The 40,811-nt window shown below is 68.5% G+C and carries 36 protein-coding genes and 1 pseudogene; 25 read left to right on the top strand and 12 right to left on the bottom strand.

The window, feature by feature from the left end:
- Nucleotides 1–191: 191 nt before the first annotated feature.
- Nucleotides 192–659 carry an RDD family protein gene (locus tag IEZ21_RS07870; protein WP_189321146.1) on the bottom strand — a complete coding sequence of 156 codons (468 nt, stop codon included), beginning with the start codon at nucleotides 657–659 and terminating at the stop codon, nucleotides 192–194.
- 199 nt (nucleotides 660–858) lie between these two features.
- Between IEZ21_RS07870 and glnA the strand changes: the two genes are divergently transcribed.
- From glnA to pspAB, 4 genes are all read left to right on the top strand, one after another.
- On the top strand, nucleotides 859–2,268 hold the full coding sequence (gene glnA / locus IEZ21_RS07865) for a type I glutamate--ammonia ligase (protein ID WP_189321145.1): 1,410 nt from the start codon (nucleotides 859–861) through the stop codon (nucleotides 2,266–2,268).
- Nucleotides 2,269–2,654: 386 nt separating this feature from the next.
- Complete coding sequence (locus IEZ21_RS07860) at nucleotides 2,655–5,375, top strand: phosphorylase family protein (RefSeq protein ID WP_189321144.1); 2,721 nt, start codon at nucleotides 2,655–2,657, stop codon at nucleotides 5,373–5,375.
- Between the two features lie 147 nt (nucleotides 5,376–5,522).
- A complete protein-coding gene (htpX, locus tag IEZ21_RS07855; RefSeq protein WP_189321143.1) occupies nucleotides 5,523–6,446 on the top strand; it encodes a zinc metalloprotease HtpX in 924 nt (307 codons plus the stop codon).
- A 5-nt stretch (nucleotides 6,447–6,451) separates the two neighbouring features.
- Nucleotides 6,452–7,045 (top strand): PspA-associated protein PspAB, encoded by a 594-nt coding sequence (gene pspAB, locus IEZ21_RS07850; RefSeq protein ID WP_189321142.1) that lies wholly within the window; start codon nucleotides 6,452–6,454, stop codon nucleotides 7,043–7,045.
- Here the strand turns inward: pspAB and IEZ21_RS07845 are convergent.
- Both IEZ21_RS07845 and IEZ21_RS07840 read right to left on the bottom strand, forming a co-directional pair.
- Nucleotides 7,042–7,320, bottom strand: coding sequence for a hypothetical protein (locus IEZ21_RS07845; protein ID WP_033325498.1), 279 nt, complete (start codon nucleotides 7,318–7,320; stop codon nucleotides 7,042–7,044). The genes pspAB and IEZ21_RS07845 overlap by 4 nt on opposite strands.
- A 240-nt stretch (nucleotides 7,321–7,560) precedes the next feature.
- A complete protein-coding gene (locus tag IEZ21_RS07840) occupies nucleotides 7,561–7,869 on the bottom strand; it encodes a hypothetical protein (RefSeq protein ID WP_033325617.1) in 309 nt (102 codons plus the stop codon).
- Nucleotides 7,870–8,278: 409 nt separating this feature from the next.
- On the opposite strand from IEZ21_RS07840, the gene IEZ21_RS07835 reads away from it, so the two are divergent.
- Complete coding sequence (locus IEZ21_RS07835; RefSeq protein ID WP_189321141.1) at nucleotides 8,279–8,914, top strand: SCO2207 family protein; 636 nt, start codon at nucleotides 8,279–8,281, stop codon at nucleotides 8,912–8,914.
- A gap of 18 nt (nucleotides 8,915–8,932) precedes the next feature.
- Here the strand turns inward: IEZ21_RS07835 and IEZ21_RS07830 are convergent, their stop codons facing one another.
- Complete coding sequence (locus IEZ21_RS07830; RefSeq protein WP_189321140.1) at nucleotides 8,933–9,787, bottom strand: alpha/beta fold hydrolase; 855 nt, start codon at nucleotides 9,785–9,787, stop codon at nucleotides 8,933–8,935.
- A 67-nt stretch (nucleotides 9,788–9,854) separates the two neighbouring features.
- Here IEZ21_RS07830 and IEZ21_RS07825 point away from each other — a divergent pair, with 67 nt between their 5' ends.
- From IEZ21_RS07825 to IEZ21_RS07795, 7 genes are all read left to right on the top strand, one after another.
- Nucleotides 9,855–10,304 carry a MarR family winged helix-turn-helix transcriptional regulator gene (locus tag IEZ21_RS07825; RefSeq protein ID WP_189321139.1) on the top strand — a complete coding sequence of 150 codons (450 nt, stop codon included), beginning with the start codon at nucleotides 9,855–9,857 and terminating at the stop codon, nucleotides 10,302–10,304.
- Nucleotides 10,305–10,594: 290 nt separating this feature from the next.
- Nucleotides 10,595–11,623 carry a glutamine synthetase gene (glnII, locus tag IEZ21_RS07820; RefSeq protein WP_033325508.1) on the top strand — a complete coding sequence of 343 codons (1,029 nt, stop codon included), beginning with the start codon at nucleotides 10,595–10,597 and terminating at the stop codon, nucleotides 11,621–11,623.
- Between the two features lie 308 nt (nucleotides 11,624–11,931).
- Entirely contained in the window at nucleotides 11,932–12,498 is a 567-nt protein-coding gene (locus IEZ21_RS07815) for a winged helix-turn-helix domain-containing protein (protein WP_189321138.1), read from the top strand.
- A gap of 60 nt (nucleotides 12,499–12,558) precedes the next feature.
- A complete protein-coding gene (locus IEZ21_RS07810; RefSeq protein ID WP_189321137.1) occupies nucleotides 12,559–13,578 on the top strand; it encodes an SDR family oxidoreductase in 1,020 nt (339 codons plus the stop codon).
- 52 nt (nucleotides 13,579–13,630) lie between these two features.
- Entirely contained in the window at nucleotides 13,631–14,911 is a 1,281-nt protein-coding gene (locus IEZ21_RS07805) for a sensor histidine kinase (protein WP_189321136.1), read from the top strand.
- A complete protein-coding gene (locus IEZ21_RS07800) occupies nucleotides 14,896–15,549 on the top strand; it encodes a LuxR C-terminal-related transcriptional regulator (protein WP_189321135.1) in 654 nt (217 codons plus the stop codon). Before IEZ21_RS07805 ends, IEZ21_RS07800 begins: the two co-directional genes overlap by 16 nt.
- Before the next feature lie 271 nt (nucleotides 15,550–15,820).
- Nucleotides 15,821–17,377, top strand: a complete 1,557-nt coding sequence (locus tag IEZ21_RS07795) for a DUF1996 domain-containing protein (protein WP_189321134.1) — start codon at nucleotides 15,821–15,823, stop codon at nucleotides 17,375–17,377.
- Nucleotides 17,378–17,447: 70 nt separating this feature from the next.
- On the opposite strand, the gene IEZ21_RS07790 is transcribed toward IEZ21_RS07795, so the two are convergent.
- On the bottom strand, nucleotides 17,448–17,876 hold the full coding sequence (locus tag IEZ21_RS07790; RefSeq protein WP_078492163.1) for a hypothetical protein: 429 nt from the start codon (nucleotides 17,874–17,876) through the stop codon (nucleotides 17,448–17,450).
- Between the two features lie 150 nt (nucleotides 17,877–18,026).
- Here IEZ21_RS07790 and IEZ21_RS07785 point away from each other — a divergent pair, with 150 nt between their 5' ends.
- Nucleotides 18,027–18,548 carry a tetratricopeptide repeat protein gene (locus IEZ21_RS07785; RefSeq protein ID WP_189321133.1) on the top strand — a complete coding sequence of 174 codons (522 nt, stop codon included), beginning with the start codon at nucleotides 18,027–18,029 and terminating at the stop codon, nucleotides 18,546–18,548.
- Nucleotides 18,549–18,701: 153 nt separating this feature from the next.
- Nucleotides 18,702–19,397 carry a TetR/AcrR family transcriptional regulator gene (locus IEZ21_RS07780; RefSeq protein WP_246567393.1) on the top strand — a complete coding sequence of 232 codons (696 nt, stop codon included), beginning with the start codon at nucleotides 18,702–18,704 and terminating at the stop codon, nucleotides 19,395–19,397.
- Nucleotides 19,398–19,405: 8 nt separating this feature from the next.
- Here the strand turns inward: IEZ21_RS07780 and IEZ21_RS07775 are convergent, their stop codons facing one another.
- On the bottom strand, nucleotides 19,406–19,762 hold the full coding sequence (locus IEZ21_RS07775) for a 5-carboxymethyl-2-hydroxymuconate Delta-isomerase (RefSeq protein ID WP_189321132.1): 357 nt from the start codon (nucleotides 19,760–19,762) through the stop codon (nucleotides 19,406–19,408).
- 33 nt (nucleotides 19,763–19,795) lie between these two features.
- The gene (gene pulA, locus IEZ21_RS07770; RefSeq protein WP_189321131.1) at nucleotides 19,796–25,132 is read right to left on the bottom strand and encodes a pullulanase-type alpha-1,6-glucosidase; all 5,337 of its coding nucleotides are present in this window, start codon (nucleotides 25,130–25,132) and stop codon (nucleotides 19,796–19,798) included.
- A gap of 191 nt (nucleotides 25,133–25,323) precedes the next feature.
- Between pulA and IEZ21_RS07765 the strand changes: the two genes are divergently transcribed.
- The gene (locus IEZ21_RS07765; protein WP_189321130.1) at nucleotides 25,324–25,905 is read left to right on the top strand and encodes a sugar O-acetyltransferase; all 582 of its coding nucleotides are present in this window, start codon (nucleotides 25,324–25,326) and stop codon (nucleotides 25,903–25,905) included.
- A 13-nt stretch (nucleotides 25,906–25,918) separates the two neighbouring features.
- Nucleotides 25,919–26,461 carry a TetR/AcrR family transcriptional regulator gene (locus IEZ21_RS07760; RefSeq protein WP_189321129.1) on the top strand — a complete coding sequence of 181 codons (543 nt, stop codon included), beginning with the start codon at nucleotides 25,919–25,921 and terminating at the stop codon, nucleotides 26,459–26,461.
- Between the two features lie 95 nt (nucleotides 26,462–26,556).
- On the opposite strand, the gene IEZ21_RS07755 is transcribed toward IEZ21_RS07760, so the two are convergent.
- On the bottom strand, nucleotides 26,557–27,939 hold the full coding sequence (locus tag IEZ21_RS07755) for an alpha-amylase (RefSeq protein WP_189321128.1): 1,383 nt from the start codon (nucleotides 27,937–27,939) through the stop codon (nucleotides 26,557–26,559).
- 402 nt (nucleotides 27,940–28,341) lie between these two features.
- Here IEZ21_RS07755 and IEZ21_RS07750 point away from each other — a divergent pair, with 402 nt between their 5' ends.
- Complete coding sequence (locus IEZ21_RS07750; RefSeq protein ID WP_373302199.1) at nucleotides 28,342–28,989, top strand: hypothetical protein; 648 nt, start codon at nucleotides 28,342–28,344, stop codon at nucleotides 28,987–28,989.
- A 162-nt stretch (nucleotides 28,990–29,151) separates the two neighbouring features.
- Here the strand turns inward: IEZ21_RS07750 and IEZ21_RS07745 are convergent, their stop codons facing one another.
- A complete protein-coding gene (locus IEZ21_RS07745) occupies nucleotides 29,152–30,216 on the bottom strand; it encodes a hypothetical protein (RefSeq protein ID WP_246567390.1) in 1,065 nt (354 codons plus the stop codon).
- A gap of 204 nt (nucleotides 30,217–30,420) precedes the next feature.
- On the opposite strand from IEZ21_RS07745, the gene IEZ21_RS07740 reads away from it, so the two are divergent.
- On the top strand, nucleotides 30,421–31,101 hold the full coding sequence (locus IEZ21_RS07740) for an RNA polymerase sigma factor (RefSeq protein ID WP_189321126.1): 681 nt from the start codon (nucleotides 30,421–30,423) through the stop codon (nucleotides 31,099–31,101).
- A complete protein-coding gene (locus IEZ21_RS07735) occupies nucleotides 31,098–32,177 on the top strand; it encodes a CU044_5270 family protein (RefSeq protein WP_189321125.1) in 1,080 nt (359 codons plus the stop codon). Before IEZ21_RS07740 ends, IEZ21_RS07735 begins: the two co-directional genes overlap by 4 nt.
- A gap of 13 nt (nucleotides 32,178–32,190) precedes the next feature.
- Here IEZ21_RS07735 and IEZ21_RS07730 read toward each other — a convergent pair whose 3' ends face one another.
- On the bottom strand, nucleotides 32,191–33,438 hold the full coding sequence (locus IEZ21_RS07730; protein WP_189321124.1) for an RNA-guided endonuclease InsQ/TnpB family protein: 1,248 nt from the start codon (nucleotides 33,436–33,438) through the stop codon (nucleotides 32,191–32,193).
- Nucleotides 33,439–33,465: 27 nt separating this feature from the next.
- On the opposite strand from IEZ21_RS07730, the gene tnpA reads away from it, so the two are divergent.
- The 3 genes from tnpA to IEZ21_RS07715 all read left to right on the top strand — a co-directional run bounded on the left by tnpA (nucleotide 33,466) and on the right by IEZ21_RS07715 (nucleotide 35,358).
- Nucleotides 33,466–33,882: an IS200/IS605 family transposase gene (gene tnpA / locus IEZ21_RS07725; protein WP_189321123.1), complete on the top strand. Its 417-nt coding sequence runs from the start codon at nucleotides 33,466–33,468 to the stop codon at nucleotides 33,880–33,882.
- Between the two features lie 222 nt (nucleotides 33,883–34,104).
- Entirely contained in the window at nucleotides 34,105–34,863 is a 759-nt protein-coding gene (locus IEZ21_RS07720; RefSeq protein WP_246567387.1) for an NsdA family TPR-like regulatory protein, read from the top strand.
- A gap of 18 nt (nucleotides 34,864–34,881) precedes the next feature.
- Nucleotides 34,882–35,358 carry a hypothetical protein gene (locus IEZ21_RS07715; protein ID WP_189321122.1) on the top strand — a complete coding sequence of 159 codons (477 nt, stop codon included), beginning with the start codon at nucleotides 34,882–34,884 and terminating at the stop codon, nucleotides 35,356–35,358.
- Here the strand turns inward: IEZ21_RS07715 and IEZ21_RS07710 are convergent.
- The gene (locus IEZ21_RS07710; RefSeq protein WP_189321121.1) at nucleotides 35,295–36,224 is read right to left on the bottom strand and encodes a helix-turn-helix transcriptional regulator; all 930 of its coding nucleotides are present in this window, start codon (nucleotides 36,222–36,224) and stop codon (nucleotides 35,295–35,297) included. The two genes, IEZ21_RS07715 and IEZ21_RS07710, sit on opposite strands and share 64 nt — an antisense overlap.
- A gap of 102 nt (nucleotides 36,225–36,326) precedes the next feature.
- On the opposite strand from IEZ21_RS07710, the gene IEZ21_RS07705 reads away from it, so the two are divergent.
- The 3 genes and pseudogenes from IEZ21_RS07705 (at nucleotide 36,327) to IEZ21_RS07695 (ending at nucleotide 38,767) form a co-directional block, all read left to right on the top strand.
- Nucleotides 36,327–37,877: an MFS transporter gene (locus IEZ21_RS07705; RefSeq protein ID WP_189321120.1), complete on the top strand. Its 1,551-nt coding sequence runs from the start codon at nucleotides 36,327–36,329 to the stop codon at nucleotides 37,875–37,877.
- Nucleotides 37,878–37,887: 10 nt separating this feature from the next.
- Complete coding sequence (locus IEZ21_RS47420) at nucleotides 37,888–38,241, top strand: hypothetical protein (RefSeq protein ID WP_246567384.1); 354 nt, start codon at nucleotides 37,888–37,890, stop codon at nucleotides 38,239–38,241.
- Nucleotides 38,238–38,767, top strand: a pseudogene (locus IEZ21_RS07695) (NUDIX domain-containing protein). The gene IEZ21_RS47420 and the pseudogene IEZ21_RS07695 overlap by 4 nt, the downstream one beginning before the upstream one ends.
- 180 nt (nucleotides 38,768–38,947) lie before the next feature.
- Here IEZ21_RS07695 and IEZ21_RS07690 read toward each other — a convergent pair.
- Nucleotides 38,948–40,642 carry a glycoside hydrolase family 13 protein gene (locus tag IEZ21_RS07690; protein WP_189321119.1) on the bottom strand — a complete coding sequence of 565 codons (1,695 nt, stop codon included), beginning with the start codon at nucleotides 40,640–40,642 and terminating at the stop codon, nucleotides 38,948–38,950.
- Between the last annotated feature and the right edge of the window lie 169 nt (nucleotides 40,643–40,811).

Here is a 40,811-nt window from a genome sequence, read left to right as displayed (position 1 = left end):
GTCGGGGTGGTTCTGCAGTTTGCCGAGTGCGGGTCCGTCGTGGCTGGTCGCGCCCACGCGGCGGAGTCGCAAATTGACACAGCCCCGCGCCCCTAAAAGACTGCGCCTCCCGCGCCCCTGAGTAGGACGCACCCGAAGCCGTACCCCTGAGTGGGCCGCACGAAGGGGCGGCCCACTCACTGGCGCGTTCCTCAGATCCGTACCTCTACCGTGCGAGCCAAGCGGTCGTGCAGCCCCCTGCCGTCGCGGTCCCAGATCAGGGCGGGGATGGCTACGCACAGCAGGACCGTACGCAGAAGGGCGCGCACGGGCTGGACGGTGCCGGTGTCCAGGGTGAGGACTCGCAGGCCGAACAGGCGCTTGCCGGGGGTGAAGCCGATCGTGCCGACGGTCAGGACGCTCATCACGAAGAAGATCAGCAGCGCCCAGTTGCCCGTCGCCTGGTTGTAGCCGTCGGTGAGCAGCCCGTATGCGATCAGGAGGCACAGCCCCCAGTCGACCGCGAGGGCACCGAGGCGTCGGCCCGGGCGGGCGATCGAGCCGGGGCCCGACTCCGGCAGGCCGAGCTGCTCGCCCCGGTATCCGAAGTCGGCACCGGCTTCCTCCGCGGCGGCGCGCGGTCCGGAGAGCCAGGATCCGATTGCTTGCCTGTTGTCCACGCGTCCACGGTACTGCGCCGGTTTTGATATGCGGACAGGTGGGGTCAGGCGGGCCGGGGTCGGTTAACTTGGGCGAAACAAATGGGTCACGCTCGAGAAATCACCCGTCCCTATTGTCGGGCCTCAGCGTGTGCCACCGCACTGGCCGCACGAACGAACTACCACCCCGGCACGGACGGTCGGGAGTAGGAGGAGCTGGATGTTCCAGAACGCCGACGAGGCCAAGAAGTTCATCGCGGACAAGGACGTCAAGTTCATCGACGTCCGATTCTGCGACCTGCCTGGCGTGATGCAGCACTTCACGGTGCCGGCAGAGGCCTTCGACCCGAGCGAGGAACTGGCCTTCGACGGCTCCTCGATCCGCGGCTTCCAGGCCATCCACGAGTCGGACATGGCGCTTCGGGCCGACCTGTCCACCGCGCGCGTGGACCCGTTCCGCCGCGACAAGACGGTCAACATCAACTTCTTCATCCATGACCCGATCACGGGCGAGCAGTACTCCCGTGACCCGCGGAACGTGGCGAAGAAGGCGGAGGCGTACCTCGCCTCGACCGGTATCGCCGACACCGCGTACTTCGGTCCCGAGGCCGAGTTCTACATCTTCGACAGCGTCCGTTTCGAGACCAAGTCGAACGAGGCCTTCTACCACATCGACTCCGAGGCGGGCGCCTGGAACACCGGTGCACTGGAGGACAACCGCGGCTACAAGGTCCGCTACAAGGGCGGTTACTTCCCGACTCCGCCGGTCGACCACTTCGCCGACCTGCGTGCCGAGATCTCCCTGGAGCTGAACAAGTCCGGTCTCCAGGTCGAGCGCCAGCACCACGAGGTGGGCACCGCAGGACAGGCCGAGATCAACTACAAGTTCAACACGCTGCTCGCCGCGGCCGACGACCTCCAGCTCTTCAAGTACATCGTGAAGAACGTCGCCTGGCGCAACGGCAAGACGGCCACCTTCATGCCGAAGCCGATCTTCGGCGACAACGGCTCGGGCATGCACGTCCACCAGTCGCTGTGGGCGAACGGCGACCCGCTGTTCTACGACGAGGCCGGTTACGCGGGCCTGTCGGACACCGCCCGCTTCTACATCGGCGGCATCCTCAAGCACGCCCCGTCGCTGCTGGCCTTCACCAACCCGACGGTGAACTCGTACCACCGCCTGGTCCCCGGCTTCGAGGCCCCGATCAACCTGGTCTACTCGCAGCGCAACCGCTCCGCGGCCATGCGTATCCCGATCACGGGCTCGAACCCGAAGGCCAAGCGCGTCGAGTTCCGGGCGCCGGACTCCTCCGGCAACCCGTACCTCACCTTCGCGGCCCTGATGCTGGCCGGCCTGGACGGCATCAAGAACAAGGTCGAGCCGGCCGAGCCGATCGACAAGGACCTCTACGAGCTGGCTCCCGAGGAGCACGCGAACGTCGCGCAGGTCCCGACCTCGCTCCCGGCCGTCCTCGACTCCCTCGAGGCCGACCACGAGTTCCTCCTCCAGGGCGACGTCTTCACGTCCGACCTGATCGAGACGTGGATCGACTACAAGCGCACGAACGAGATCGCTCCGCTGCAGCTGCGTCCGCACCCGCACGAGTTCGAGCTGTACTTCGACGTCTAGGACCAGGCGTCCCAAACAGCGCTCGAGTCAGCACTGAGGGCCGTTGCTCCCGGATTTCCGGGAGCAACGGCCCTCAGCCGTTCGTACTGAATAACGAGGCGGCGTCATTCCCTAACTCCCGCCCGCAACAAGGGTGTTCGCCCCCTTGATGCCGTATCTTGGACCTCTTGGGGCATCAGAAGACAGGTCAACATCAAGATTCGGTCGGGCCGGTGACGACAGCTCTTCCTTTGCGCACAGCGTTGATCCTTACAGCACTCGATGTGGAGTGGAGGGCCGTCCGCGAGCACCTCAGGACCACCGCGGAGTACATCGGGAGCAAAACACTCAAAGATGGCATATATGTAGACGTATACCTTCTTGCCAGTGAGCGCGCCCGGTGGCTCGTGCATCTCGTCGAGATAGGTACGGGGAACTCCGGCACCGCTGTACTGACGGAGCGCTACCGCAACGAGCTGCAGGTCGAATCCGTGCTCTTCGTCGGCGTCGCGGGCGGGGTGCAAGGCCTCAGGCTCGGGGATGTCGTCGTCCCCGACCACGTGTATCCCTACCAGAGCGGCAAGCAGTCCCCGGGCGGCTTCGGTGCACGCCCCCGCTCCTGGGCGCCCCCGCACCGTTTTCTCCATGCGGCGAAACACGCGGCGCGCGAGCTCGAGCAGCTCGACTCGACCGACTACAAGATCCACTTCAAGCCGATCGCATCCGGCGACGTCGTCCTCAATGACGCGGAGAGCGACCTCAGAACGCAGATCCTGCACCGTCACTACGAGGACGCGGCAGCCATCGAGATGGAGGGTGCCGGCTTCGCTCAGGCCGCGCAGCTCGCCGACAGTCTTCAGGCACTCATCATCCGCGGCATCAGCGACCTCGCGGACGGCAAGAAGTACGCCGCCGATGCCGCCGGATCCCAGGAGCGCGCCGCGGCCAACGCGGCGAAGGTGGCCATCGCCGCCCTCGCCGCACTCACCCTCCCTGAGCCCGGCGAGTCCACCCTCGGCCGCGGCTTAACCAGTCAGGAACCGGCCGAGCCGCCCGTTCAGGTACCGAGCGCGCCGCCCCCCGCCCAGGGACTGAACGAACCGCCTCGTGCCACCGAACCGCGGACCGAACCGGTCCGCGCCTCGCAGCCGGACGAAATCCTCGGCCCCCCTCTCCCGCCGCCGCCCGAGCGGCCGGCGACCGGGCCGGGCGCGAGCACTCCGCCGCCCCGGCGCCCCAGGCGTGGGCCACGCCCGAGTACCGAGTCCCGGCAGAAGTTACTCAAGCGAGCACTGCCCGCCGTGGCGCTCGTCGCGGTGGCGGCGGTCATCGCGGTCGTCGTCCTGCCGGGGCGGGGCGATGGTACGGACGACAAGGCGTCCTCCGCGCTGTCGGACTGCGGAGAAGCGACTGACAGACTGCGTATCGCCGCCTCGGTCGACAAGTCGGAGCCCCTGAAGCGGGCAGCCGAGGCCTACGGAAACCGCTCAGCCGAGGGGCAGTGCGTAGAGGTCAAGGTCGACGGCGTCAACTCCGGTACCGGGATGCGCGCGCTGGCCCGCGGCTGGAAGGAGTCCGACGGGTATGAGCCGGACGTGTGGTCACCCGCCGGGAGCACCTGGCTCTCGCTGGCCCGCGCCCGCGCGACGGAGTCGAACAAGGCATTGTTCCCGCAGCAAGCGGAGTCGATCGTGCAGAGCCCGCTGACCATCGCGATGCCCAAGCCGATGGCCAAGGCCCTGAATTGGCCCGAGAGACGGTTCGACTGGGCCACGCTCGCGGAGTGGGCCCAGAACGCCGACAGCTTCTGGGCGGACCACGACAAGCCGGAGTGGGGAGCGTTCAAGCTCGGCAAGACCAACCCCGGGTACTCCACCTCCGGGCTCAACGCGACGGTCGCCGCGTTCTTCGCCAAGACGGGCACCAGCAGTGAGCTGGGCAAACCCCACATCGACAAACCGGCCAACCGGGCATTCGCGAAGAGCATCGAGGAGTCCGCGGTCCACTACGGCGACACGACGCTGACCTTCCTCTTCAACCTCCGCCAGGCCGACCGGAGCAGCCCGGAGAAGGCCATGTCGTACATCTCGGCCGTCACCCTGGAGGAGAACACCGTCGCGGCCTACAACGCGGGCTACCCCTGCGGCGCGCTCAGCGGGGAGAAGGGCTGCGAGAAGACCAGCAAGCCGGACACTCCGCTGGTCTCCTTCTACCCGAAGGACGGCGTCCCGTTCTCCGACCATCCGTACATCGAACTGACCGGGATGAGCCCCGCTCAGAAGGCGGTGTCCGGGGACTTCCTCGCGTACCTGCACGACACCACCGTCTTCGACAAGCAGTTCGCTCCCTACGGATTCCGCAACCACAAGGGCGATGATCCCAAGGGTTCCAAGGTGCTCAACGCGGCCAACGGAGTGCTGCACGATGCGCAGTTCACCCGTATGCCGATGCCCGGCGGAGAGGTGCTCGACCATCTGCTGAACGTCTGGCCCACCTTGCGCCGGCGTGCCAACGTACGCATCGTCATCGACACCTCCGAGTCGATGAACGAGACGGTTCCCGGCAGGGGCGAGACCAAGATCAAGCTTCTGAAGCAGGCCGAACCCGCTCTGTTCGGCGAGTTCACCGGCACCGACCGGGTCGGACTGCTGAAGTTCTCCGACGCCGACGTCCTCGGCGGGGGCAAGGACTACAAGGAACTGGTGCCGCTCGGCCCGTACAACGAGAAGCTGCCCGGAGGCACCCGCGCGGACCTCCTGTCCGACAACGTCAAGAGCCTCGAACCGGAAGGCGCGACCGGTCTGTACGACACCCTCGACCACACCACACAGGCCATGCGCGACGACTACGACCCGAAGGCCATCAACGCGATCGTCCTGCTCACCGACGGCCGCAACGAGGACATCGGCAGCCTGTCGAAGGAAACGCTGCTGAAGCGGATCGGCGACCCCGACCAGCAACAGATCCGCATCTTCACCATCGCCTACGGAAACAAGGCGGACGAGAAGGACAACAACGGCCGGAGCGTGCTCCAGGAGATCGCGGACGCGAGCGGCGGGCGGGCGTACGACGCCCGGCGGGCCGAAACGATCAGAGACGTGCTCACCAGTGTGATCTCCAATTTCTGACGAGCATGTTCCTTGCCCGGGCTTTGCCCGGAGCGGGGGAGATCGGCACTCCTTCGTGGAAAAGGCCGGACCTTTTCATGGACTTACGTGGAAATGCCCGGGTGCACACTGGAATCGAAGCGAGTGCCCGATTTCGAGGTGATCGTGATGCAGAGCCGCTTTCAGGCCGATCGACGGCTGACCGTGCGGATGGGGGTCACGCTGTTCCTGCTCGGGCTGTTGTACGTGGCGTTCGTGGCCGCGTTGATCGTGCTGCTGAAGTCTTGGGTGCTGGTGGTGGTGATCGCGGCTGGGCTGCTCGGCGCGCAGTACTGGTTCTCGGACCGGATCGCGCTGTACGCGATGCGCGGCCGGGTCGTGGAGCAGGAGGAGTATCCCCAGCTACACGGGGTCGTCGACCGGCTGTGCGCCATCGCGGACATGCCCAAGCCCGCGGTCGCCGTATCCGATATGGACATGCCCAACGCCTTCGCCACCGGGCGGAATCCCGATCATGCCGTGCTCTGTGTGACCACAGGACTGCTGAGGCGGCTGGAGCCGGACGAACTCGAAGGCGTGCTGGCGCACGAACTGTCGCATGTGGCACACAAGGACGTCGCGGTGATCACCGTGGCCTCGTTCCTCGGGGTGCTCGCCGGGCTGATCGTACGGTTCGTCTTCTACTCCCAGGTGTTCGGCGGGCACGGCCGCAAGGACCAGAACGCGGCCGTCGTGCTCATGACGGTGATGGCGGTGTCCGCGGCCGTCTACGCGCTCAGCTTCTTCCTCATCCGGGCGCTCTCCCGCTACCGGGAGCTGGCCGCCGACCGCGCCGCGGCCATGCTCACCGGCCGCCCCTCGGCACTCGCCTCCGCGCTGACCAAGCTCACCGGCGACATCGCCAAGATCCCCACCCGCGATCTACGGACCGCGCAGGCCTTCAACGCCTTCTACTTCACGCCCGCGTCCGGCAAAACCCCGGGCATCCAACGCCTCTTCTCGACCCACCCGAGCCTGGAGGAGCGGCTCGATCAACTGGGCCGGATCTCCCGCGAGTTGGGTGAGTCGTCGCCCTCCGGAAAGGCGGGTTGAGCGGGATGGGGCTCCTGGACATCCTGCTGGGCCGCAGCAAGCCGGTGGCCCCCGACCTCGACCAGCTCTTCGCCCTGCCGTCCGCCGCGATCACCCTGGAGGCGGCGGCCGGCTTCACACCGACCGGGCACGGCTCGGTGTGCTTCGCGACGGTCGAAGGGGCGGCCTTCGAGGACGTACGCCAGGAAGTACGGGCGTTGTTGGACGCGGATGCCGAGCGGACGGGACCGCCGGTGGAGGTGAGCCGGGACTCGTACGGGTATACGTGGCTGGTCTCGCGGCGGTCGCCGGAGGACCTGCCCGCGCTTGTGAGTGATCTGCACGCGGTGAACACCGCCCTGGAAGGCAGCGGGTTCGGGCCACAGTTGCTGTGCTCCGTCGTCGGGTTTCGGGGCGGTGGTGACGAGCGGCGGCCGCTCGGGCTCGTGTACCTCTATAAGAGAGGCAGCTTCTACGTTTTCGCGCCGCTCCCCAGTGGCGGGGAACGGCGCGACAGCGCCCTGGAGTTGCAGGTCAGGGCAGTGCTTGCGAACGACCTGCGGCTGGAGCCGGATCTGAGCCGCTGGTTCCCGGTGTGGGGAGCGCCGGGCGTGGGTTAGCCCTTCTGCTGCCGGGACGCCCAGCGGCGCTCGCGACGGTAACGGCGCTCCCACCTGGCCTGACGGTCACGGCGCTGGCGGTACGCGCGGTAGCTTTCGTCCACGCGAGCCGGGGATCCCGAGGAGCCCGCGGGGCCGCCGGATGACGGGGACGGTCCGGTGTGGCCGTAGCGGACATGCAGATACAGCAGCGCGGCGGCGGCGATCCACCAGACAGGGTTACTGAACCCCATGACGACCAGCACGAGGATCGCCAGAATGATCAAGGTACCCATGACGAGCCTCCTTCGCGTGAATGGTTGGGACGCACGCTGCGGTTTGCGAACGTCCGTTCGCCGGTGGGTTGAGAGTAATCCTCAGGATGCCGGGTGACGCCACTTCGCCGAAACCGAATTACTTCGCCGGGTCGGGCGGTTGGGGCGGAGCTCCCGGTTTCGGGAAGGGGTGGGCTTGGGGAAAACCCAGCGCCGGCCACCCCCAAGGGCGACCGGCGCTGGAAAGGAAACCCGGAGACCTCAGCGGGCGTAACGCATCAGGGCTCGCACCATGTGACACGTCGTGTCCGACGGCGGGTGGACGCCGATGAGTTCGGCCGTGCGGTGGATCGTCTCGTTGCGGGCCTGGTTGGGCATGTAGACGCCGGAGTCCAGCAATGCGATGGCGAGCCGCATCGCCTTGAGGCGCCGGTTGTGCGTGATGTACCAGTCGCGCGGACGCCCCGGCGGGAGCGGCCGCTTCTCGACGGGCTCGTACGGCAGGTCCAGTGGAACCGGCCTCTTGGCTGTGGACTGCGTGGGCAGCGGGAAGAGTGCGGCAGCGGGCACGAGCATCCTCCTGTCGCGGTCAGGGAGCCGTCCGTCGGCGCCCTCGAACACTACTCATAGTTTACTGCCCACCACTGACATCGAGACAGTCCGCCAAGGCGGCAAAAAGACCAGGTGAGATAGGGAATTGGCGTGGCGTCACCCCAGGTCCGCGAGGTGCGAATGAGGCGGCGTCAAATTCGAACAAGGCCATCGACGGGCGTGCGCACGGAGGGCAGCACCCAGGCGGCACCCCCGCCCGGGACCGCACTCGGCCAGGAGAGGGATTACTCAACTTCCTTTGTGATCTAAGCCACTTGAGTGACTCGTGTGAACTGTCGAGTAACCCTGTTCGGCATCTCGTACATAGCGGCGTACTCCCCGCTCACAACAGGTCGCCGCCAGGGCGGCCGGAGACAGGAGGCCCGCTATGCCGCGTACGTCCCGCAGGAGAACGATCAGCCCCAAGAAGAAGCTCGCGTTGCTGGTGAGCGCCGCGGCGGTCGCCGGAGGCGGGGCCTTCGCTCTGGCGGCCACCTCGAACGCCGCGCCGGCCGGTCAGGCACAGTCCTCCACGGTCTGCGAGGGTCTGGCCACGGCGCTCGGGAACAACGAGAAGTTCATCGAGGGGCAACGCGCCAATCCCGACGCACAGTCCGAGGCCCGGATCGCCAACCGGGAAGCGGTCATCGCGGAGATCGAGCGCAAGCAGGAAGCCTCCGGCTGCACGCCCGGGGAGTCGGCTCAGGACACCCCGGCCGAGCAGCCGGCATCGGCTCCCGCAGACACTTCCGGCGACGCGACGGGGGTCGCCGGCGGTGAGCAGGTCTGCGCGGGTTCGACCGTCACACTCTCCGGCGAGGAGGGCGCCCCGGCCGCGTCCAGCAACCAGTTCCCGCCCGGTACGCAACTGAAGGTCACGAACCTGGACAACAACAAGTCCACGACAGTGGAGGTCACATCAACCTCCGGCAGCTGCACCCTCCTCAACAACGCGGCCTTCGAGCAGGTCCGCGAGCCCGGCAAGTTCCTGATCCGTCGGGCGCTGATCGAGAAGGTGGGGTAAGGCTCGGACACGGAGGAGTCAGCCACCGAGGAAATCGGTGAGGCGGCGGCCCAGTTCGGCGGGTGCGGCCTGCGGCAACGCGTGATGCGAGATGCCGGGCAGTACGTCCGTCTCCACGCGCGGCAACAGCCCGCCTGCCCTCGCCGCCACGGCGCGCGCGTCATGAGTCCTGCTGTTCCCGGCCAGGCACAGCAGGACCGGCGCCTCCAAGCCCCGCAGCGCCTCCGGCGTGGGGCGGGGTCCGGTCACGGGCTTCACGGAGGGGAAGCCGGCGGCCGTCTCCTGGAGGCGGAGCCAGTCCGGGTCGAGAGCCACTCCCCCGGCCTCCCACTCCAGGAAGGCGCGGACCCGGTGGGGTGCGGGGCGCAGCAACATCGGCAGGGCATGCAGCAGGTACGCCGCCTTGTACCCGGCAAAGCACTGGGTCGGGTCCAGGAGGAACAGGCGGCGCACCCGGGCGGGCGCCAGCAGCGCGTAACGCAGGGCGATCCAGCCGCCGTACGAGTGCCCGCCCATGTCCGCCGTCTCCGCACCGAGGCCGTCCAGGAGCGCGTCCAGCCAGACGGACAGGTCGGCGACCGTACGGGGGTGACGGTCGCCGGCCCGTTCGCTGCGGCCGGGGGCACCGATCAGGTCGACGGCGAGGACACGGTGGTTGCGGGCGAGGTCGGCGGCCTGGGCGTGCCAAGAGGCGGAGGTCGCACCTCCGCCGCCTGGCAGGAGGAGAAGCGGGGGCGCATCGGGCGGTCCGCAGGCGTTGACGTACGTCGTGCCGAACGGCGTGGAGACGCGGATCGCCTCCCGTTCCGCGGGCCACTTGGCCATGACCTTGTCGTAGGCCGGCTGAAAGGCGTCGCTGTCGTACGTGCTCATGGAGCCCTCCCGTATTATCTCGCTGAGCGAGATATTCGACGAGCGAGATGATAGCCGGAGGCGGCACATGCGGAACCAGGGCCCCGAGATGGAGATCGTCCATCTCCTGCGCGCGGTGACGGTCGAACTCGGCCTGCGCAGCGCCCGGTTCGCGAGCCACAACGGCATGCACCCGACGGACGTACGCGCCCTGATCGAGCTCATGGATGCCTCCCGGGCCGGCGAGGAGATGACGGCCGGGCGGCTCGGTGCTGCGCTCGGGCTCAATTCGGCCGGGACCACCTCGCTGCTCGACCGACTGGAGGGGGCCGGGCATGTGCGGCGGGTGCGGGGCCGGCAGGACCGGCGCAAAGTGGTCGTCGAGGTGGACGAGCGGGCGGTCGAACTGGGGTGGTCCTTCTTCGGGCCACTCATCGGGAAGGCAGTGGAGCTGCTCCAGAACTGTGACGAGCGGGAGCGGGAGGCGATCCGGGGCTTCCTGGAGGGAATGCGGGAGGCCTCGGCCGGGGGCGAGTGACGCCCCCCATACAGCCTTCGCTCCGCCTCCTCCGTTCCCGTACTCCCTCGTATACGACAGAGCCCACCCGCTCTCAAGGCGGACCCCCAGCCCACAAGCACCAGGTAACACGGGGTTCACGACCGAGCAATGATCGGGAAATGGCCGGTTGACAGGCTGCGAGCATCCCCGCGGCGCCCAGTGCCACGGCGCCCCAGTGCCGCGGCGCCCGAGGTGCCGCAGACTCCGCGGCAGCGCCCCGCGCCCGTGACGACCGAGCGCAACAAGACCCACCCCGAAGGATGTGGCCCGTGACCTTCAAGGCTGAGTACATCTGGATCGACGGCACCGAGCCGACGGCCAAGCTGCGTTCCAAGACGAAGATCCTGGCCGATGACGCCAAGGGCGAAGCGCTGCCGATCTGGGGCTTCGACGGGTCCTCCACGAACCAGGCCGAGGGCCACGCCTCCGACCGCGTGCTGAAGCCGGTCGCCACCTTCCCGGACCCGATCCGCGGCGGCGACGACGTGCTCGTCATGTGCGAGGTCCTCAACATCGACATGACGCCGCACGAGTCCAACACCCGTGCCGCGCTCACCGAGGTCGCGGAGAAGTTCGCCGCGCAGGAGCCGATCTTCGGCATCGAGCAGGAGTACACCTTCTTCAAGGGCTCGCGCCCGCTCGGCTTCCCCGAGGGCGGCTTCCCGGCCGCGCAGGGCGGCTACTACTGCGGTGTCGGCTCGGACGAGATCTTCGGCCGTGACATCGTCGAGGCGCACCTGGAGAACTGCCTCAAGGCGGGTCTCGCCATCTCCGGCATCAACGCCGAGGTCATGCCCGGCCAGTGGGAGTTCCAGGTCGGCCCGGTCTCCCCGCTGGAGGTCGCCGACCAGCTGTGGATGGCCCGCTGGCTGCTGTACCGCACCGCCGAGGACTTCGACGTCTCCGCGACCCTCGACCCCAAGCCGGTCAAGGGCGACTGGAACGGCGCCGGCGCCCACACCAACTTCTCCACCAAGGCGATGCGCGAGGGCTACGACGCGATCATCACCGCGTGCGAGTCGCTGGGCGAGGGCTCCAAGCCCATGGACCACGTCAAGAACTACGGCGCCGGCATCGACGACCGCCTGACCGGTCTGCACGAGACCGCCCCGTGGAACGAGTACTCCTACGGTGTCTCCAACCGTGGCGCCTCGGTCCGTATCCCGTGGCAGGTCGAGCAGGACGGCAAGGGCTACATCGAGGACCGCCGCCCGAACGCGAACGTCGACCCGTACGTCGTGACGCGCCTGATCGTCGACACCTGCTGCACGGCCCTGGACAAGGCCGGCCAGGTCTGACCCGTACCCGTACGACGCAGCTCCGTACGACTCCGTGAGGGGGCGTCCATCACAAACGGTGGACGCCCCCTCACCGTTGTCCGCTTCGTCTGCTTCAATGGGCCCATGGCCAGCCCCCAGAAGCACCCCGCGACAGGTCGCCATGACCTCGAGCCCTTCTGGCCCTCCCGTCAGCACCACGTCTTCGACCGGGAGTGTTGCCGCGCGGTGAACGCGCCGGCCCTCTAAAGCCACACCTCGGCCTTCGGTCGGCGCGCAATGACGTACGTCCCCCGACGAACCTCTCGCGCGAAAAGAGCTGACCTCTCATGGCGAACACTCGTTCCCTCTCCCCCACCGCACCCCTGAACTCCCCCGCCCGGCACCGGCTGCGTGCCGTCGACCGGGACGAGGTGGTGGACGTGGCGGACTTCCTGCCGCCGGGCGCCACCCTGCTGCCCGCGCCCCCGCACACCCTGCCCACCCTCCCGGGGCGGCCCCCGATGGTCGGGTATCTGGTGCTCGTCCCGGCCGACCAGCAGCCGCCGTTCGCGCCAGTGGCGGTGCCCGAGCGGGCGGAGACGGGTGCCGGGGCCGCCGACGACCCGCTCGTGCGGGTCGACACCGTGCAGCGCACCGCCGAGGTGGACGGGCGGGCGCTCGACCTCACCTACCTGGAGTTCGAGCTGCTCGCCCACCTCGTCACCCACCCCCACCGGGTGTACACCCGCGACCAGTTGGTCACCACGGTGTGGGGGTACGGGCATGTGGGTGACGGCCGTACCGTCGACGTCCACATCGCCCGCCTGCGCCGCAAGCTGGGCGCCGAGCACCGGCAGGTGATCCAGACCGTGCGCCGGGTGGGGTACAAGTACGCGCCGCCGGCGGGGCGTTGACTCTCTGCTGAGGGCAGATTCCCGTTCCGTCCCGCGGACCGGCCGGGCAGAGTCACCGGTATGAGACTTCTGCTGCTGGGTGGGACAGAGTTCGCGGGACGGGCCGTCGCGGAGGCGGCCCTCGGGCGCGGCTGGGAGGTGACCGTCTTCCACCGGGGACGGCACGCGCCTCCCGCCGGTGTGCGGTCACTGCACGGTGACCGCACCGCGCCCGACGGGCTCGCCGCCCTCGCAGAGGGAGAGTGGGACGCCGTCGTCGACACCTGGTCGGCGGCGCCGCGTGCCGTACGGGACCCGGCGCGGCTGCTGCGGGGCCGCGCCGGGCGGTACGTGTACGTGTCGAGCTGCTCGGTGTACGAGTGGCCGCCGGCCGCCGGTTACACCGAGGACGCTCCCCTGGTGGAGGACGCCTCCGCCGACGCCGGGGAGACCGACTACGCCCGGGACAAGCGGGGTGGCGAGCTGGCCGCCGTGGAGGCCTTCGGTGCGGATCGTTCGCTGCTCGTGCGGGCCGGGCTGATCCTCGGGCCGTACGAGAACGTCGGGCGGCTGCCGTGGTGGCTGGGCAGGATCGCCCGCGGCGGGCCCGTCCTGGCGCCCGGGCCACGCGACCTGCCCCTCCAGTACGTCGACGTCCGTGACCTCGCCGAGTGGATTCTCGGTGCGGTGGAGCGGGAGTCGAGCGGGCCGTACAACCTCATCAGCCCGCAAGGGCACGCCACCATGGGCACCCTGCTCGACGCCTGTGTGCGCGCCACCGGCGGTCCGGCCGAGCTGCGGTGGACCGACCCGGACGTGATCCTGGAGGCGGGTATCGAGCCGTGGGTCCAGCTGCCGGTGTGGGTGCCGCCGGGCAGCGACCTGCACGACGCCCTGCACGCCGCGGACGTCTCCCGGGCGCTGGCGACGGGACTGGACTGCCGGCCCGTCGCCGACACCGTGACCGATACCTGGAAGTGGCTCCAAGGCATCGGCGGTACGGCGCCGCAGCGGCCGGACCGGACGGCCAAGGGCCTCGATCCGGAGGTGGAGGCGAAGGTGCTGGCGAGCGGCGGAGGTGTACCTGGCAACACCCCCTGATCCGGAGCCCAACCCCCGTGCCCGGCGCCGCCCCCTCGGCCAGACTGACGCCATGACGACCATCGAGACGAAGAGCGGCAGCGGTTCAACCAGGGCGCGGGGGCTCGGGCTCGCGGCGGTACGGGGGCTCGGGCTGGCGCTGGTGCTGCTGCCGGGGGCAGTGCTCTGCTTCACGCTCTCCCTGGTGTCCATCGCGTTGATACCGATCGGGATCGGGCTCGTCACCACACCCTGGGTGCTCACGGGGGTGCGGACGTTCGCGGACTGGCGGCGGGTGCTGGCCGCCCAGTGGTGCGGGGTGAAGATCCCGTCGGCGTACCGGCCGGTCCCGGAGGGCGCCAACCCGTGGACGCGTACGTTCGCTTTGCTGCGCGACCCGGCGACCTGGCGGGACCTGAGGTGGCTGCCGGTCGACATGACGGCGGGGTTCCTCACCGCGCTGCTGCCGGCCGTGCTGTTGTTCTACCCGCTGGAGGGGTTCGCGCTCGCGGCCGGGCTGTGGCGGGTCTTCGCGGACGCCGGTTACGTCGCCTACTGGTACGGCTTCGTGCCGGTCACGGGCCAGGCCTCCGCGTTCGGCGCCGCCGCGCTGGCGCTCGCGCTCCTCTTCCTGGCTCACTTCGCCGGCCCGCGGCTGCTGAAGGCCCACTTCCAGCTCACCCGCGCCCTCCTCGCCCCGGGTCAGGGCGAGCTGGCCGAGCGCGTCCGCGTCCTGACCGAGACCCGCCGGGACGCGGTGGACACCTCGGCCGCCGAACTGCGGCGCATCGAGCGGGACCTGCACGACGGGGCGCAGGCCCGGCTGGTCGCGATGGGCATGGACCTCGGCACCGTCGAGGCGCTCCTCGACAAGGACCCCGAGAAGGCCAGGCAGTTGCTCGCCGAGGCCCGCCGGAACTCCGCCGACGCGCTCACCGAGCTGCGCGACCTGGTGCGCGGCATCCATCCGCCCGTGCTCGCCGAACGCGGACTGGGCGACGCCGTACGGGCGTTGGCGCTGCGGCTGCCCGTCAGCACCGAGGTGGACGTGGACCTGCCCGGGCGCGCGGACGAGCCCGTCGAGTCGGCCGCGTACTTCGCCGTCAGCGAGATCCTCACCAATGCAGTGAAGCACGCGGAGGCGGATCGGATCTGGGTCGATGTGCACCACGCGGAGGGGATGCTGCGGATCGCCGTCACCGACAACGGCCAGGGCGGTGCCGTGATCGGGGCGGGTTCGGGACTCTCCGGAGTTGAGCGGCGACTGGGTACATTCGACGGCGTCCTGGCCGTCAGCAGCCCTGCGGGCGGTCCCACCATGGTGACCATGGAGATCCCTTGCGAGTTGTCCTAGCCGAAGACCTCTTCCTGCTGCGCGACGGACTGGTGCGGATGCTCGAGGCGTACGACTTCGAGATCGCGGCGGCGGTGGAGAGCGGGCCCGAACTCAACCGGGCGCTCGCCGAGTTGAAGCCGGACGTCGCCGTCGTCGACGTCCGGCTCCCGCCTTCGCACACCGACGAGGGCTTACAGTGCGCGCTCCAGGCGCGGCGGGCGAGACCCGGACTGCCGGTGCTGGTGCTGTCGCAGCACGTGGAGCAGTTGTACGCGCGGGAGTTGCTGGCGGACGGGGCCGGCGGGGTCGGCTATCTGCTGAAAGACCGGGTCTTCGACGCCGAGCAGTTCATCGACGCCGTACGCAGGGTCGCGGCGGGCGGCACCGCGATGGATCCGCAGGTGATCCAGCAGCTGTTGTCGCGGCGTCAGGCGGAGAGCCGGCCGCTGGGGCGGCTGACGCCGCGCGAGCGGGAGGTGCTGGAGCTGATGGCGCAGGGCCGCTCGAACGCGGCGATCGCGGAGCGGCTGGTCGTGACGGAACGGGCCATTGCGAAGCACACCTCCAACATCTTCGCGAAGCTGGGTCTTGAGGTGTCGGACGATGACAATCGCCGCGTACTGGCCGTTCTCGCTTATTTGGACCAGGGCCGCTGAAAAGGAACCGGCAGAGGACGCCGTGGGGCCGACGGAGGGCCGGTACAAGAATTGGACTCTTACCGAAGATTCATTGAATCAGATTCAGCATTCCCCCCTCAACTGCCCTTGAAACAGGGGGTTCTGGGCCCCTTGCGCCGGAATTGCTCCACCAATCTCTCACCAATTTCTGATGCCGCTGAACGCCCCATGAGCCCCTTGCGTACTGAACGACGCCGCTTCACCTCCTGTCGGGCGCCTCAATGCCCCGCAAGGAAGCCAGAGGAGTTCCATGGGACGCACGAACCGAAAACGCCGCTCAACGCTCGCCAACCGGGCGATAGCCGCATCGGCGGCTCTCGCGCTGGGTGGCGGCGGCTTGCTCGCGGCCAATATCTACGCATCGGCGGGTGAGGAGAACTCGCAGCAGAACGCGCAGACGACCGCCGCAGGGGTGGCAACGATCAAATGCCCGGACGTCGGCCAGCAGCTGACGGACGTGCCGGACGGCGCACGCCAGGGTGTCGACCAGGAGCTGGCGAAGCTCGACCAGCAGGTCACGGAGGCCTACAAGCGCCTCGCGGACACCCGCCAGGCCCAGGCCGGTGACTCCGGCTACGTCGACAACGCCATCCTCGGCCCGCTGAAGTCCAAGCGGACGGCCACCATCGACCGGATCGGCATCAACATCCGGAACGCGGGCGGTCAGCCTCCGCAGGGGGCCGAGCAGATGGCCCAGTGCGAGGGCGTGCCGGCCGAGCAGCCGGACCCCGCCGCGGGTGACGGTCAGGACCAGGCCGATGGCCAGGATCAGGGCCAGGACCAGGGTGACGGTCAGGATCAGGGCCAGGACCAGGGCGATGGCCAGGATCAGGGCCAGGACCAGGGTGACGGTCAGGACCAGGGCCAGGAGGGCAACGGCCCGGTCGCGGACGACTTCCAGGACATCACCCAGGTTCAGCCGACCGGCGGCCCGCAGGGCGTGGACGGAAACGGGCTCGCCGCGAACGGTGACAGCGGTTCGCAGGGCACCTTCACCACGAACTGCGGCACCAACGAGAACGAGAACCGCAACTCGGACAACGTGATCGTCGCTCCCGGTGTCAGCAACGGTGCGCAGCACCAGCACGACTACGTCGGCAACCAGGCCAACGACGCTTTCGCGAGCGACGAGGACCTGGCGAACGGCGACACCACCTGCGAGAACCAGGGCGACAAGTCGTCGTACTTCTGGCCGGTGCTGCGTGTGCAGGACGGTCAGGACGACATTGACGCCAACGCCCCCGGTGGCGGTCAGGACGGCAACGTCGGCACGATCATCCAGGCCAGCGAGGCCCAGCTGAAGTTCGTCGGCAACAAGCAGAGCGATGTCACCGCGATGCCGGAGGCCCTGCGCATCATCACCGGTGACGCCAAGGCCTTCGTGAACGGCAACGGTAACGCCAACACGAACTGGAGCTGCACCGGCTTCGAGGACCGCCAGCTGACGGACAAGTACCCGCTCTGCCCCGAGGGCAGCTCGGTGGTTCGGACGACCAACTTCCAGAGCTGCTGGGACGGTCAGAACATCGACAGCGCCAACCACCGCGATCACGTGGACTTCGTGAACGAGGACGGCAGCTGCTCGAACGGTTTCCAGGCCATCCCCCAGCTCCAGGTCCGCCTGGTCTACGACGTTGACGCGCCGCAGATCCAGAACGGACAGGTCCAGAACCCGTTCGCAGTGGACTCCTTCCCGGACCAGCTGCACAAGCCGATCACCGACCACAACGACTTCATCAACTTCTTCAACGAGGAGACGATGAACCAGGTGGTCGACTGCATCAACAGCGGCCAGGACTGCCAGTAGTCCTGAACCACTAGGAAGCCGGCGGTGGGATTTCCCACCGCCGGCTTTCGCTTGCCCCGAACCGGTGCGGTCAGTGACCGCCGCTGTTGTGACTGCCACCGGGATTCATGTGCTCGGACCCCTCCTCCATGGTCCCGCCGAGCGAGCCGCGCAGCGCCGTGACCGTCTTCTCCTCGCCGACGGCGACCCACTTGCGGCCGACGAGGTAGTAGCCGCCGTAGTCCTTCGCCCCGTTCAGCCACTCACGCTGACCGCGGTCGGTGGCGAAGGTCGCCAGGACGTACTTTTCGGCGCCCTTCTTGCAGATGGCCTGGCGGATCGTGTCCGCGTCCGTCTGGATGTTCGGCTTGCACTTCGCCTCGGCGGCCAGGCTCTCCAGGCTCCCCGTCGCCGTCTCCGGCACACTGGCGCTGTCGCCGCCGTCGTCGGACCCGCAGCCCGACAGCGCCAGCACCGCCACGGCCCCGGCCGCGGCCAGCTTCTGTCGCGTCAACCTCATCTTTTCCTCCGGTCCCGTCCGGCGACATGAACTCCACGCCGCAGAGAGCCCTGGCAAGGGCCCTGTACTCGATACGGCTCCCACCCGCCCCACGCTCAATCGCGCCCAGATCCGGCGTGCCCATGGGCACGCTTGTGCGAGGGTATGCCCATGAGCCCTGCGAACGAGGACGCGGACAAGGACTGGGATGAACGCGTGGCGGCAGCCTGGGCCACGCTGGACGACTATGACGAAGCACATGCGGCGGACTTCCGCGCGGTGATCGACGCGCTGGTCGCCGAGCTGCCCGCCGACAGCCCCGTCGGCCCGTTCGAGCGGGCCTGCGCCTGGGACTCGACGGGCCACTCGGACCGGGCCGTGCCCCTGTACCGGGAGGCGCTGGCCCGTGGCCTCGACGGCTACCGCGCTCGGCGTACCAAAATCCAGCTGTCCAGCTCGCTGCGGAACATCGGACAGCCGGAAGAGGGCGTCAAGCTCCTGACGCCCGAACTCGACGCACCCTCCGACGAGTTGGACGATGCCGTACGCGCCACTCTGGCACTGTGCCTGGCCAGTCTCGGCCGGGAGCGCGAGGGGCTGGCCCTGGTGCTCGGAGCGCTCGCCCCGCATCTGCCGCGTTACCAGCGCTCGATGGCCAACTACGCGCGACTGCTGATCGAGCCCGAGGAGTAACTCGCCTCGCACGCCCACGCATTCACGAACTGCCGATCACTGGACTCCTGCTCCACACATCTCCCACAGACATACGGAGTTCGGCGCTGGACATGTGAACACCCTTGCGGGACCGTCCCGTTGGAGGCCGAATCCGATCGGTAAGGTGTTCGTATGACAACCGGGGTACAGGTACGCCGCAGGATGGGTGTCGAGGAGCGGCGGCAGCAGTTGATCGGCGTCGCGCTCGAACTGTTCAGCCGACGCTCGCCCGACGAGGTCTCCATCGACGAGATAGCGTCGGCCGCCGGTATCTCCCGGCCCCTGGTCTACCACTACTTTCCCGGCAAACTCAGCCTGTACGAGGCGGCGTTGAAGCGGGCGGCGGACGATCTGGCGACCCGGTTCGTGGAGCCGCGGGAAGGCCCGCTGGGCGCGCGGCTGCTGCGGGTGATGCGGCGGTACTTCGACTTCGTCGACGAACACGGGCCCGGATTCTCCGCGTTGATGCGGGGCGGCCCGGCTGTGGGCTCCTCCGCGACCAACGCCCTCGTGGACGGCGTACGGCAGGCCGCGTACCTCCAGATACTGGCGCATCTGGACATCGACCGGCCGCCCGCCCGCCTTGAACTGGTCGTCCGCTCCTGGATCTCACTCGCCGAGTCGACGGCCCTGATCTGGCTGGACGGCCGCCGTATCCCCCGCGCCGAACTGGAAGCGCAACTCGTCCACGACTTCGCAGCGCTGACGGCGGTGAGCGCGGCGTACGACGACGAAATGGCGACGCTGCTGCGCCGCATGCTCAAGGACGAGCCGGCCGAGGGCCCGTTCACGGACCTCGTCGGCCGGCTCGTCGCGCTCGCGTCGTAGCTCTGCTCTTACTCCTCGAACTTGGTGTACGAGGCGTCCAGGTCCCGCACCTCCGCGGAGGCGTGCAGCGTGATCCCGCCGCCGGGCTTCACATGCGCCCGCAGCACCTCCAGCGTCCGCTCGGTCAGCGCCGCCTTCGTCTCCTCGGTGCGACCGGGCAGAAGCGCGACCGCGACATGCACCAGCGCGTGCCCGTCCGCCTCCGCGCCGATCACCAGGTCCTCGGTCGGCCGGAACCGCGTCTTGCACGCCTCGAGCTTCGCGGCGGCCGTCTCCACCACCATCGTGTGCAGCGCGAGCGCGAAGCCCTTCCGGTCGAAGGCGTCGGCGAGCGGCGCCGAGTAGTCGACGGTGATCTGCGGCATGGGCACTCCTGTTCTACGGGTCTTGCGGTCAGCCTAGCCTGTGGCCTGCGAGAAGACCGCGACGCTGCGTCCGGGAACAGCGAAGGTGCCCGACTCCGTCTCGTACGACGAGCCCCTGACGACCGGATCCGCGCCCGCGGCCTGCACCGGATGCAGCGCGTACGCCTGCCCCGCGAGCGCCGCGACCCGCTGCGTCTGCCGATCGGGCGTCGCGTTGAAGACGACGACCAGATCGCCGAGCCGCATCGTGATCACACCGGGCGTCTCGCCCTTGCCGGACAGTGGGAAGGCCAGCTCCGACTGCACCTGCTCTGCGGTGGCGAGCCCGAAGACGGTCTCGCTCGTACGGATCTTCAGCACATCCCGGTACGCGGCCGAGGCACCCTCGATCTGCGGGCAGCCCACCTCGATGGAGCTCAACAGGGGCTTGGCGTATGGCCACTTGGACTGGTTGTCGGCGGCCATCGGCAGGCCGCGGCCGAAGCCGTTGCCGTCCCGGCAGTCCCAGTGGATCGCGTTGAACCAGTCGCCGCTGTCGTACGAGTTGCGGTCCAGGGACTTGGAACGCAGCAGGTCGGTGCCCGCCTGGGAGAGTGCCGGGCCCTGCGAGAGCGTGGCGGTGGCCATGGCGAGGACCTGCATACGCGCCCGGTCGCTCGCCGACGTGCCCTTGGGCAGCTTGAAGGCGAGCGCGTCGAACAGCGACTCGTTGTCGTGCGCGTCCACGTAGGCGAGGGCGTCGCCCGGCGCGTCCGCGTATCCGGCGGGCGCCCCGTTGTAGTCGACCTCGGAGCCCTTGACCTGCTTGCCGCCGGAGTCGGTGAAGCTGTAGTCGGCGAGGTTGCCCGAGAGCCCCACCTTGATCAGGTCCTGGTAGTGCAGCAGGCGGGCCTTCTGCTCGTCCGAAGTGCCGTTGCCGCCCGAGGAGTTGGGGTCGGTGTAGAGCCCGGACGCGAAGCCCTGGACGCCGGGGTCCTCGTCGAACGGGCCGCCGCCGCGCACCGCGTCACGCGCGCGGTCGGAGAAGGTCGTGATGCCGGTGCCGGCCATGTTCTTCTGCGTGGCCTGCACAAAGCGGGCGTCGTCGGCCACTTCTCCGAAGTTCCAGCCCTCGCCGTAGAGGATGATCTCCTTGCCGTCGACGCCGTCCTTTTCGAGGGTGAGCGCGTCGAGTGCCTTGCGTACGGCGAGGATGTTGGCCTTGGGGTGGTGTCCCATCAGGTCGAAGCGGAAGCCGTCGACCTTGTACTCCTTCGCCCAGGTGACGATCGAGTCCACCACCAGCTTGCCCATCATGGCGTTCTCGGGTGCGGTGTTGGCGCAGCAGGTGGAGGTAGCCACAGAGCCGTCGGCGAGCAGCCGCTGGTAGTAACCGGGCACGATCTTGTCGAGCACGGAGGTGCCGGCCTGACCGCTGGCGGTGGTGTGGTTGTAGACCACGTCCATGACGACCCGAAGCCCGTCCTCGTTCAGGGACTTGACCATCTGCCGGAACTCGACCGTACGGTCCGTGCCCTCGGGATCAGTGGCGTACGAGCCCTCCGGCACCGTGAAGTGGTACGGGTCGTAACCCCAGTTGTACGCGTCCTTCGCGGCGCTCTTGGCCACGCACTCCTGCTGCTTGTCGGAGTCGGCGGGGTACGAGGCGAGGTCGCAGCCGGGGGTCGCCTGGTCGGACTTCTTCTCCGGGATGGTGGCGATGTCGAAGGCGGGCAGGAGATGGATGTACGAAGTCCCGGACTCCGCAAGCTTCTTGAGGTGCCGGGAGCCGTCACTGTCCTTGTCGGTGAAGGCCAGGTAGGTGCCGGGGTGCTTCGCCGTCCTGTCCTCGATGGAGAAGTCCCGGATGTGCAGCTCCTGGATCTGGGCATCCTTCAACGGGACGGCCTTCGGCTTTCTCAGACCCGACCAGCCGCTGGGGGCAAGGGAACTGTCGGCGAGGTCGACGACGAGGCTGCGTTCGGAGTCGGTGGTCAGGGCGAGAGAGTAGGGGTCGGTGACCTTGTTGGTGACGACCTTCTGGACCGTCGGCGCCCAGACCTTCACGACGTACCGATAGGGCTTGTTCTTCCAGGACTTGGGGCCGGAGACCGACCAGACGCCGGTGTCGCCGTCCCGCTTCATCGGCACGACCTTCTCGCCGATCTCCAGTGACACGTCCTGGGCCGTGGGTGCCCAGACGGAGAGCGTGGGCCTCCCTTTGCGGAACACCGGGCCGAGGTCCGCCTTCGTCGCGTCGTACACATCGTCGAGTACGCCCGCGAGTTGCACCCCCGTTCCGGCCACCACGGCGCCGTCGGCGGCCCGTTGGGTTGCGACGACGCGTCCGCGCAGCGCCTCGCGGACCCGGTCGCGGTCGCGTGGGTCGATCGACCAGGCGGTGTACTTCGCCAGGTGCGGGAACTTCTCCTTCTGCGCTTCGGTGAGTTCGCTCCCCCGCAGCCGCAGCATGTGGGCGTCGGAGAGGTCGCCGTCACGGGAGTACAGCAGCTGTGTGGAGGCGGCCGACTTGACGCCGTTCCAGGCAACCGTGTCCGCGTCGAGCCAGACCGCTTCGGCCTTGGTGTAGTCGGGGCCGGTGGCGACGGGCTGCGGCAGCAGGTACTTCTCCTGGCCGCTCAACAGCCACACCTCGTGGCCGTTGGCCTTGAGGTCCAACGACTGATCGGCGGGCAGGTCCTTCTCGTCGCCCTTGTGGATGATGTAGCTGAGACTGCCGGCACCCGCTGCGAGCGGCACCTCGAAGACCGCGCCATACGCGTCAGTCTTCACCGGCTCCAGGGGCTTCGACCAGTCCGTGGGGTTCGCGGCTCCGGTCCAGGTGTGCAGACCCCAGCCGTCGTAGTCGCCGTCGGCGCGGTGGTGGTGGAGTACGGCCTTGGTCTTGTCCTGTGGCGGGTACGCGCCGTCCGGCGCCGTCGTCGCCTGCCCCTCCTCGCCCTGCTCGATCCACACCTCGCCGGTGTCGGCGAGCGGGACGGTGCGCTGCGGTCCGTCCGTGGCGCCGTCGCCCTTGACGACGGTGTACGAGAGGGCGTCGGCGCCCTCGGGGACCTTCAGCCAGGCGAACGCGCCGTAGGCGTCGCGGCCGGTGAAGTCCGCCACGCTGTCACCCGACTTGAGCTGCCAGCCGTCGTAGTCGCCGTCGGTCCGCTGGTAGTGGACGACGGCGTACTCGCGCTCGACGGCGCTCGGGTCCTCCGCCGCCGGAGGCTCGCCCGCCGTGGTCGAGGCGAGATCGCTCGCGGTACGGCCCGCCGAGTCGACGACAACGGCCTTGTAACGTACGGGAGTTCCGGCGCCCGCCTTGATCGTGTGGGTGACCTTGTAAGGGGCGTGATCGGCGGAGCCGAGCATCTGCCATCTGCCGTTGCCGGTCTGGGCGGCGAAGACGACGCGATTGAGCTGCCCGCCGTCGACGTCCGCCGAGACTTCCACGGTGCCGGTGGCGCCCGCAGGAGGAGCCTTCAGCGTGATGCCCGGCTTGGAGGCGGGTGCGTCGAGCCGGCCCGCCGCCTTGAGGACTACCGAGGAACCGGGCGGGACGGTGACCGTGACCTTCTTGTCGGCATCGCTGGTGAGTGCATCCGAAGTCCCGTAGATCCCACGGAACTTCATGCTCGCCGATCCCGTCGCGAAGGTCACCGTCCTCGCCTCCTCCGCGTTGTTCACTGCGACCACGTATTCGATGCCGGTCTTCGCGTCCGTACGGGAGAAGGCGTACACACCGGCGCCATCGGCGGCGTACCGCTCCGTCTGCACTCCGTCCGCGAGGGCCGGGTTGGCCTTGCGGAGCTTTGCGAGAGCGGTGATCTGCTTGTAGAGCGGTGCACTTGTGTCGTAGGCGTCCTGCGCGTGCGTACGGTCCGTGCCCAGCTGGTCGTCGTCCAGGTAGTCCGCGACCTTGGAGCCGAACAGCGTCTGACGGGCGTCCTTGTCGCCGCCGGCGCCCGTGAAGCCCTGCTCGTCGCCGTAGTAGACGACGGGGTTGCCACGGCTGAGGAACATCAGCTCGTTGGCGAACCGGTCCTTCTTCAGCAGCTCGGCGTCGGGCGCCCCGGGGCTGTCCTGCTTCAGGAAGGTCCCGATGCGCCCCATGTCGTGGTTGCCGAGGAAGGTGACCTGCTCGTACGCGTTGGCCTTGTCCGTCGTGTACTTGTAGTCGTCCCCGAAGACCGAGGCCAGCCGCTTCGCGCTGCCGCCTTGCGAGGCGTACGCGCGTGCCGCGTCCTGGAAGGGGAAGTCCAGCGTGGAATCGAGGCGGCCTTCGGTGACGTACGGCGAGGTGATGGACGTGTCCGACGAGTACACCTCGCCGAACATGAAGAAGTCGTCCCGCCCTTGCTTGGCGGCATAAGCGTCCAGCGCGGTGGCCCACTGGGTCCAGAACTCCGTGTTGACGTGCTTCACGGTGTCGATCCGGAAACCGTCGATGCCGAAGTCCCGCACCCACCGCTGGTAGATCTTCTCCATCCCGCTGACGACCTCGGGGCGCTCGGTCCACAGATCGTCGAGGCCGGAGAAGTCTCCGTACGTGGAGCTCTCGCCGGCGAAGGTCGAGTCACCGCGGTTGTGGTACATGGTGGGGTCGTTGAGCCATGACGGGACCTTGACGTTCTTCTTCGCGTCGGCCACAACGGGCGTACGCGGGAAGGAGCCGGCATCGACGGAGGGGAACTCGGCCCTCCCGTCCGCGTGGTCGGCGTCGTCGAAGGGCCCGCCGTCCTCGGTGAGGTACGGGAAGGCGCCCTTGGAGAGGTAGTCGTACGACTTCTCCTCAAAGTCGACGACATCGGCGGTGTGGTTGGTGATGACGTCGAAGAAGACCTTCATGCCCTTGGCGTGCGCCTTGGAGATGAGGGTCTCCAGATCCTTGTTGGTGCCGAAGTGCGGGTCGACCTGGGTGAAGTCGGTGACCCAGTACCCGTGGTAGCCGGCGGAGGCATTGGTGCCGGTGCCCTGCACGGGCTGGTTCTTGAAGATCGGCGCCATCCAGATGGCGGTGGTGCCCAGGCCCTTGATGTAGTCGAGCTTCTGGGTCAGGCCCTTGAGGTCGCCGCCCTGGTAGAAGCCCTTGTCGGTGGGGTCGTAGCCGGTGGCGAGGCGCGAACCGGTAAGTCCGCCTCTGTCGTTGCTCGTGTCGCCATTGGCGAAACGGTCCGGCAGGACGAAGTAGAACTGCTCCCGGGTGGCGTCGTGGCGGGCGGGCTCGGCGGCGAGCTTCGCGTCGGACGGCGGCGAGGGCGGGGTGTCGGCCCGGGCGGCGAGGGGCTGAACGAGCGCTGCGGCGAGCGCGGCCATGGCGACGGCAGCGACCCGTCTCACCTGGGCGGTACGGCGCGTGCGGGGCGCCGGCCATCTCGGTATCACAGGCGTGAACTCCTTGCGAGTACGGCTTGATTGAGGGTTCCGACCCCTGCGCCGCGGCACGGCTCCGTCGCCGGGCGCCGGCGTGACCGTATCGCTGGCGAAAGTCTTTCAGCAAGAGTCTTGAAAGACTAAGCAAGAACTTTCAAGAACGGAGTGTACGTTCGTACGTTCCAGAGGGTACGGTCGTACGCATGCCGACGGACTACTTCGCTGACGACCCGCGCACGAACCTGGAACGCATGCTCGCGGGCGACCCCTACATCGCTGACGACCCGGAGATCGCACGGCGACAGCAGCGCGCGATGCAACTGGCCGCCCACTACCAGAACGCCTATATCCAGGACGCCGACGGCGCCAGGCCCCTCCTGGCCGACCTGCTCGCGTCCGTGGGCGAGGGCGTCGACGTACGGCCGCCGCTGTACGTCGATTACGGCAGCAACATCACCATCGGGGCCCGCACCTTCGTCAACTACAACCTGACCGCTCTGGACGTCGCACGGATCACCATCGGCGAGGACTGCCAGATCGGCCCGAACGTCCAACTCCTGACTCCCACCCACCCGGTGGAGCCGGAACCCCGGCGCGACAAGCTCGAAGCAGCGCGCCCCATCACCATCGGTGACAACGTATGGCTCGGCGGCGGAGTCATCGTGTGCCCGGGAGTGACCATCGGCGACAACGCCGTCATCGGCGCCGGCGCAGTCGTCACCAGGGACATACCCGCCAACGTCGTCGCCGTCGGCAACCCCGCCCGCCCTGTCCGCAACTTCTGACCGCACGTCCCTCATGGCCACCGGACACACCGACCCTCAGCGGCGCGAACGGATCCTCGCCGCCACCCTCGACCTGATCACCGACGAGGGAGTCGCCGGCGTCTCCCACCGCAAGATCGCCACCCGGGCGCAGGTACCCCTCGGGTCGATGACCTACCACTTCACCGGCATCGACGACCTGCTGCGCCAGGCCTTCACACGCTTCGCCGACCAGATCGTGGCCGTCTTCGAGCAACACCTCAACCGAGCAGGCAGCCCTGAGCAGGCCAGGGAAGCCGTCACCGACCTCATCCACACGCTCTCCGAGGGACCTCGCCGCGATCTCGTCCTCGCCCACGAGCTCTACACCCTTGCCGCCCGCCGGCCGGAATACCGTCAGCTGACCCAGGAGTGGATGAACCGCAGCCGCCACCTGCTGGAACAGCATTTCGACGCGGACACAGCCCGCCAACTGGACGCGCTGATCGAGGGTCTGACCCTGCACCGTGCCCTGGCCGGCTCGCCCCACGACCGCGCACTGACGCGACAGGCCGTCGACCGCATCACTGCCCCGTAGGCGGCACCCCCAGCAGCCCGTGGGGAGCGGCCCTGACACCGCACCCCACGGGCCCGGGAGGGGTGGCCGGCGTCGGCCGTCCCTCAACTTGGTGTTCAGCAGCTGGACTTGTCGGCGTGAATCGCCAGGGCCGTGTTGGAACCGAGGGTGGCCGTGAACTGTCCCGAACCGTTCACCGTGACGGTCGTGTTGCTCTGCACGTCGCAGTACGTGCCCGCCGGGAGCGACGTCTGGTACGTACGGCTCAGGGCGCTCGACTCGTGGTTGACGGCGACGTAGCCCTTGCCGCCCCGCCCGAAGGCGATCGCGTCGCCGCCGTTGTCCCACCAGTTGGTGACCGGCTCACCGCGGGTGGCGTTGCGGAAGGCGACCATCGACTTGATCTCCGGCCAGGCGTGCTGGCACTTCCAGCCGTCCTGCCAACAGGCGTTGACAGTACCGCCGTTGGGCGGACCGGCGTCGTAGTCCGACCATTCATAGCCGGAGTTGATGTCGGGTGCGCCGTAGGGCCAGGCGAGCATGAAGACGTTGGCGAGCGTGTAGTTGGCGTCGTCCTTGTAGCTGAGGGTGGAGCCGTTGCGCTCGGTGTCGTGGTTGTCGACGAAGACGCCGGAGACGCCGCTGCCCATATAGCCCCAGCCCTCGCCGTAGTTCTTGAGATAGGCGAGGTTCTCGCTGTTGAAGACCCGCTTGAGGTCGTACGCGTACCGGAACTCCTGGACGTCCCCGTTGCCCGTGTACTCGGTGGGCTGGACGGCCTCTCCGCTGCCGTGGATGACCTCCTGCTTCCAGTACGCGTCCGGATTGCTCAGCCGCGACTTGATGGCCGCGAGGTCGCCCGCCGGGATGTGCTTGGCCGCGTCGATGCGGAAGCCGTCGACGCCGTGGCCGAGCAGGGTGTTCATGTAGCCCGCGATGGCGGCGCGGACGTACTCCTCGCCCGTGTCCAGGTCGGCGAGTTCGACGAGCTCGCAGTTCTGGACGTTGGTGCGGTCGGTGTAGTCGTTGATGGTCGTGGTGCAGTCGTTGAGGTCGTTCGACGAGTACAGGCCCGGGTAGTCGTACTTGCTGTACGAGGAGCCGCCGGTGCCGGTGCCGCTGCCCGCCGACATGTGGTTGATGACGGTGTCGACGACGACCTTCACGCCCGCGTTGTGGCAGGCGGTGACCATGTCCGTGAAGTCGGTGGTGTTGCCGAGGCGTCCGGCGATCTTGTAGCTGACCGGTTGGTACGAGGTCCACCACTGCGCGCCCTGGATGTGCTCGGCGGGGGGTGAGACCTGGACGTAGCCGTACCCGGCCGGGCCGAGCGTGCTGGTGCACTCCTTGGCGACCGAGTCGAAGTTCCACTCGAAGAGGACGGCGGTGACGTCCTTGGTGCCGGGCGGGGAGGCGGACGCGGTGCTCGTGGGGGCGGCGAGCACCGCCGACGCGGCCGCCACGAGGGCGAGGGTGGCGGAGAGAGTTCTGCTGGACATGTGGGGGGTCCTTCTTCTTTGAAGGCGCCATGGGATGCGGCGTTGAAGGTTCTTGCTGCAAGGCAGCTGAAATCTTTCAGCGGAGCTGACGGTATGAGGTCGCCGTTCAAGGGTCAACCCTCTGGACATGGGTTTGCCACCCATGCGAAATCCCTTCCCGCTCAAGGTGGTTGACCTGCTCCGGCATGTGCGACGACAACCAGGGGCCTGCCACCCGGGTTGGCGGCAAGTCCCTGGAAAGCAGCCGGAATCCCTTGCGGACCGGATGTCCGTCCTGCGGCGGGCAGCGGAAAACGGTTCGACCAGCCGGGGCCGGACGGGCCATGATCCGCACTCGTGACGAAGCCGCAGCAGTTCCTGGTCCAGGTCGCCGCGCGCAACAACGCCGAGTGGTGCGCAGCGATGAGCCGATCGCACGGCTTGGCGGGCGAGTTCGAGGCTGAGGCATGGGCCGCCCAGGTCCGCACGCCGCTGTACTACCCCGACGCGGTGACGCTGGTGTCGGGCACCGATCCGGCCGCGCTGGTGGCCCGGATCGACACCACCACGCCCGGCGCCTCCGTCAAGGACAGCTTCGCCGACCTCGATCTGAGCGAGGCCGGCTTCCAGGTGCTGTTCGAGGCGGAGTGGATCCACCGCCCGGCGGGTGTGCCGCCCGCCACCTCGCCGGATCTCGCCTGGGACGTGGCGGGCGACCCGGACACGCTGCGCGCATGGGCGCTCGCCTGGGACGACGGGGACGGAAACGCGGACCTCTTCCGACCCGAACTGCTCGCTGACCCCGCCACGTTCGTACTCGCCGGGCACTCAGCCGACGGCCGGGTGGTCGCCGGAGCGGTGGCGACCCGCAGTGACCAGGTGGTCGGAGTCTCCAACGTCTTCGCGTTGGACGGTGGCCCTGATGCGGCCTGGCCGGTCGTACTGGGTGCTGTGCACCGGCTGTTCCCCACTCTGCCGGTGGTCGGCTATGAACACGGCGACGATCTGGCGGTCGCCGTGCGCCATGGCTTCGAGCCGGTCGGTCCGTTGCGGATCTGGCTGCACGGCTGACCGGCGGCCCCGGCGACGCGGGCGGCCGGGCGGCCGGGCGGGCAGAAGAGCAGCGCTGGGTCCGCAGGTAGGTGTTCGTGGGAATGTGACACTCGGCCCCCTCACTGTCACATTCCCACGAACACCTACCTGCCCCGGCACCAGCCGCCATGGCCCGCGTGGTCAGTCCCCGCCGCCCCCACCGCCACCACCACCATCGCCGCCCCCACCACCGCCGTCGCCTCCACCGTCGCCCCCGCTGCCCGCGTCCCAGCCGTCTCCGGCCCCGCCTCCGGAGCCGTTGTCGTCGCTGCCGGAGCCCAGGTTGGTGAACCAGGGCTGGTCCCAGACGAGCTCGGCCGTGGGCTCGACCCGGCGGGCGCGGAAGCGGACCGTGCCCGTCGTGTCGCCGAGGCCGAAGGCGACCGCGAAGGTGTGGGCCATGACGGCATCCAGCGGGTCGGGGCTGTCGTGCCGTACGTCCGCGAGAGGAAGAAGCACCGTGCCCGGCACGGCCGCGCCAGGCCGGGGACGAGTGAGTAGAGCCACGGGACGGCCGTTGCAGGTCAGGCGGGAGGTCAGCGTGTTCTCGCGCGTCAACTCCCAGCGGCGCTGCGGGAGTCCGACGGCCACGGAACGCTTCGACTTCCGCATGGCGGAGATGACGGTCAGCGTGGCGGGCGCCTCGCCCACCGTCAGCAGCAGCCCCCGGCCGGGGTTCCTGCGGTCGGCCGACACTCCGTGCGGTGCCCGGATCCGTACCACGGGGGCCGACGGCGACCAGACGTCGACGCACACGGACCGCCGGTCCACCGCCACCACGACCGGCCCGCCCGGACCGTCGGCGAAACGCCGTGCGATCCACAGGGGCACACCCTCCGCCCGCGCCCGGTCGGCGAGCACGCTGACCGCCGCAGGGCCACCGGCATGACGTACCGCCATCTCCCCAAGGCCCTGGGCGAATTCGGCGGCCCGACGCGCCTTCACCGGCTTCGTGGACCCGGTGATACGCGTGACCGGCACGATCCCGGTGCCGGAGGGGAAATGCGCGAACGGCCGCTCGGAGCCCCCGCCGCCGAGCCACTGCCCCCGCAGATACGCGTCCGCCATGGCCGCCACGTGCAACTCGGCCAAGGGGGTCGTCCTGCTCCCCACCTTCAGCCCGCCCTCGGTCAGTTCGACCGTCCTGGCCAGCGGATTCCAGGACTGCTCCGCGTACACGGCCTCGCTCACCTGCGCGTCCCCCATGTCTCAGACCGTTCGATGCACTGTTGAAGCGCACTGTTGAAGTCGCTCAGGGCGCCATGCGTGGTTCCGGTTCGAGGGTCTGGTCCGGGTGAATCACCTGGCCGAAGGTGCACGGGTAGCCCTGAGTGTCTGTGGCGCAGGTCACCGGAACCACCCGCACCCGGCGGAGAGTCACGGGTGTGAGGTGTATGAGGTGCATAGGACATGAGTGACCGCTTGCGCGCGCGTATACGGGCGGGTGACCGCGAGGCCTTCGCGGAGATCTACGAGGAGTACGCGCGCACCGTCTACAACCATGCCTTCCGGCTGACCGGCGACTGGTCGACCGCCGAGGAGGTGATGGCGGACACCTTCCTCGATGCCTGGCGCACCCGGGAACAACTGGAGCCGGAAGGCGGCACGGTGAAGCCCTGGCTGCTGGGCATGGCGACGAACAAGTCCCGGAACGCCAACCGGGGCCTCGGCCGCCGTCTGGCCTTCCTGGCCCGCCGCCCCGCACCGGACCCGGTGGCGGACTTCGCCGACGAGACCGCCGGCCGCCTCGACGACGCCCGCCGGCTGGCCGCCGTACGACAGGTGTACGACCGTCTGCGGCGCGGGGAGCGGGAGGTCCTGGCGCTGTGCGTGTGGTCCGGCCTGGACTACGCACAGGCGGCCGAGGCCCTGGGCGTCCCGGTGGGAACCGTGCGCTCACGGCTGTCCAGGGCGCGGGCGAGGCTGTGGAAACTGACTGATCAGCAGCTGCGGGAAGAAAAGCCGGAAACCCGAGGAAACAAGGAAACCCGCGCAAACAATACGGAACCGCTGCGCCGTCGCGGAGAGCTACCTGGTGAGGCCGCGTTGACGGCCGTTCCGTTCCAGGAGATTCAGGAGGGATCCCGATGAACGCCGCCGGCTCCGGGCCGAGGCCCATCCGGGTCGAGCGTGAGGAAGAGGCGCGCGAGGAGCTGCCCCGTCTGCTCCCGCCCCCACCCGAACGGGACCTCCCTTCTGGTCGCCACTCCCACCACAAGGACCGTTTGATGCAGCTCATCGACGACGACCACAGCCGTACGTCCTCCGGCCAGGCCTCCGGAGACACCCCGCAGACGAGGCAGCCCCGCCTCCGGCTGCCGCGCCCGGCGCTGTGGATGCCCGCCGCGGCCCTGGCGCTGGCCGGGGCGCTGACCGTCGGCCTCGTCACCACCATGGATTCCGGCTACGGCGTCGAAGAGTCCGGCGGCGACAGCGCCGTGGTCCTGCTCGACCGCATCGCCGAGGTCGCCGCGAAGACGGAGGCCACGCCCGTACGCGACGACCAGCTGGTCTACGTCAGGAGCCTGGACGCCGGAGCGGAGTGCCAGGAGGACGGCTCGTGCGAGCCGGGGCGACTGAGCGAGCGGGAGGCGTGGTGGTCGCAGGAGCCGGGCCCGGTGAGGAAACTGGCCGAGTTCTACGAGAACGGTGACTACGTCCCGCTCAGGGAGCTGCTGCCGCCGGGTTCGCCCGGCACCCCGGCGGGCGTCGACCGCCCCACGTACCAGTGGCTGGCGTCCCTGCCCACCGACCCGGACGAACTGCTCGACGAGCTCTACCGCCTGACGAAGACGGTGAAGGGCGAGGAGAAGGCACAGGCCGTCTTCGACAAGATCGGCGAACTGCTGAACACATCGGTCATGCCCCCGCGGACCGCCGCCGCGCTGTACGGAGCCGCGGCGAAGATCCCCGGGGTCGAGCGGGTCGAGGACGCGGTGGATCCGGCGGGCCGGCACGGGGTCGGCATCATCCGCGTCGACAAGCGGGTGTCGTGGGCCACCGAGTGGATCTTCGACCGTGACACCCTCACCTACCTCGGCGAACGCACCTACCTGACGAAGGACAGTCGGACGGGCAAGAAGGGCACGGTCCTGGAGGAGACCGCCATCCTGAAACGAGCCATCGTCGACGACTACCGCCAACGCCCCGGCTCCACCACGAATTGACGTGCTCCCTGGCCTAAAGTCCAGGGATTCCGGCCTGGGCCGTCGGGCCCTTCCGGGGGCTTCCTGCTTCACCGCGCTGTGCCGGGACTTTCGTCCTGGTCTTACCGGCGCTCCACGAGGCGTTTAGCGTCTCCGCCCGTCCGGCGGCGACGATACGGCGTCCCTCGAAGAGGACGTTACGTGCTGCGTTGTGGTCGCGGTCGTGCACGGTGCCACAGGCCCCGCACGTCCACTCCCGGACATGCAGGGGTTTGGGGCCGTCCCGAAATCCGCAGGCCGAACAGACCTGAGAGGACGGGAAAGCACGGTCCACCTTGGCGAAGGTGCGGCCGTGCAGAGCCGCCTTGTACTCCAGCATGCCGACGAACGCGGACCATCCCGCGTCGTGCACGGACTTGGCGAGCCGGGTACGGCCGAGGCCGGACACCGCGAGGTCTTCCACGTACACCGCTTGGTTGTCGCGAATGATCTGTGTGGATGCCTTGTGGTGCCAGTCCCGGCGCCGGTCCGCCGCCTTGGCGTGCTGGCGTGCGACCTTGAGACGGGCCTTGGCCCGGTTCTTCGATCCCTTGACCTTGCGGGACAGCTCCCGCTGAAGGCGCCTGAGTTTCTTCTCGGCCCGGCGCAGGAAGCGGGGGCTGTCGATCTTCCGGCCGTCGGACAGGACCGCGAAGGCGGACAGGCCGAGGTCGATACCTGCCTCTGCCTCCACCTCGGGGAGGGTGTCCGGCTCGGTGTCCACGACGAAGCTGAGGAAGTACCGGCCGCAGTTGTCTTTGGTGACGGTCAGGGAGGTGGGCGCGGCCGGCAGCCTGCGGGACCACTTGACCTTGAGGTTGCCGACCTTGGCCACGTATACGGTGCCGTTCTCCTTCAGGGAGAAGGCGTTGGTGTTGAGGCGGATCGACTGCCGGGTGTCCTTCTTCGACTTGTAGCGGGGAGGGCCGACCTTGCGGCCCTGCCGCTTGCCCAGAATCGAGTCGAAGAAGTTCTTGTAGGCGGTGTCCAGGTCCCGCAGGGACTGTTGCAGGACGACCGCCGACACGTCGACGAGCCAGGCCCGTTCCTCGGTGCGCTTGGCCTGGGTGATGCGAAGTCGGGACAGCTCGGCCGACTTCACATACGGCAGCCCCGCCGCGTGCGCTTCCTTGCGGTCGCGCAGGCAGTCGTTCCACACCACGCGGGCGCACCCGAACGCGCTCGCCAGCGCACGGCGTTGGGTGGCGTCCGGGTAGGCCCGGTAGTTGTAGCGGAGCTGCACGGCCAAGATCCTACTACGATTGGTCTCATGGATGAGCAGGACGACTACAGGCGTGGCAGGCACGTTGTTTCGGCGATGCATGTGCACTTGGTCTTTGTGACGAAGTACCGGCGTGGAGTCTTCAATGACGAGATGCTGACACGCTGCGAAGAGGTCATGCGCAAGGTGTGCGAGGACTTCGGAGCGGAGCTGAAGGAGTTCAACGGCGAACGCGATCACGTCCACCTGTTGGTGCACTACCCGCCCAAGGTGGCCGTCTCGAAGCTGGTCAACAGCCTCAAGGGTGTCTCCGCCCGCCGGATACGGCAGGAGTTCACCGGCCGGATCAACGGCGCCATCCTGCACGGGCACCTGTGGTCGCCCTCATATTTCTCCGCATCGTGCGGCGGGGCGCCGTTGGCGATCGTCCGTCAGTACATCGAGCAGCAACAACGTCCGCTCTAACGCGCACGTCAGAGCAATCTCAAGACGCATTCATCCCCGGCGTGAACGCCGGGGCTTTCCGCAAGAGTCCCGGTAACACCTCTCCAGCCACCGCGGATCGTCCGGCATGACCGGAGCCCAAGCCGTGGGCGTGGAACCGTCGACCTGCTGGAAGAAGCCCCCGCGAAGGAACTCATGGCGCGGAACCGCAGACACCGCCGCTCGCCAAGGCTCGGTACGCAGATGCCCGCTGTCCGTCAGCCGTTCGACGAGCCGTGCCCTCAACTCCTTGTCGTTCATCCCGTCTTCCTCTCCGGGAGGTCGGACCTGGGCGACCTTGGGTCGGCGCGATCTTGGTATGGCTCGGCGATCCGGGCGGCACGCTCCGCACAAGATCCGCTGCTTGCGGCGTATCAGGCCGGCAGCCTCGCGCAGTTCGAGGCGCACGCCGGGAATGGTGCGCAGGCGCTCAACCTCGCGCGGAGTGCACTACGGTACCTGGGCGAGCAACGCCCGGCAGTGGCTGATGCATGGATGTGCTCCGTTGACGCGCTCGCTCACGCAGCGATCGGTGACCGGCGTGCCGCTGACCGCGCGCTGACGCGGAGCAGGGCAGTGGCGGAGAAAATCGCGCATGAAGAGCCGCCACCGTGGCCGTGGGTCTTCCATTTCGACGCGAACAAGGTGGCCGCCTGCCGCGTCACCTGTGGTGCCCGTCTCGGCCTCGCGGAATGGGTACTCGGCGATGACGTCGAAGCGCTGGCTTCCGGACACGCGAAACAACGGGCGTTGGTCGTCCTGGACTTGGCCGCCGGCCATCTTGCGGCCGGAAGAATCGAGGCCGCGTTCGCCCTGGCGTCCAGGGCACTGGACACAGGCCTCCAGTACCGTTCTGGCCGGATCGTGGAGCGCTCACGCGCGGTGCGCCGGTCGCTGTCGCTGACGTCGCCGCCCAAGGTGGTGCGCGACTTCGATGAACGCCTTCACGGCGTCTACCTGTAGCTGTGGGAGGAAGCGTCCATGCGCGTCGGGATCACCGGACACCGCGGGCTGAGCCGAGAGGTCGAGCAGCGGGTTCGGCAGCTTCTCGCAGAGGCCATTCGCGAGTTCGACGCAACCGAGTTGGTCGGGATCTCGTGCATCGCCGACGGTCCGGATGCGTGGTTCGCCGAAGCGGTACTCGAGCACGGGGGAAGCCTCGAAGTCGTCGTACCCGCCGAGCAATACCGCGAGGGCCTGCCGGAAAGCCACTGGCCGGTCTATGACGAGTTGGTGCGCCGGGCGGCAGAAGTGCACCACACCGGCATGACGGCTTCAGACTCTCAAGCGCATATGGCAGGCAGTGAGATCCTCGTCGGCCTGGCCGACGAACTGTTCGCTGTATGGGACGGAAAACCGGCGTGGGGATACGGCGGCACGGCTGACGTGGTGTCCTACGCCCAGCGGAACGGGGTCCCGGTACACGTGTTGTGGCCGGAGGGTGCGACGCGCGAGTAGGCGACCTCGGCTTCCTGCCGATCAGCGGCTTGGTTGGACAACAGTCGTAGCGCGTCGGCCGAGGCGGTGTCGTTGGGTGTGTAGATCTCGAGCCGGTGGTCGGGACTGTCGGGCTGGAGCCACACCTGGTAATCGACGTCGACCCCTCCGACGGTCGGGTGTTGCAGGCGCATGGTGCCCACCGTGCAGTCTGCGACATCGCCTGTAGCCCAAAGCGCGGCGAAGTCCCTGCTGTGCATGGCGAGTTCGCCGATCAGTTCCGCCAACCGGGCGTCGGTGGGATACCGGCCCGCGGTGAGCCGCAGGTAAGCGACATGGATTCGCGCGAGTTCGTCCCAGTTCCGGTGCAAGTCGCGGGTGAGCGGGTCAAGGAAGAACATCCGGGGGATGGACGGCCGTCGCGCGAGTTCGTGGGGCGCGTCGAAGTCGACGTGTTCTGCGACGAGGGCCTGTCCGGTGCAGTTCCAGGCCAGCACGTCGCCGCGGCGGCCGAGCACGACAGCCGGCGTGGTCTCACCCAGGGACGCCAGGAGCGCCAGTACTCGTGGGTGCGGCCTTTCAGGGCGAGGACGGACCAGGCGTGGTGTGGCGGGCTGACGGGCGAGGTTGTGCAGGTGGGCTGTCTCGGCCGGATCCAGCTGGAGCACGCGGGCGAGCGCATCGAGGACCTGTTGGGAGGCAGTACCGGCCTGATCTTGTTCCAACCTGGTGTAGTAGCCGGCGCTCACACCGGCGAGTTGGGCGAGTTCCTCGCGGCGCAGGCCCGGTACGCGGCGGGTGGTGCCGTAGGTGCGCAGTCCAACGTCGACGGGGGTGATCCGGTCGCGGCGGGTCTTGAGATACGCCCCGAGGCTCTCGAGCTCCATGGCTCCGAGCGTAGGCGGCAAGGTTCCTGTCCGGGTGTCCCTACGAGGTGTACCCATGACGCGGGTCTGGTTGCCGAGTGGACGGCGTCGCACCGTCGGGGCATGGATGAACAGCGCGTTTCTCACTCGCCCGATCTGCGGGCGTGGCTCGGTCTGCTGGTGATACTCGGCCCGGTACTGCTGGTGGCGATGGACGGGTCGGTCCTGTTCCTGGCGATGCCCAAGGTCACCGAGGCTCTGTCACCGACTGCCGACGAGGCCTTGTGGATCCTGGACATCTACGGATTCGCGGTCGGGTCGTTACTCATCGCGTTCGGCAGCATCGGCGACCGGTACGGCCGACTGAAACTGCTGGTGATCGGCGCGGCGGTGTTCGGTGTCGGCTCGGCAGGAGCGGCGTTCGCGACGAGCCCGGAACTGCTGGTCGTCTTCCGGGCGCTGATGGGCGTGGCCGGTGCCACGCTGCTGCCGTCGGCGCTGGCGGTACTCAGCGAACTGTTCACCGACCCACGCCGACGAGCGCAGGCGATCGGGATCTTCGCAGCCGCCTTCGCAGCCGGGTTCGCGATCGGTCCGGTCGTCGGCGGACAGCTGCTGAGCAGGTTCTGGTGGGGATCGGTCTTCCTGATCAATCTCCCCGTCGTCCTGCTGTTCCTGATTCTTGCCCCGATCCTGCTCCGTGAGGTACGCGCCACCCGGCCCGGTCGCGTCGACGCCTTGAGTGTCCTGCTCTCCGCTGCGGGCCTCCTGCTGACCGTCTACGCGATCAAGCACGCTGTCGCGAAGGGGCTGACTGCAACGCCAGCGGTCACAGGGGTCGCCGGCATCATCATTCTGGGGTGGTTCGCCCGGCGGCAGCGCCGCCTCGAGCACCCGCTGATCGACTTCCGTCTGTTCCGCGACCGGGTGTTCACGATCGCGATCATCACGGGACTTTTGCCTCTGGCCGCATGGTCGGCAGCCGCATACCTCGCCGGCATCTACCTCCAATCCGTCCTTGGACTGTCCGTCCTGCACGCAGCTCTCCTCGCGCTCCCAGGCGCCGCTGTGCTCACCGTCACCTGCATCGTCACACCGGCACTGGTCGGGCGTATCGGCAAACGAGCAGCGCTCATCACCTGCCACTTCTGCGTCGCCACAGGTCTGCTCCTGCTGTTGCCCACCGGCGTCTCCGGCGGGATCGGTTGGTACATCGCATCTACGGTCATCGCCGGTATCGGCTACGGCATCTCCTTCAGTGTTGTCGCCGACACCGCCGTCGCCGCGGTTCCCACAGAACGCGCCGGATCCGCAGCCGCGATCGCCGAAACCAGCAACGAGATCGGCAACGCCCTCGGCATCGCACTCCTCGGCTCGCTCGCCGCCCTGATCTTCAGGCTCCATGGACCAGACCTCGCCGACACCCTCGACGAGACACTCCAGATCCCAGACCTCGCACCCGCGGTGATGGGCAACGCGAAGACCGCCTTCGTCAACGGTCTGCACGCCGCTGCCATCACCGCCGGCATCCTCCATGGCGCACTTGGCATCCTCGCCCTGCGCTGGATACCGAGAACCCTCCCCAACACAGGCGATGCCGACGCGGAGCCCCTGGCCCAAGACGCCGCCGAAGAAAGCAGCGTTCGGCGCACTCCCCCTCGCCCGTGCCTCTGATGACTTGCCCTTGGCGGCGCACATCGCCGCGAGCAGCAGCCATGCGGAAGAGGCCATGATCCTGCGGGAGGCGGGCCGCACCCGCTCTCTGGCCTTGAGCAGGATCACGCTGGTGGACATCCACGTACGGCGCGGCGACCTGGACGCCGCCGTGAGCGTCGGTCACGACCTGCTCAGCACCAGCCCCACGCTCGGTTCCATCCGCGTGGTACGCCAACTCGACGGCCTCCGGCACCTGCTGGAGCGGCACAAGGCGTACGGGCCGGTGCGTGAGTACCTGGTGCGCTTTGACGACGCACGACGCGCCAGAATGCTCCTGCTGGCCAACATCATCCCGACATCACCGGGAGGCACCCCCGAATGAGGCGCACCGCAGATACCCCCACCCCCGCAGACCCGGAGGCCTGGAACGCCTACCTTGCGGAGGGCAACGCCAAGCAGGCCCGTAAGCGGGTCGCCGTTGACGTGCTGTTGCGTGATCCGGCCGGGCGGGTGCTGCTGGTGAACCCCACCTATAAGCCGGACTGGGACATGCCCGGAGGAATGGCGGAGGGGAGCGAGCCGCCGGAGCGGACGGTCGAGCGGGAGCTGATGGAAGAACTCGGTCTGAGGGTGTGACCCTGCACGGGCTACTGGTGGTGGACTGGGTGGCGCCGCACGGCCCCTGGGATGACCAACTCGCGTTCATCTTCGACGGCGGCACCATCAGCCAAGAGCAGGCCGACCAACTGAGGCCTCGAGACGGAGAGTTGTCCGAGGTCGCCTTTGTTGCGCCGGCACAGGCACCTCGGATGCTCGGAGCCCGTATCGGCCGCCGCTTCGCCGCCGCGCTGGATGCCCTCGCCGGCGGCCGGGCACGGTACCTCCGGGACGGAGTGCCGGTCGCGTAAGCCGGAACCGCCGTCGTCCTCTTGTATAGGTGCACTTCTTATAAGTCCACCTATACAAGCGGGTTGCGCCGCCCGTCGCCCACTGAGGCCCGCCCTCGCGGTCCGGAGATCGCAATGGCTTGCGGTTGACCTTCAGGGCCCGCTGCCTGGTTCGGGCGGCGGGCCCCGGAGAGCGAGCTGTCAGCCCGTCGTCCACCAAACCGTCGTATCCCCCGGCACCTTCGCCTCCCCCTCGTCCGTGACCGTCACCTCGCCGCTGGCGAGCAGGACTCGGCCGTACGCCGGGACGGTCACCGCGTCGCTCCCGGTGTTCGCCGTGCAGGCGAACTCCCCGCGGCGGAAGGCGAGGACGCCCTCGGGTGCCTGCAGCCACTCGACGCGGTCGCCGGCGCCGAGGTCGGGCTGCTCGCGCCGTACGGCGATCGCCGAGCGGTACAGCTCCAGGGTGGAGCCCTCGGCCCCGGTCTGCGCCTCGATGCTCAGCTCGGCCCACTCGGCGGGCTGCGGCAGCCAACTGCCGCCGGCGCCGAAGCCGTACGACGATCCCGTACGCGTCCACGGGATCGGCACCCGGCAGCCGTCGCGGAAGCCGTCCTGGCCCTCGCCCCGGAAGTACGCGGGGTCCTGGCGCACCTCGTCCGCCAGGTCGACGACGTCCGGCAGGCCCAGTTCCTCGCCCTGGTAGATGTACGCCGATCCGGGCAGCGCCAGCATCAGCAGGGTCGCCGCCCGCGCCCGGCGCAGGCCGAGTTCGCGGTCTCCGGCGGTACGGATCTGGGTGCCGAGGCCGGCCGGGTTGGCGAACCGGGTCGCGTGCCGGGTCACGTCGTGGTTGGACAGCACCCAGGTGGCCGGGGCGCCCACCGGGCGCATCGCGTCGAGGGTGCGGTCGATGCAGGCGCGCAGCTCGGCCGCGTCCCAATGGGTGCTCAGATACTGGAAGTTGAAGGCCTGGTGCAGCTCGTCGGAGCGTACGTAGTTGGCCGTGCGTTCGATGGTCGGTGTCCACGCCTCGGCGACGAAGATGCGGGCGCCCGCGTACTCGTCGAGGACCGTGCGCCACTGCCGGTAGATGGCGTGCACGCCGTCCTGGTCGAAGAACGGCATGACATCGTTGCTCAGCAGCTTCACCTGCTCGCGCGTGCCCAGGTCCGGCAGCCCCTCGGCCTTCACCAGCCCATGGGCGACGTCGATACGGAAGCCGTCGACGCCCATGTCGAGCCAGAACCGCAGGATCGAGCGGAACTCGTCGCCGACGGCCGGGTGGTCCCAGTTGAAGTCGGGCTGCTCGGGCGCGAAGAGGTGTAGGTACCACTCGCCGGGCGTGCCGTCCGGCTCGGTGACCCGGGTCCAGGCGGGTCCGCCGAAGATGGACTCCCAGTCGTTGGGCGGGAGTTCACCGCTCGCGCCCTTGCCGGGGCGGAAGTGGTAGCGGTCCCGCAGCGGGGAGCCCGGCCCCTCGGCGAGCGCCCGCTTGAACCACTCGTGCTGGTCGGAGGAGTGGTTGGGCACCAGGTCGACGATGATCCTCAGGCCCAGCCCGTGAGCGTCGCGGATCAGCGCGTCCGCGTCGAGCAGGTTGCCGAACATGGGGTCGACGGCCCGGTAGTCCGCGACGTCGTAGCCGGCGTCGGCCTGCGGCGAGGCGTAGAAGGGGCTGAGCCACACGGCGTCGACGCCGAGGTCTCGCAGATACGGGAGTCGGGAACGTACGCCCTCCAGGTCGCCCATGCCGTCGCCGTTGCTGTCGGCGAAGCTGCGCGGATAGACCTGGTAGATCACCGCGTCCCGCCACCAGTCGCGGTGTCTGGCGACGGTGGCGAGAGCCGACGTCGAAGCGGGGGCCGGGGCCGGGTCGGTGAAGTGCTGGCTCATGGCGTCCTTGATGCGTGACTGGGATCGGTTCACGGAGTTCGGTTCACGAAGGTCTGTTGTTGGGGCTACGGATCGGCGGGTCCATGGATTCACGGTTCTAGGGAATTGTGGCGCTTGCAGGTTTTCGGCGTTTTACGGAAATCTCGAGGCTTGCCGGGGTACGGCTGTG

Source organism: Streptomyces flaveus (assembly GCF_014647675.1).
Classification (GTDB): domain Bacteria; phylum Actinomycetota; class Actinomycetes; order Streptomycetales; family Streptomycetaceae; genus Streptomyces; species Streptomyces flaveus.
The sequence above is the reverse complement of the archived record's forward strand: the minus strand, read 5'-3'. Positions and strand labels throughout refer to the sequence as shown.

Coding starts and splice junctions, on each gene's coding strand:
- IEZ21_RS07710 (WP_189321121.1), bottom strand. CDS start 36,224: ATGGAGCTCGAGAGCCTCGGGGCGTATCTCAAGACCCGCCGCGACCGG.
- IEZ21_RS07760 (WP_189321129.1), top strand. CDS start 25,919: ATGGCCACCGGACACACCGACCCTCAGCGGCGCGAACGGATCCTCGCC.
- IEZ21_RS07795 (WP_189321134.1), top strand. CDS start 15,821: ATGGGACGCACGAACCGAAAACGCCGCTCAACGCTCGCCAACCGGGCG.
- IEZ21_RS07815 (WP_189321138.1), top strand. CDS start 11,932: ATGGCGAACACTCGTTCCCTCTCCCCCACCGCACCCCTGAACTCCCCC.
- glnA (WP_189321145.1), top strand. CDS start 859: ATGTTCCAGAACGCCGACGAGGCCAAGAAGTTCATCGCGGACAAGGAC.
- IEZ21_RS07780 (WP_246567393.1), top strand. CDS start 18,702: ATGACAACCGGGGTACAGGTACGCCGCAGGATGGGTGTCGAGGAGCGG.
- IEZ21_RS07765 (WP_189321130.1), top strand. CDS start 25,324: ATGCCGACGGACTACTTCGCTGACGACCCGCGCACGAACCTGGAACGC.
- pspAB (WP_189321142.1), top strand. CDS start 6,452: ATGGGGCTCCTGGACATCCTGCTGGGCCGCAGCAAGCCGGTGGCCCCC.
- IEZ21_RS07750 (WP_373302199.1), top strand. CDS start 28,342: ATGAGCCGATCGCACGGCTTGGCGGGCGAGTTCGAGGCTGAGGCATGG.
- IEZ21_RS07835 (WP_189321141.1), top strand. CDS start 8,279: ATGCCGCGTACGTCCCGCAGGAGAACGATCAGCCCCAAGAAGAAGCTC.
- IEZ21_RS07705 (WP_189321120.1), top strand. CDS start 36,327: ATGGATGAACAGCGCGTTTCTCACTCGCCCGATCTGCGGGCGTGGCTC.
- IEZ21_RS07810 (WP_189321137.1), top strand. CDS start 12,559: ATGAGACTTCTGCTGCTGGGTGGGACAGAGTTCGCGGGACGGGCCGTC.
- IEZ21_RS07845 (WP_033325498.1), bottom strand. CDS start 7,320: ATGGGTACCTTGATCATTCTGGCGATCCTCGTGCTGGTCGTCATGGGG.
- IEZ21_RS07830 (WP_189321140.1), bottom strand. CDS start 9,787: ATGAGCACGTACGACAGCGACGCCTTTCAGCCGGCCTACGACAAGGTC.
- IEZ21_RS07735 (WP_189321125.1), top strand. CDS start 31,098: ATGAACGCCGCCGGCTCCGGGCCGAGGCCCATCCGGGTCGAGCGTGAG.
- IEZ21_RS07755 (WP_189321128.1), bottom strand. CDS start 27,939: ATGTCCAGCAGAACTCTCTCCGCCACCCTCGCCCTCGTGGCGGCCGCG.
- IEZ21_RS07785 (WP_189321133.1), top strand. CDS start 18,027: ATGAGCCCTGCGAACGAGGACGCGGACAAGGACTGGGATGAACGCGTG.
- IEZ21_RS07825 (WP_189321139.1), top strand. CDS start 9,855: ATGCGGAACCAGGGCCCCGAGATGGAGATCGTCCATCTCCTGCGCGCG.
- IEZ21_RS07720 (WP_246567387.1), top strand. CDS start 34,105: ATGCCCGCTGTCCGTCAGCCGTTCGACGAGCCGTGCCCTCAACTCCTT.
- IEZ21_RS07805 (WP_189321136.1), top strand. CDS start 13,631: ATGACGACCATCGAGACGAAGAGCGGCAGCGGTTCAACCAGGGCGCGG.
- htpX (WP_189321143.1), top strand. CDS start 5,523: ATGCAGAGCCGCTTTCAGGCCGATCGACGGCTGACCGTGCGGATGGGG.
- IEZ21_RS07715 (WP_189321122.1), top strand. CDS start 34,882: ATGCGCGTCGGGATCACCGGACACCGCGGGCTGAGCCGAGAGGTCGAG.
- IEZ21_RS07775 (WP_189321132.1), bottom strand. CDS start 19,762: ATGCCGCAGATCACCGTCGACTACTCGGCGCCGCTCGCCGACGCCTTC.
- IEZ21_RS07690 (WP_189321119.1), bottom strand. CDS start 40,642: ATGAGCCAGCACTTCACCGACCCGGCCCCGGCCCCCGCTTCGACGTCG.
- tnpA (WP_189321123.1), top strand. CDS start 33,466: ATGGATGAGCAGGACGACTACAGGCGTGGCAGGCACGTTGTTTCGGCG.
- IEZ21_RS07745 (WP_246567390.1), bottom strand. CDS start 30,216: ATGGGGGACGCGCAGGTGAGCGAGGCCGTGTACGCGGAGCAGTCCTGG.
- IEZ21_RS07790 (WP_078492163.1), bottom strand. CDS start 17,876: ATGAGGTTGACGCGACAGAAGCTGGCCGCGGCCGGGGCCGTGGCGGTG.
- IEZ21_RS07740 (WP_189321126.1), top strand. CDS start 30,421: ATGAGTGACCGCTTGCGCGCGCGTATACGGGCGGGTGACCGCGAGGCC.